The following is a 53,697-nucleotide window of genomic DNA, read 5'->3' on the forward strand; positions in this document are numbered from 1 at the left end:
AAAGCCAGAAAATTGGGGGTATAGCTCAGCTGGGAGAGCGCTTGCATGGCATGCAAGAGGTCATCGGTTCGATCCCGTTTACCTCCACCAATTTCGGTTAGTCCAAGGTTTGACCCTATCGTCTAGAGGCCTAGGACATCACCCTTTCACGGTGAGTACCGGGGTTCGAATCCCCGTAGGGTCGCCAAGTTTGCAGTACTTGGCTCTGTCAACAGAGCGCAAAAGCTGTCTGCCAGGAGTGGTAGTTCAGTTGGTTAGAATACCGGCCTGTCACGCCGGGGGTCGCGGGTTCGAGTCCCGTCCACTCCGCCAAACCTGAAAAGGGTCACAGAGAACTCTGTGACCCTTTTTTTATTTCCGAACGCCCACTCACGCTGGGGTTCTCATTCCCGGACACGCTGGCGTAAGAGACGTGGCCGGCGGCAGCGCTCACTCAGCCTTGATCTGCCAGGTCCGGTGGCTTGCGCACCGGACTCGGCAGATAACTCAGCGCGGTGCCAGACGAATCGCGCCATCGAGGCGAATCACTTCGCCGTTGAGCATGTCGTTTTCAATGATGTGCTGGGCCAGACGGGCGTAATCGTTGGGCGTGCCCAGGCGAGACGGGAAGGGCACGCTGGCGGCCAGCGCGTCTTGCACTTCTTGCGGCATGCCGAACAGCATCGGGGTGCCGAAAATGCCGGGGGCAATGGTCATGTTGCGGATGCCGTTGCGCGCCAGATCGCGGGCGATCGGCAGGGTCATGCCCACCACGCCGCCCTTGGAGGCGCTGTAGGCCGCTTGGCCGATCTGACCGTCGTAGGCCGCAACCGAGGCGGTCGAGATCAGCACACCGCGCTCGCCAGTGGCTTCGGGTTCGTTCTTGCACATGGCGTCGGCCGCCAGGCGAATCATGTTGAAGGTGCCCACCAGGTTGACCATGATGGTTTTGCTGTAGACGGCCAGGGCGTGCGGGCCGTTTTTGCCAACCGTTTTTTCAGCCGGGGCGATGCCCGCGCAGTTCACCAAGCCCACCAGTTTGCCCAGGGAGGTGGCCTTGGCCACCACGGCCTGGCCGTCGGCTTCCTGGCTGACGTCGCATTTGACAAAGGCGCCACCGATTTCGCGCGCCACCGCCTCGCCCTTGTCGGCTTGCATGTCGGCAATGACCACCGTGGCGCCGTTGGCCGCCAGCATGCGTGCCGTGCCTTCGCCCAAACCCGAGGCGCCGCCCGTGACGATGAAAACCCGATCCTTGATTTGCATGTTGTCTCCTTGAGAGGGATGTGATGAGTGACGTTTACGTAAACGTCAATTATGGCATTGCCAATCATGAGGGCAACATCTTGGCGGCACAATGCCGGACTTGCCCTGATGACGCCAGCCGAGCGCCTGACAGGGCCGGCTTGCATTTGTTCGTATTGAATCCTTCCATGAAATCTGTCTTGAATGCCCCGCTGCGGGCAGAACCTGCCCGTGCTCGCTCCTGGGTGCTTGGCCTGTGCGCAGCGCTCTTGCTGGCGGCCTGTTCGACAGCGCCCGAAGTCAAACCCGGCGCCACGCGCAATGACACCACCGCTGTTCCGGTTCCTCCTGCTGTGCCAGAGCCTCCACCGCGTCCCCCCTTGAAGGTGGGTCTGGCCTTGGGCGGCGGTGCAGCCCGCGGATTTGCCCACATCGGGGTGATCCAGGTGCTGGAGGAGGCGGGCATCAAGCCCGATCTGGTGGTGGGTACGTCGGCAGGCAGCGTGGTGGCGGCGCTCTATGCCAGTGGCAAGACCGGCCCTCAGATGCAGCAGGTGGCCGAGACCATGGAGGAGGCGGCCATCACCGACTGGACGCTGCCCTTGTTCAGCCGAGGCATGCTCAAGGGCGAAGCCCTCGCACGGTATGTGAACAATCTGCTCGGCAACCGCCTGATCGAGGACATGAAGTTGCCCCTGGGTGTGGTGGCGACCGATCTGCAGACCGGCCAGGGCGTGTTGTTCCGGCGTGGCAACACCGGCACGGCGGTGCGGGCATCGAGTGCCGTTCCCTCGGTCTTCCAGCCGGTGAGCATCGGTGGCCATGATTATGTGGATGGCGGTCTGGTCTCGCCGGTGCCGGTGCGCTTTGCGCGCCAGATGGGGGCGACCTACGTGGTCGCGGTGGATATTTCCAGCCCGCCGGAGGGCAATCAGCCCAATGATTCGCTGCAGATCCTGCTGCAAACCTTTGCCATCATGTCCAAGAGCATCAACAACTGGGAGCTCAAAGAGGCGGACCTGGTGGTGCGGCCCGCATTGCCGGGTGTGAAAAGTGCCGATTTCGGGGCGCGTCGCCGTTCCATCGAAGCCGGACGCCTGGCCATGCAACAAGCCCTGCCAGGCCTGAAAGCTGCATTGGCGCTGGCGCGCCAGCCCTGAATGTCACCGTTGAACTGCGCCGGGCATAAAAAAAGCCCAGTCGGTGACTGGGCTTTGAAGGGATCCCTGAGCCAGAGGCATCGAAGAGATCCGAGGAGACAACTGAGAAAACAGGCTCCAGATTCGATGGGTCCGCTGGCCAAGGCCAGCGGTGGGCCATTAACGCTTCTTGGCAGCGGTGGTGCCGGTCTTGGCGGCGTTCACGGCGGTGGCAGCCACGGCGTTGAAGTTGGCTTCGGCCACGTCGGAAGCTTGCTTGACAGCCTTTTGCACCGATTCGAAAGCGTTGTTGGCGGCAGCCACAGCGCTCTTGATCACGGCCACGGCGGTTTCAGAGCCAGCGGGGGCGTTCTTGGCGGCGTTGTCGACCAGGCCCACGAAGGACTTCTGCACTTCAGTGGTCTTGGATTCGACAGCCTTGCCGAATTCAGCGCCGGTGCCCGAAGCGATGTCGTACAGGTGACGGCTGTAAGCAGCGGTCTTTTCAGCCAGGGGCTGGAACAGGCTGGCTTGCAGAGCCAGCAGCTCTTGGGCGTCCTTGACGTTCAGCACGGCTTGGGTGTGGCTGGCGGCTTCTTGCAGAGCGGCGCGCGAAGCGGTCACGTTCAGTTCGACCAGCTTTTCGATGCCTTCGAAAGCCTTGGTGGTCAGGCCGAACAGGGTTTCGACGTTGGCCTTGTGAGCAGCCAGGATTTGTTCAGTGGTCAGAGACATAGGGACTCCTATTAAAAAAGTGAATTGGAATTTCCTCTGCCCTGAACCGACTTGGTCATGTTGCAGTGCAGCATGGGTTGAAGTATGCGGGTGTCATTTCGCCTTGGCAAGTGTTTTTTGCTGCGTTGCAACAATTTAGATCTCATTTTCTAATTACTGACATCGGACACGATCGTTTCATGCAAGCCTTCTACGCGGATCACTTTGTCCTGCCCCTGCCTGAGGGGCACCGTTTCCCGATGCAGAAATACCGCCTGCTCAGGGACCGCCTGGTGGCGGAGCTGCCCGATGTGGTGCTGTGCGAGGCACCTCGGGCGACCGATGGCGAACTGGCCTTGGCCCACGACCCGGCCTATGTCGAGGCCGTGCAGACGGGCAGGCTCTCGCCAGCCGCCCAGCGAGAAATCGGTTTTCCCTGGAGCGAGGCCATGGCCGAGCGCTCTCGTCGCTCGGTGGGGGCCACGGTGGCGGCCAGCCGCCTGGCCTTTTCAGAGGGCATCGCAGCCAATCTCGCGGGCGGCACACACCATGCCGGGGTGGCGCAGGGCGGTGGCTTTTGTGTCTTCAACGACCTGGCCGTGGCTGCCCGTCTGATGCAGGCGGAATGGTTTCGGCGCACCCGGCGAGCGCTGCAGGTGTTGGTGATCGACCTCGATGTGCACCAGGGCAATGGCACGGCGGCCATCTTTCGCGACGACCCCACGGTCTTCACCTTGTCACTGCACGGCGAAAAGAACTTTCCTTTCCGCAAGGTGCCCGGCGATCTGGACGTGGACCTGCCGGATGGCTGCACCGACGACGCTTACCTGCAAGCGCTGGAGCTCGCCTTGCAGGAAGTGGAACACCGCTTTGATCCGGGTTTTGTGCTGTACCTGGCCGGTGCCGACCCGCACGAGGGCGATCGCCTGGGCCGCCTCAAACTGAGCCATGACGGTCTGGAAGCCCGTGACCGTCGGGTGTTCAACTGGGCTTTCGAGCGAGGCCTGCCCCTGGCCTTTGCCATGGGCGGCGGCTATGGCCACGATCTGCAGACCACGGTGCAGGCCCAGTTCAACACCTACCGTGTGGCTGCGCATTTTCATGCGCGCTGGCAAAATCGCCGTCGATGAACACTGCCGCCACCCCCAGCGCAGCGGCTCGGCCCAGCCCCGAGCCCCGCAGCGCCTACGCCGCCTTCCGCACCATCACCACCCGCTGGATGGACAACGACGTCTACGGCCACGTCAACAACGTCGTCTACTACAGCTGGTTCGACACCGCCGTCAACGCCTACCTGATCGAGCAGGGCGTGCTCGACATCCATGCCGGCAGCACCATCGGACTGGTGATCGAGACCCAGTGCAATTACTTTGCCCCCCTGGCCTTCCCGCAGAACATCGAGGCCGGCATCCGTGTGGCCCGCCTGGGTGGTTCCAGCGTGCGCTATGAGGTGGGCCTGTTTGCCGAGGGCGAAGACCTGTGCGCTGCCAAGGGGCATTTCGTGCACGTCTATGTGGATCGGGAGACCCGCCGTCCCGTGCCCGTGCCCGAGTCCTTGCGAACCGTTCTGAGCGGTCTGCAGCGTTGAGGGGCCGGGGCCGTGCCGCAGGCGTTCGCAGCCCGGCAAGGCCGCCTTTGCCCATCGCGCAGGCCCGCTCGGCGCAGGCCTGTCTGCAGGTGCCACAATGAGGGTTGGCAAGGGCCTTGAGCTCCTCACGACAACAGAGACTGATTCCCCGCCGTGCACCATGGCCCCCGGCCTGATGCACCTCGAACCGCAGCGGCAGGCCAGCCGCGACACACCATGATCATCACCAGCCTTCTCGACACCGACCTGTACAAGTTCACCATGATGCAGGTGGTGCTGCACCAGTTTCCCGGGGCGCAGGTCGAGTACCGGTTCAAGTGCCGCAATCCGGGCGTCAACCTGGCCCGCTATGCCAACGAGATCCGCGACGAGATCCGCTCGCTGTGCAGCCTGCAGTTCCAGGACGCCGAGCTGGCTTATTTGCGCTCGATGCGTTTCATCAAGAGCGACTTTGTCGATTTTCTGGGGCTGTTCCGGCTCAACGAGAAGTACATCACCATCACGCCGCTGCCCAGCGACGAGATCGACATCACCATCCGCGGGCCCTGGCTGCACACCATCCTGTTCGAGATCCCGGTGCTGGCCATTGTCAACGAGGTGTACTTCCGCAACACCCAGCCCGTGCCCGACTTCCCGGAAGGCCGGCGTCGGCTCGATGTGAAGATCGCCCAGCTCCAGGGCGAAGGCCTGTCCAACCTCAAGATCGCCGACTACGGCACCCGGCGCCGCTTTTCGCGGGCCTGGCATGAAGAGGTGCTGCGCGTGCTCAACAGCCGCCTGGGCCACCAGTTTGCCGGTACCAGCAATGTGCTGGCCGCCATGCGACTGGGCATCACGCCGCTGGGCACCATGGCCCACGAATACCTGCAGGCCTGCCAGGCCCTGGGGCCGCGCCTGCGCGACAGCCAGGTGTTCGGCTTCGAGTCCTGGGCCAAGGAGTACCGTGGCGACCTGGGCATTGCGCTCAGCGATGTCTATGGCATCAATGCCTTCCTGCGCGACTTCGACATGTATTTCTGCAAGCTGTTCGACGGCGCGCGTCACGACAGCGGAGACCCCTTTGCCTGGGGTGAACGCCTGATCGAGCACTACCGCAACAACCGCGTCGACCCCTGCACCAAGACCCTGATCTTCAGCGACGGCCTGACCATCCCGCGCACCATCGAGCTGTACCAGCAGTTCCGCGGTCGCTGTCTGCTGGCCTTCGGCATTGGCACCAACCTGACCAACGACCTGGGCTGCGAGCCCCTGCAGATCGTCATCAAGATGACCCGCTGCAACGGCCAGCCGGTGGCCAAGCTGTCCGACAGCCCCAACAAGAACATGTGCGATGACGAGAAATACCTGGCCTACCTGCGCCAGGTGTTCGAGATCGCGCCTCCCTGAATCCAGCCGTTCTCGGGGTGCTGACCGGGCCTGATGCCGGGCCAGCACCGTTTTTTGCCCAACCGCCTGTCCGTCGTCAGCAAGCCCATCGCCATGTCCAAACCCAAGATTCTTGTGGCCCGCGCCATCTTCCCCGAAACCCTGGAGCGTCTCAGCGCGCACTTCGAGGTCGAGGCCAACCAGGCCGACACGCTGTTCACCCCCGATGAACTCAAGGCCCGCCTGGCCGACAAGCAAGGCGTGTTCACCACCGGCAGCGAGCGCATCGATGCGGCCCTGCTGGCCGCCTGCCCGGCCCTCAAGATCTGCGCCAACATGGCCGTGGGCTTCAACAACTTCGATGTCGAGGCCATGACCGCCCGTGGCGTGCTGGGCACCAACGCCCCCGATGTGTTGACCGAGACCACGGCGGATTTCGGCTTTGCCCTGCTCATGGCCACCGCCCGCCGCGTGAGCGAAAGCGAGCACTATCTGCGCCGCGGCGAGTGGACCCGCTGGAGCTACGACATGTTTGCCGGCACCGAGGTGCATGGCAGCACCCTCGGCATCATCGGCATGGGCCGCATCGGCCAGGGCATCGCCCGCCGGGGCGCCTTCGGCTTTGGCATGGACGTGATCTACCACAACCGTTCGCGCCTGTCGCCCGAGCTTGAAGCCGATTGCAAGGCCCGCTACGTGGGCAAAGAGGAACTGCTGCGCAGCGCCGACCATGTGGTGCTGGTGGTGCCCTACAGCGCCGCCTCGCACCACACCATCGGCGCGCCTGAACTGGGCTTGATGAAGCCCACGGCCACGCTGATCAACATCGCACGTGGCGGCATCGTCGACGACGCCGCGCTGGCCGTGGCCTTGCGCGAGCGCCGCATCGCCGCCGCCGGCCTTGACGTGTTCGAGGGCGAGCCCAAGGTGCACCCCGATCTGCTCACCGTGCCCAACGTGGTGCTCACGCCGCACATCGCCAGCGCCACCCTCAAGACCCGGCTGGCCATGGCCAACCTGGCGGCCGACAACCTGATCGGCTACCTGGTGCATGGCAAGCCCCTGACCCCGCTGAACCCGGCCGTGCTGGCCGCTTGAGCAGAGAGCGAGCGACGACTTGGACCTGTGGATCTTCGGGGGGCTGTATGGCCTGTTGCTGGCCCTGCTGCTGACGCTGCTGGTGGTGGTGCTGCGCCGCCCGGCCGCCTCGTCCGAGGCCGTGCTGGCGGCCATCAGCAGCAGCGCCGAGCGCACTGAGCGCGAGCTGCGGCGTGAGCTGGCCGACAGCGCCCGCGGCACCCGCCAGGAGCTGAGCCAGTCGCTGGCCACCTTCCAGCAGACCCTGCTGCGCCAGGGCGCCGAGGCCACCCGCAGCCAGAACGCCCAGCTCGATGCCTTTGCGCAGCAACTCACCCTGCTGCAGAAATTGCTCACCGACACCCTGGCCCAGCAGGTGCAGGGCCTGAGCGAGTCCAATGCCCGCCGCCTGGGCGAGCTGCGGGCCACCCTGGAGGCCGCGCTGGCCCAGCTGCAGCAGAGCAATGCCGCCAAACTCGACGAGATGCGGCAGACCGTCGACGAAAAACTGCAAAGCACCCTCGAAACCCGCCTGGGCCAGAGCTTCAAGCAGGTGGCCGACCGCCTCGATCAGGTGCACAAGGGCTTGGGCGAGATGCACACCCTGGCCCAAGGCGTGGGCGATCTCAAACACCTGCTCACCAACGTCAAGACCCGGGGCATGTTCGGTGAGGCGCAGCTGGCCGCCCTGCTGGAGCAGGTGCTGGCCCCCGACCAGTACGCCGAGCAGGTGGTGACCCGTCCAGGCAGCCGCAACCCGGTCGACTTTGCCATCCGCCTGCCCGGTCGGGCCGAGGACGGGGCGCCGCTGTGGCTGCCGATCGACGCCAAGTTCCCCAACGAGGATTACGAGCGCCTGCTCGACGCCCAGCAGCGCGCCGATGCGCCCGCGGCCGAGCTGGCCGCCCGTGCCCTGGAGCTGCGCATCCGCACCGAGGCGCGCTCGATTGCCGAGAAGTACATCGAGCCGCCGCACACCACCGACTTCGCCATCCTGTTCCTCCCCTCCGAAGGCCTGTATGCCGAGGTGTTGCGCCGCCCCGGCCTGATCGAGGTGCTGCAGCGTGAGCACCGCATCACCCTGGCCGGCCCGACCACGCTGATGGCCATGCTCAACTCATTGCAGATGGGGTTTCGCACGCTGGCACTCGAAAAGCGCTCCAGCGAGGTCTGGCAGGTGCTGGGGGCTGTCAAGACCGAATTCAACAAATTCGGCGAGGTGCTCAGCAAGGTCAAGGAGCAGACTCAGACTGTGCTCAACACCCTGGACCGGGCCCAGACCCGTAGCAACGTCATGAACCGGGCCCTCAAGAAGGTCGAGGCCTTGCCCGAGCCCGAGGCCGCGCGTTGGCTGCCTGAGCTGACCCAGTCCGAGGCGCTGCAGGCGCCAGAGGCCCCGGATGCGGGGGGAGCCCCGTCTTGAAGCGGCGTCTCAATCAGGAGCTGGCCCGGCTCATCACCGCCCAGGTCTGCATCCATGCCGCCATGGCCGGCATGCGCATGGCCACGCCTTTGCTGGCTTTGCAGCAGGGCTACAGCGCGGCCTCGGTCGGGGTGCTGCTCGCCTTGTTTGCCCTGACCCAGGTGTTTCTGGCCCTGCCCGCAGGCCGCTTTGCCGACCGCCATGGCCTGCACCGTCCCCTGGCCCTGTGCGTGGGCGTGTCGTTTGCGGGCTCGGCCGTGGCCGTGGCCTGGCCGCATTTCGCCTCGCTGTGTCTGGCCGCCTTGTGCACGGGTGGCGCGGCGGGGGCCGCCGTCATTGCCTTGCAGCGCCATGTGGGGCGTCTGGCCGAGGGCCCGACCGAGCTCAAGAAGGTCTTCAGCTGGCTGTCACTGGGGCCGGCCGTGTCCAACTTCGTCGGGCCCTTCTTTGCCGGCCTGATGATCGACCACTTCGGCTTTCGTGCCGCTTTCGGCCTCATGGCCTTTCTGCCGCTGATGTCCTGGTGGTGGTCGCGCTCGGTGCGGGCCCTGCCTGCGGTCGAACAGGTGCCCGAGCACCGGCGCCGGCCGGCCTGGGCGCTGCTGCGCGAGGTGGGCTTCAGGCGCTTGCTGTTGATCAACTGGTGCCTGTCCTCCTGCTGGGACGTGCACACCTTCGTGGTGCCCTTGCTCGGCCACGAACGCGGGCTCAGCGCCTCGGTGATCGGCACCATCCTGGGCGCGTTTGCCGTGTCGGCCTCGGGTGTGCGGATGTTGCTGCCCCTGTTTGCCGAGCGGGTGCACGAATGGGCTGTGATCATGGCGGCCATGCTGACCACCGCCCTGCTGTTCGGCGTCTACCCCTTGCTGCAAGGGCCCTGGGCCATGGGCCTGTGCTCGGTGCTGGCAGGCTTTGCGCTGGGTTCGGTGCAGCCCATGATCATGAGCACCCTGCACCAGATCACGCCGCACGACCGGCACGGCGAGGCCCTGGGCCTGCGCCTCATGACCATCAATGCCTCCAGCGTGCTGATGCCCATGCTGTTCGGCTCGGCCGGTGCGCTGGTCGGTGTGGGCTCGGTGTTCTGGGCCTCAGGCCTGCTGGTCGGCGCGGGCTCCAAGCTGGCCTGGGGCATGCGAGGCCAGGACCCACAGGCTTGATGGCCCCAGCGCTGCAAGGGGCTGGCCGCGTGCCCTGACCCCTTGCCAGTAGCTCAGAGCCCGTAGAAGGCCTGGATCTGCTGCCAGGCCTGCAGCGGCTCGTCGGCGAAGTGGAACAAGGCCAGGTCTTCCTCCGAGATGGTGCCTTCCTCGACCATCACGTCAAAGTTGATCAGGCGCTTCCAGTAGTCTGTGCCGAACAGCACGATGGGCACCGGCTTGGCCTTGCGTGTCTGCACCAGGGTCAGCACCTCGAACAGCTCGTCCAGTGTGCCGAAGCCGCCAGGGAAGGCCACCAGGGCCTTGGCGCGCATCATGAAATGCATCTTGCGCAGCGCGAAGTAGTGGAACTTGAAGCACAGGCTGGGCGAGATGTAGGGGTTGCCTTTTTGCTCGTGGGGCAGGGCGATGTTCAGCCCCACGTTCAGGGCACCCATGTCGTGCGCACCACGGTTGGCGGCTTCCATGATGCCGGGGCCGCCGCCGGTGCAGATGTAGAGCCGGTCTTCCTTGGGGCGCTTGTCGCTCTCCGCGGCCACCAGGCGGGCGAACTGGCGGGCCAGGTCGTAGTAGCGCGCGTTGCGCACCGCCTGCACGGCGCGGGCGATGGCCCGCGGCTCGCCAGCGGCCTGGGCCTTGTCGAGCGCGGCCTGGGCCTCGTCGGGCGCCAGGTAGCGGGCGCTGCCGAACACCACCACCGTGTTGTTGATGCCCTGGGCCGCATGGGCCAGATCAGGCTTGAGCATCTCCAGCTGGAAGCGGATGCCGCGCGTTTCGCGGCGCAGCAGGAACTCCGGGTCTGCGAAGGCCAGACGGTAGGCGTCTTCGTCGAGCGAATAGCCGTTGTTGGCGTGGTTTTGCAGTTCGGCCCAGGCATCAGCCAGGCGACGGTCATTGAGTTGGGTATTGGCTTCCATGGAGATTCATTGTGCCGCTGCTTTATGCGTTTTATGTGCTGTGCACAACGGTTTTTGCGTAGCCGCCACAGGGGGAATGGCTGCTATGCTGCCACCCATGACAAATGCGGCTGCAGGGGCCGGCGCTGCAGGCGCGCCCCGTTTTTCCGAGCTGTTGCAACAGCGCGCCTTCATCCGGTTCTGGTTCACGCGGCTCAGTGCCACCACGGGCAATCAGATGCTCATGGTGGCCGTGGGTTGGCAGATGTACGAGCTGACCGGCCAGGCCTGGGACCTGGGCCTGGTGGGTCTGTACCAGTTTCTCCCCGCACTCCTGTTGACCCTGGTGGCCGGCCATGTGGCCGACCGCGTGCACCGGGCCCGCATCGTGGCCGCCTGCGTGCTGGCCCAGGGCCTGGTCGCTGCGGTGCTGGTGGTGGCCACGCTGGGCGGCTGGGTCAGCCGCGACTGGCTGCTGTGGCTGTCGGTGGTGCTGGGCACGGCGCGCGCCTTCCAGATGCCGGCCCAGCAGGCCCTCACCCCCGTGCTGGTGCCGCCCGCCATGCTGCCGCGGGCCATGGCCTTCTCGTCGGCCGGTATGCAGGCCGCCATCATTGGCGGCCCGGCGCTGGGCGGGGTGATCTTTGTGGCCGGCGCCACCGCGGTGTACCTGTGCTGTGCGGCCCTTTTTGCGCTGGGCATCGTGCAGATCCTGCGCGTGCACTATGAACACGATCCACCGCCGCAAGAGCCGGTGTCGCTGGGCACGCTGATGGCCGGGGTGCGATTCATCTGGGAGCGCAAGGTGGTGCTGGGGGCGGTGTCGCTCGACCTGTTTGCGGTCTTGCTGGGTGGTGCCGTGGCCTTGTTGCCGATCTATGCCAAAGACGTGCTGCATGTCGGCCCCTGGGGCCTGGGCCTGTTGCGTGCGGCGCCCGCAGCCGGTGCCTTGCTGATGTCGGTGCTGCTCACGCGCTGGCCCATGGACCGCCATGTGGGGCGCAAGCTGCTGCTGGCTGTGGCCGTGTTTGGCCTGGCCACGCTGGTGTTCGGTGTGTCCACCAGCCTGTGGCTGTCGCTGGCGGCACTGGCCGTCTCGGGTGCTGCCGACATGGTCAGCGTGGTGGTGCGCCAGACCCTGGTGCAACTCGAAACCCCGGACGCCATGCGCGGCCGCGTGAGCGCGGTCAACTCGGTGTTCATCGGGGCCAGCAATCAGCTGGGTGAGTTCGAATCGGGGGCCACGGCCGCCTTGCTGGGCCCGGTGGGCTCGGTGGTCTTGGGCGGGGTGGGCACCGTGCTGGTGGCCGCCTTGTGGTTCAAGGGCTTTCCGCAACTGGCGCAGCGCGACCACATGCAGGCGCGTCGCTGAGGTCCAGGCAGAAGCGTTTTCTCCGTCAACAGGGGTTTTTCAAGATGAGCGATTCCAAGCAGGCCGCAGGGCCGGTGTTCGAGGTGCTGCCGCGCGATCTCAGCGCCTACCGGCAAGGCAATGTGGGCATCGACTACGTGCACCGCTTCGAGTCGGGCCAGCCCGGCCCGCATGTGCTGATCAACGCCCTGACCCACGGCAACGAGCTGTGTGGCATGGTGGCCGCTACCCATTTGCTGGACAGCGGTGTGCGCCCCCTGCGGGGCACGCTGACCGTGTCGTTTGCCAACGTGGCCGCCTATGAGAGCTTCGACATCGAGCGTCCGTTCGAGAGCCGCCAACTGGTGCACAACCTCAACCGTGTCTGGTCGGCCGCCGAGCTCGAGGGCAGCGAAGACAGCCCCGAGCTGCGCCGCGCCCGCGAACTGCGGCCGGTGGTGGCCGCGGCCGATCACATTCTGGACATCCACTCCACCAGCCAGGACGTGCAACCCTTCTGGGTCTACCCCGCCTATGCGCGCAATGCCGAGGTGGCCTTGGCCGTGGGCCTGCCGCCGGTGCACATGGTGATGCCCAGCGGCCTGGGCTCGGGCACCCCGCTGATCCAGCACGGGCGCCATGGCGAGGCCGACAGCGATGCCGGCGCCGCCTTGGTGGTGGAGTGCGGCCAACACTTTCTGCAATCGGCTGCCGACACCGCCACCGCAGCGGCCCTGGGCTTTCTGGCCCACTTCGGCCTGATCGAGGCGGCCAGCGCTCCCGCCCAGCGACCCCAGCCCCGGCGCTACGAGTTGCTGCAGACCTGCCTGGTGCAGACCTCCGATTTCGCCTTCACCCGGCCCCTGATCGGTTTTGAAAGCTTTGCCGAGGGCGAGCTGATCGCCCGCGATGGCCCGCACGAGATCCGGGCCGTGTGCGACGACTGCACGGTGATGATGCCCACCCGCGCCCCGGTGGTGGGGCGCGAAGCGGTGTACCTGACCCGCCCCCTTTGAGCGCCGCGGAGTGCCTTTGAGGGGGCTTCAGCGGCCCGTCTGCAGGGTGAACTGAGCCATTGAGCCACTCAGGCGGGTGGCCTGCTCGGTCAGGCTCTGGGCGGCGGCGGCGCCTTGTTCGACCAGGGCCGCATTCTGCTGGGTCATCTGATCGAGCTCGCCGATGGCGGAACTCACCCGCTGCAGTTCCTGCGTCTGCTCGGCGGTGGCGGCGCTGATCTCGGCCATCAGGGTGCTGACTTGCTGCACGCTGCCCACCAGCTCGCTCATGGTGCTGCCCGCGGTGCCGACCAGGGCGGTGCCGTCGCGCACCTTCTCGACGCTGGCGCCGATCAGGTTCTTGATTTCGTGGGCGGCGGTCGCGCTGCGCTGGGCGAGACTGCGCACCTCACCGGCCACCACGGCGAAGCCGCGGCCTTGTTCGCCGGCACGTGCCGCTTCAACGGCCGCGTTCAAGGCCAGGATGTTGGTCTGGAAGGCAATGCCGTCGATCAGGCCCACGATCTCACCAATCTTCTGGCTGCGCGTCTGGATTTCGTTCATGGTGTCCACCACCTGCTGCACCACGGCACCCCCACGCCCGGCCACTTCGGTGGCGGCGCGCACCAGGGCCGTGGCCTGGTGGGTGTTGTCGGCATGGGTGCCCACCATGTGGCTGAGCTGGTCCATGCTGGCGGCCGTCTCTTGCAGCCGGCTGGCCGTGTGCTCGGTGCGCTGGCTCAGGTCCTGGTTGCCCAGGGCCACTTCGGCGCTGGCTGTGTGGATGGCCTCGCCCGCATCGCGCACCTCCACCACCACCTGGTTGAGGGCGCCCACCATCTGGTTCAGGGCCTGCAGCAGGCTGCCGATCTCGTCCTGGCGCTGGTGGTCCATGCGCACCGTCAGGTCGCCTGCAGCCACGCGGGCTGCGGCGCGCGAGGCCTCGGCCAGTGGCTGCACGATGGAGCGGCGCAGCAGCCAGGCACAGGCCGCTGCCAGCAGCAGCACGGCGGTGACGGCGATGGCACTGATCCACTGGGCGCGCTGGGCGTTGCCGATCATGCTGTCGGCATCGGCGCGGGCACTGGCTTCCGACAGGCCGAGCAGGGTGTCCAGGCTGGCCAGGTAGCTCTTCAGTGCTGCGGCGTGGTCACTGATCTCCTTCTGGCTGATCACCTTGGACTCCAGCGCGTTCTGCACCAGTTGCTGGCGCAGCTGCACATAGGCGGTCCGCTGCTTCAGGGCGTTGTCGACGGCCTGCTGGGTGGCGCTGTCGGCGCTGCCCGCCTGCTGCTGGATCGATTGGACCAGCGCGTCGTCGCGCTGAGCCTCGCCGCGCATCTCATTGGCCACCGGAAACACATCGTTCGAACCCGTGGCCCGCAGAGCCAGTTCACCGAGCTTGATCGACTGGGTTTTCCAGTCGCGCACGGCGCGCTCCAGGGGCCAGCGCTGTTGCGCCAAGCGCTGGGCCTGGGCGGTGGTGGCCTCGCCGGTCAACCAGGTGGTGGCGCCCAGCAAGGCCACGGCCAGGCCCAGCAGGCCAAAGCTCAGGCCCAGCTTCTGGCCGATGCTGAAGCCATGCCGTGTTGGGGTGGGGGGCTGACCCGCGGGCCCCTGGCTGCGGCTCAGTGGGCTCGGGCTGGGCTTGGGGCTCAGACTGGGGCTGGTGGGCGAGGCGATGAGTTGGGTCATGCGAAGTCGGGAAGTTGGAATCAACGGAAAAGAATCTGCCAGAACCATGCCAGGGCCATGACAGCCTCGGCGCGGTGTGGGCCTCAAAGCAAACAGCCCCAGGCCGCCTGGGTGGCGACGCGGGGCTGCTGACCAGGCCCGGGGGCGGCGGGCCTACTTCTCTTTGCCCATCACGAGGTCGGGCAGGATGGTGACGATGTCGGGGAACACCGTGATCAACACGATGCACACCACCAGGCAGGCAAAGAACGGGATCGCGGCCTTGGCGATCACGTTGCTGTCCTTGCCCGTCATGTTCTGCAGCACGAACAGGTTGAAGCCCACCGGCGGCGTGACCTCGGCGATCTCGACCAGCAGCACGATGAAGATGCCGAACCAGACCAGATCGAAGCCGGCCTTCTGGATCATGGGCAGCACCACCGCGCTGGTGAGCACGATCATGCTGATGCCGTCCAGGGCCGTGCCCAACACCAGGTACACCACCACCAGCACGCTGATCAGCGCAAAAGGCGACAGGTGCATCGACTCGACCCACTCGGCCAGTTCACGCGGGATGCCGGTGAAGGCCATGGTCTTGGTCAGAAAGGCGGCGCCGGCCAGGATGAACATGATCATGCAGCTGGTGCGCGTGGTGCCCATCAGCCCTTCCTTGAAGTTCTGCCAGGTCAGCGAGCGGCTCCACAGGGCCAGGCCGAGCGAACCCACCACGCCATAGGCGGCACATTCGGTGGCAGTGGCATAGCCGGCAATCAGCACCCAGCAGATGAACACGATCAGGGCCGCGCAAGGGATCAGGTTGCCCGACTGGCGCAGCTTCTGCATGAAGCTGCTGGGCGGGTCGGCGGCAGGCACCTTGTCGGGGTGACGCAGGCTCCACCAGCCGATGTAGCCCGAGAACAGGCCCATCAGCAGAAAGCCCGGCAGAAAGCCCGCCAGGAAGATGCGGATGATCGAGGCATCGGCCGCCACCGCATACACCACCATGGTGATCGAGGGCGGGATCAGAATGCCCAGCGTGCCGGCGGTGGCCAGCGAGCCCAGGGCCAGCTTCTCGTCGTAGCCGCGCTTCATGAGTTCGGGCAGGGCCACTTTCGAGATCGTGGCGCAGGTGGCGGCCGACGAGCCCGACACCGAGCCGAAGATGCCGCACCCCAGGATGGTGGTGTGCATCAGGCGGCCGGGCACGCGGTTGAGCCAGGGGCGCAGGCCCTCGAACATCTCTTCGCTGAGCTTGGTCCGGAACAGGATCTCACCCATCCAGATGAACAGGGGTAGGGCGGCCAGCTCCCAGCTGGCGTTGCTCTCCCAGAAGGCCGAGAACAGGTTCTTGCCCGGCGCCGTGCTGGTGAAGAAGGCCTGACCGACCCAGCCGCAGATGGCCAGCGTCATGGCGATCCAGACGCCGCCCGAGAGCAGCACCATCATGAGCAGCAGCAAGATGCCACCCACCATCAATATATCCATGTTGTACTTTCTTGTTGGAGGGGAGGGGGTCAGACTTCGGACGAGAAATCGCCACGCGCATGGCGCTCTTCGACCTCGCGCACAAAGGTGGGCACGCCGCCGCGCAGCACGATCACCAGTTCGTCCACCACAGCCACCAGCAACAGCACCGAGCCGATGGCAAAGCTCATCTGCGGGATCCACATCGGAATGGGCAGCAGGCCCTGGGCGATGTCGTTGAACTCCCAGCTCTCGTAGGTGAACTGGCAGGCCGACCAGGCCAAGTAGGCCGTGGCCACCGAGCCGATCACCAGCGAGAGGATCTCCAGCATGCGGCGCTGGCGGCTGGGCACTTTCTCCAGCAGCAGCGTCACACGCACAAAGTCACCATGCTTGAAGGCATGGGGCATCGCAAAGAAGGCCGCAGCGGCGCAGAACCAGGCCACCACGTCGTTCATGGCGCCGGTGCGCACGCCGAATTCACGCAGCACGCTCTGCGCGATCATCAGCACGCAGATCAGCGCGATGAACGCGGCGCCCAGGGCGCCGGAGGCAATGTAGAGGCGATCGAGAAGGCGTCGCATCACTTCTTGGCCGCAGGAGCGGACTTGCGGTAGGCGGCAATGATGGCTTCACCGTCCGGGCCAGCCTTCTTGATCCAGTCGCTCAGCATGATGTCACCCACCTGCTTCAGGTCGGCGGTCAGCTTGGCCGGCGGGGGCATGATCTTCATGCCTTTCTCGGCCAGGGCCTTTTTGTACCAGTCGTTCTTTTCCTGGCTCAGGGCCCAGCCACGGGTTTCGGCTTCGGCAGCGGCCTTGGTGACGGCGGCCTGGGTGGCCGGGTCCAGCGCATCGAAGGACTTCTTGTTGACGATGATCGCGTCCTTGGGCAGCCAGGCCTGGGTGTCGTACCAGTACTTCAGGCTTTCGTAGGTCTTGGAGTCGTAGCCCGTGGAGCCCGAGCTCATGTAGCTTTCGATCACGCCGGTGGCCAGGGCCTGCGACAGCTCGGCGGCCTGGATGGTCACGGGCTGGGCGCCGATCAGCTCAGCCACCTTGGCCGTGGCCGGGCTGTAGGCACGCCACTTGATGCCGCGCAGATCGGCCACCGAAGCGATTTCCTTCTTGGTGTAGATGCCTTGTGGGGGCCATGGCACGGTGTAGAGCAGCTTCATGCCCTGGGCATTGAGCAGCTTCTCCAGAACAGGCTTTTGCGCGTCATACAGGCGCTTGGAATCGGCGTACGACGAGGCCAGGAAGGGCACGCCGTCGGTGCCGTAGATGGGGTTTTCGTTCTCGAAGTTGGCCAGCAGGATCTCGCCGATCTGGGCCTGGCCGCCTTGCACGGCGCGCTTGATTTCGTTGGCCTTGAACAGCGAGGCATTCGCGTGCACGGTGAGCTTGAGCTTGCCGCCGGTGGCCTTGTCCACGTCCTGTGCGAAGTGGCTCAGGTTTTCGACGTGGAAGTTGTTGGCGGGGTAGGCCGTGGGCAGGTCCCACTTGGTCTGCGCCATGGTGGCGCCAGACGCCAGCACCAAACTGAGAGCCGTGAAAGAGAAATAGCGACGCTTCATGTGTGCTCCGGAAAAAAGTTTGACGTGAATGTAATCGGCCGGCAGGTCGCCTTCATGGGGGTTATTACTTAACGTCAATAAAACGTTGGTAAATTGTCATTGTGCTGCCTACAATCTGAGCATGCAACATCAATGCCAGCTGGGAGGATGACCATGACAGCCAAGCCCACCGCACCCCCCACGGGCGCCACCGAGCGCGCCCTCATTGTGTCCTCTGCGCACCTGGTTTCAGAACAGAGCGCCGAGATGAGCGAATTCGAATTCGGGCTGGTGGTGGCCGGCAATGCGTTCCACCGCTGGATCGTGCACTGCATGAGCGCAGCCGGCCTGCAGGACCTGACGCCGCTCGATGTCTTGGTGTTACACCACGTTACTCATCGGGCCCGCAACAAGCGCCTGGCCGACATCTGTTTCATCATGAATGTCGAAGACACCCACCTCATCAATTACTCGCTCAAGAAGCTGCAGAACCTGGGTGTGGTGATGGCCAGCAAGAACGGCAAGGAAGTGACTTATGCCTGCACCGAGGAGGGGCTGGCCCGGGTGGCCCGCTACCGCGAGATCCGCGAGTCGTGCCTGATTGGTGCCTTGCAGGCCGACGATGCACTGAATCGGGACATCGGCGACCTGGCCCGGCTGCTGCGCGTGCTGTCGGGCATGTATGACCAGGCGGCCCGGGCGGCGGCCTCGCTATGAACCCCATGGCAGCCCAGCGGCGACTTGGCCTGATCCTGCTGGACACGCGCTTCCCGCGCCTGCCGGGCGATCTGGGGCGGCCCGACAGCTACCCCTGGCCGGTGATCACCCAGGTGGTGCCAGGTGCCGTGCCGGCCCAGGTCGTGTGCTCGGCGCAGGCCCTGCAGGCCAGCGGGCTGGCCGACCGTTTTGTGGCTGCAGCGCGCAGCCTGGTGGCCGAAGGCGCCGATGCCATCACCACCAGTTGCGGCTTTCTGGTGCTGCTGCAGGCGCAGCTTCAGGCCTCGGTTCCCGTGCCGGTGCTGAGCTCCAGCCTGCTGGCCCTGCCGGCGCTGTTGCGCCGTCAGCCCCGTGTGGGCGTGCTGACCATCCGGGCCGATCGCCTGGGGCCCGAGCACCTGCTGGCGGCCGGCGTGCCCGAACCCCGCCTGCGCGATGTGTTGCTGCAGGATCTGCCTGAGGACGGGCATTTTGTGACCTCGATCCTGGGCAATGGTGTGGCGCTCGACGAAGCCCGTGCCCGCCTCGAAGTGGTGCAGGCCGCCCAGGCGCTGCAGGCCCGCGCCCCCGATCTGCGCCAGGTGGTGCTTGAATGCACCAACCTGCCCCCCTATGCCCAGGCCGTGGCCGATGCCACGGGCTGGCAATTGAGCACCTTGCTGCAATCCCGCCGCCTGCTGGGCGAACGGGCGCTGGCGCAAGCCCCCTTCATCAACCCCTTTGAAGCCGACTTCTGACCATGCAAGCCACTGTTTCGCCCACCCCCAATCGCTGGCAATTCTGGATCGACCGTGGAGGCACCTTCACCGACATCGTGGCGCGCAAGCCGCTGGCCGACGGAGGCTTCACCCTGGTCACGCACAAGCTGCTGTCCGAGAACCCTGAGCAGTACCGCGACGCGGCGGTGGCCGGCATCCGCCACCTGCTGGGCCTGAAGGCCGGCGAGCCGATCACGCCCGAGCAGGTCGAGTGCGTGAAGATGGGCACCACCGTGGCCACCAATGCCCTGCTGGAGCGCAAGGGCGAAGCCACGCTGCTGGTGACCACGCGTGGCTTTCGTGATGCCCTGCGCATCGCCTACCAGAACCGACCGCGCCTGTTCGATCGCCACATCGTGCTGCCCGAGCTGCTGTACACCGAGGTCATCGAAGCCGACGAGCGTGTGGGCGCCCAGGGCGAACTGGTGCAGCCGCTGGACGAGGCCCGGCTGCGGTCCGATCTGCAGGCTGCCTACGACCGGGGCCTGCGCAGCGTGGCGATTGTCTTCATGCACGGCTACCGCTACACCGCCCACGAAAAGGCCGCCCAGGCGCTGGCCAGCGCCATCGGCTTCACGCAGATCAGCAGCTCGCACGAAACCAGCCCGCTGATGAAGTTCGTGAGCCGGGGCGACACCACGGTGGTCGATGCCTACCTGTCGCCCATCCTGCGCCGCTATGTGGACCAGGTGGCCTCGGAGATGCCGGGCGTGCGCCTGTTCTTCATGCAATCGTCGGGCGGCCTGACCGATGCCCATGTGTTCCAGGGCAAGGACGCGATTCTGTCCGGCCCGGCCGGGGGCATCGTGGGCATGGCCCGCACCGCCGGCCTGGCAGGGCACGACGACGTGATCGGCTTTGACATGGGCGGCACCTCGACCGATGTGAGCCACTTCCGGGGCGGCCTGCAAGGCGAGTTCGAGCGCGAGTTCGAAACCCAGGTGGCCGGGGTGCGCATGCGCGCACCCATGATGAGCATCCACACCGTGGCCGCCGGCGGTGGCTCGATCCTGCAGTTTGATGGGGCCCGCTTCCGCGTGGGCCCTGAAAGCGCCGGGGCCAACCCGGGCCCGGCCAGCTACCGCCGCGGCGGCCCGCTGGCCGTGACCGATGCGAACGTGATGGTGGGCAAGGTGCAGCCGCGCTACTTCCCGTCGGTGTTCGGCCCGCAGGCCAATGAGCGGCTGGACGCCGAAGTGGTGCAGCAGCGCTTTGCCGAGCTGGCCCAACGCGCCGGCCGCACGGCCGAAGAAGTGGCCGAGGGCTTCATCCAGATCGCCGTGCAGCAGATGGCCAACGCGATCAAGAAGATCTCGGTGGCCCGGGGCTATGACGTGACCCGCTACACCCTGCAGTGCTTCGGCGGCGCCGGTGGGCAACACGCCTGCCTGGTGGCCGATGCCTTGGGCATGACGCGGGTGTTCGTGCACCCTCTGGCCGGCGTGCTGTCGGCCTACGGCATGGGCCTGGCCGACCAGAGCCTGATCCGCGAGCAGGCGGTGGAGTTGCGCCTGCAGGCCGAGGCCCTGCCTGACATCCAGGCCCGGCTGGACGCCCTGGCCCAGGGCGCCGAGGCCGAGCTGGGCCGCCAGCAGGTCGGCGCCGGTGGCATCACCACGCACCGCCGTGTTCATGTGCGCTACGAGGGCAGTGACTCGGCGCTGGTGGTGGCCTACCGGCCCGGTGAATCGGTCGAGCAGACCCTGGCCGCCATCCAGGCGGGCTTCGAGCAGGCCTACCGACAACGCTTTGCCTTCCTGATGGCCGGCAAGGGCCTGGTGGTCGAGGCCGTGTCGGTCGAGTCGGTGGTGGCGGGCGATGCGCCGGCCGAGCCGCAGCACGCGCTGAATCCGGTGCGCGAGGTGCCGCGCCGCGAAACGGTGCGCATGTACTCGGGGGCCCGCTGGCACGACGCCGCGCTGGTGGTGCGTGAAGACCTGCGCCCCGGCGACGTGATCCCGGGCCCGGCCATCATTGCCGAGAAGAACGCCACCACCATCGTCGAGCCGGGCTGGGAGGCCACGCTGACGGCGCTGGACCACCTGGTGCTGGAGCGCCGCGAAGCCCGCGCCATCACCTACGCGGCAGGCACCACGGCCGACCCGGTACTGCTGGAGGTGTTCAACAACCTGTTCATGAACATCGCCGAGCAGATGGGCCTGCAACTGCAGAACACCGCCTACTCGGTGAACATCAAGGAGCGGCTGGATTTCAGCTGCGCCTTGTTCGACGCCGCGGGCAACCTGATCGCCAATGCCCCGCACATGCCGGTGCACCTGGGCTCGATGGGCGAAAGCATCAAGACCGTCATCCGCGAGAACGCCGGCCGCATGCAGCCCGGTGATGTGTACGCCCTGAACGACCCCTACCATGGCGGCACCCACCTGCCCGACGTGACCGTGATCACCCCGGTCTACCTGGGCCAGGCGGCCGACGAGCAGCCGCTGTTCTACGTGGGCTCGCGCGGGCACCACGCCGACATCGGGGGCATCACGCCCGGCTCGATGCCCCCGTTCTCGACCCGCATCGAAGAAGAGGGCGTGCAGATCAACAACTTCAAGCTGGTCGATCGCGGCACCCTGCGCGAGGCCGAGATGGTGGCCCTGCTGCAGAGCGGCGAATACCCGAGCCGCAACCCCGCCCAGAACCTGGCCGATTTGAAAGCGCAGATTGCCGCCAACGAGAAGGGCGTGCAGGAGCTGCGCAAGATGGTGGCCCAGTTCGGCCTGGACGTGGTGCAGGCCTATATGGGCCATGTGCAGGACAACGCCGAAGAGTCGGTGCGCCGTGCCATCACCCGCCTCAAGGACGGCCGCTTCACCCTGCCGCTGGACAACGGCGCCCAGATCGCGGTCAGCATCCGCGTGAATGGGGCCGAGCGCAGCGCCGAGATCGACTTCACCGGCACCAGCCCTCAGCAGATCAACAACTTCAACGCCCCCACGGCGGTCTGCATGGCGGCGGTGCTGTACGTGTTCCGCACCCTGGTGGATGACGACATCCCGCTCAACGCCGGCTGCCTGAAGCCCTTGAAGGTGATCATCCCCGAGGGCTCGATGCTCAGCCCGCGCCCACCCGCCTCGGTGGTGGCCGGCAATGTGGAAACCTCCACCTGCATCACCAACGCCCTGATCGGCGCCCTGAGCCTGATGGGGGCCAGCCAGTGCACGGTGAACAACTTCACCTTCGGCAATGCGCGCTACCAGTACTACGAAACCATCAGCGGCGGCAGCGGCGCTGGCGCGGTGTTTGATGCGCAAGGTCAGGTCACGGGCGGCTTCGATGGCACCAGCGTGGTCCAGACCCACATGACCAACTCGCGCATGACCGACCCCGAGGTACTGGAGTTCCGCTACCCCGTGCGCCTGGAGAGCTACGAGATCCGTCAGGGCTCGGGCGGTGCCGGGCGCTGGCAGGGTGGCAATGGTGGCGTACGCCGCCTGCGCTTCCTGGAAGACATGACGGCCAGCATCCTGTCCAACGGCCGCATGCGCGGTGCTTTCGGCATGGCCGGTGGCGAGGCCGGCGCCGTGGGCGTGAACCGTGTGCTGCGCAGCGACGGCCGTGTCGAGACGCTGGAGCACATTGGCCAGGCCGAGATGAAGGCGGGCGATGTGTTCGAGATCCAGACCCCCGGCGGTGGCGGCTACGGCCCGGCCGACGCAGCCCGCTGAAGAGGCCCGCCACCATGCCCGGCACGGTCTTGCTCACGGGATTCGAGCCCTTTGGTGGGGACCCGATCAACCCCTCCTGGGAGGTGGCACGCCAGCTGGACGGCTGCGTGCTGGCCGGCGGGCAGCGCGTGCAGGCACTGCAACTGCCTTGTGTGTTCAGCACGGCCTGGCCGATGCTGCGCCAGGCCATCGAGGCCGGCCCCGCGCCCGCGCTGGTCATGGCGCTGGGCCTGGCGGCCTCGCGCACCGAGCTGTGTGTGGAGCGGGTGGCCCTGAACTGGGTGGATGCGCGCATCCCCGACAACGCGGGTGAGCAGCCGCTGGATCAGCCCATCCTGCCCGAGTCCCCGCTGGCCTGGCGCAGTCGCCTGCCGGTGAAGGCCATGGTCCAGGCCATGCAGGCCGTGGGCGCGCCGGCGGCCGTGTCTTACACCGCGGGCACCTTTGTGTGCAACCAGTTGCTGTTTCTGTTGAGTGACTACCTGGAGCAGCACCCCGGCCTGCGCGGGGGCTTCATGCATGTGCCGCCGTTCGCCGATGAGGCCGGGGCGCGGGGTGTGCCCATCGGCCTGCAAACCAGGGCTGTGCGGGCGGCGCTGGAGGCCGCGCTGGCCCGGCAGCACGATGCCGCCCTGGTCGGTGGCCCCCTCGACTGATCGACCCAGTGTTCATGTGGCGCAGCCTGGGGCTTTGCAGCCTCGGGCGCTGAGCAGAATCAGGGCTTGTCGCTTTCTGGCTGGGGTGTGCCGGGGTAGGCTTGCCCCTGCACCGTCAGGCCCTGGTGTGAGAGCTGCCGAGCGCGGCGCGGGCCGATGCCGGGCACGCGGCGGATCAGGTCCGGCCAATCGGCGAAGGGGCTTTGCTGGCGCTGGCTCAGGATCTTTTGCGACAGGGCCGGCCCCACATGCAGCAGGCTGTCGAGCTGGGCCTCGGTGGCCTGGTTGATCTCCAACTCGGCATGGGCCAATGTGCCCAGAGACAAGCTCAGGGCGCAGGTGCTGAGCAAGTTGCGGATGGCAGGCCGGAAGGTGGCCGACGACAGAGGGGGCATGGGGCGCTCCAGGGTTGGCAGAGCCTTTGATTAAAGGCTGGCTGGTCGCCTGGAAGGCACCCCCGTCGCCACCTCAATGGTGATCAATTGAAAAACCCGTTCAAGAGTCTTTCAGGCCTGACCCCGGGGGTGCCTCAAAGCTCTTCGACGCGCTGGGCCGGGTAGCTGTCCCAGGACTGGCAGCCCGGGCATTGCCAGAAGTACTGTTTGGCTTCGAAGCCGCAGGCCGCGCAGCGGTAGCGGATCAGCGGCTTGGCGGCGTGGTCCAGAGCGCGTTGCACCTGCGGGTGGAACTGCTCATGGCTGAGCTGCTCACCGGCCAGCCAGCGCGCAGCGGCCACCAGCGAGGGCTCTTTGTCGAGGTGGCGCACATAGCGCTCGCGGGCCACCTCGGTGGGCACGCCCTGGGCCTGGCTCAGGGTGACCAGGGCTTCGAGCAGGTCCAGCGAGGGGTGTTCCTGGTAGCTGGCGTCGAGCTGGGCCAGGGTTTCCGGGCCGCGTTGGGCCGCCTGGGCGCAGTCGGCCCACAGCGGTGCGGCCAGCGAGAGGTGGCTGGGGGCCACCCGGGCCATGTGCTGCAAGGTGTCGCAGGCGAGGCTGTGCTGCCCCTGCAGGGCCAGCAGGCGGGCGGTTTCGATGTAGGCGCGCGGGGCCTCGGGGGCGATGGTGCGGGCTTCTGCCAGGCGGTCCAGCGCGCCCGGCACGTTCTGTTGCGCCACCAGGCTGAGCGCCTGCTCGCTCAGGTAGTGGGCCTGGCGGGCATTGAAGCGGCCCTGGCCGGCCTGGTCCATGCGCTCGGCAATGGCGGCGGCCTGCGGCCAGTCGCGCGAGCGTTCGTAGATGGCCAGCAGGGCCAGTCGGGCCTGGCTTTCGAAGGGGCTGCCTTCGAGCTTGTGCAGCGCGGCTTCTGCCCGGTCCAGCAGGCCGGCCTTCAGGAAGTCGAGGGCCAGCGCGTGCTGGGCGCGCTCGCGGTCTGTGCGGCTGAGGTCGGCGCGGCTCAGCAGGTGCTCGTGCACGCGCACGGCGCGTTCGTACTCGCCACGCCGCCGAAACAGGTTGCCCAGGGCAAAGTGCAGCTCCGAGGTGTCCGGGTCGTTCTGGACGGCTTCGATGAAGGCGTCGATGGCCTGGTCTTGCTGCTCGTTGAGCAGAAAGTTCAGGCCCTTGAAATAGGCCTTGGGTGCCTGGCGGTTTTCCAGGCGCAATTGGCGGATGTCGAAGCGTGAGGCGCCCCATCCCAGCACAAAGGCCAGCGGCAGGCCCAGCAAGAGCCAGCTGAGATCAAATTCCATGAGGGGGTTCGTGCTCGTCTACGGAGGGTGGCGGGGCCACCGGGGCTTGAGGAGGGGCGGCCTGGGCTGCCGGCTGTTGGGCCGCCTGGTCCTGGTGCTTGCGTGCGGCGCTGCGGTGCTTCCACCAGCGCGGCACCATGCCCAGAACGCCCGCCACCACGCCCAGCGTGAAAGCGGCCAGCACCACCAACACCAGCGGCGCCCGCCATTGGGTGCCGAAGAAGAAGTGGACGGTTGCGTCTTGCTGGTTGTTCAGCGCAAAGGCAAACAGGGTAAAAAAAATGGCTGCCTTGAGCAGCCACATGAGGTATTTCATTCATCTCCTCAGTGACGGGGAGATTCTAACGAGGGATGACCGGCATGCCGGCCTTGGCCGCATCGCCAGGGCAGCACTTGGTGTCACTTGGGCTCTTGGCCCAGTTCCTCGGTGCGCTTGTCCACCGCCTCGCGCAGGGCCTTGCCCGGCTTGAAATGGGGTACGCGCTTGCTCGGAATCGCCACACTCTCGCCGCTGCGCGGGTTACGACCCATGCGGGGCGGGCGGTGGTTGATCGAGAAGCTGCCGAAGCCACGGATCTCGATCCGGTGGCCACGCACCAGTGCATCGCCCAAGGCGTCAAGAATGGTCTTGACGGCGTGTTCGGCATCCCGGTGTGTCAATTGGCTGAACCGGTTGGCCAGCTCTTCAACAAGGTCGGATCGGGTCATGGGTTCAGTCTGGAAAAGAAAAAGGGCCGGTTTTGCAGCATGTGCAAAACCGGCCCCGGGGCCGGCTGATCCGTCAGGATCAGTTGTTGCCGCCGTCCAGCTTGGCGCGCAGCAGAGCGCCCAGGCTGGTGGTGCCGGCGCTTTCGCGGGCCGATTGCTGGCTGAGCGATGCCATGGCTTCTTGCTGGTCAGCAGCGTCCTTGGCCTTGATCGACAGCTGGATGTTGCGGGTCTTGCGATCCACGTTCACCACCACGGCAGTCACTTCGTCGCCTTCCTTCAGCACGTTGCGAGCGTCTTCCACGCGGTCACGCGAGATTTCGCTGACGCGCAGGTAGCCGATGATGTCTTCGCCCAGATCGATTTCAGCGCCACGAGCGTCCACCGTCTTGACCTTGCCGGTCACGGTCTGGCCCTTGTCGTTCACGGTCACGAAAGTGGTGAACGGGTCGGAGTCGAGCTGCTTGATGCCCAGCGAGATGCGTTCGCGGTCCACGTCCACGGCCAACACGATGGCTTCGACTTCTTGGCCCTTCTTGTAGTTGCGGACAGCGGCTTCGCCAGCTTCGTTCCACGACAGGTCGGACAGGTGAACCAGACCGTCGATGCCGGCAGCCAGACCCACGAACACGCCGAAGTCGGTGATCGACTTGATCGGGCCCTTGACGCGGTCGCCGCGCTTGGTGTTTTGCGCGAACTCTTGCCACGGGTTGGCCTTGCACTGCTTCATGCCCAGGCTGATGCGGCGCTTGTCTTCGTCGATTTCCAGAACCATGACTTCGACTTCGTCGCCCAGCGTGACCAGCTTGCTGGGGGCGATGTTCTTGTTGGTCCAGTCCATTTCGGAGACGTGCACCAGGCCTTCGATGCCGGGTTCGAGTTCAACAAACGCGCCGTAGTCGGCGATGTTGGTGATCTTGCCGAACAGGCGAGTGCCTTGCGGGTAGCGACGGTTGACGCCCATCCAAGGATCGTCGCCCATTTGCTTGAGGCCCAGGGACACGCGGTTCTTTTCGGTGTCGAACTTGAGGATCTTGGCGGTGATTTCCTGACCAGCTTGCACCACTTCGCTCGGGTGGCGGACACGGCGCCATGCCATGTCGGTGATGTGCAGCAGGCCGTCGATGCCGCCGAGGTCAACGAACGCACCGTATTCGGTGATGTTCTTGACCACGCCGTTGACGATGGAGCCTTCCTTCAGGGTTTCCATCAGCTTGGCGCGCTCTTCGCCCATCGAGGCTTCGACCACGGCACGGCGCGACAGCACGACGTTGTTGCGCTTGCGATCCAGCTTGATGACCTTGAATTCCAGGGTCTTGTTTTCGAAGGGCGACAGGTCCTTGATCGGACGGGTGTCGATCAGCGAACCCGGCAGGAAGGCGCGGATGCCGTTGACCAGGACGGTCAGACCGCCCTTGACCTTGCCGCTGGTGGTGCCGGTGACGAATTCGCCGGATTCCAGGGCCTTTTCCAGGGCCAGCCACGAGGCCAGACGCTTGGCCTTGTCGCGCGACAGGATGGTGTCGCCGTAGCCGTTTTCGATGGCGTCGATGGCCACCGACACGAAGTCACCCACTTGGACTTCGACTTCGCCCTTGTCGTTCTTGAACTCTTCCAGAGGCACATAGGCTTCCGACTTGAGGCCAGCGTTCACGACCACGAAGCTGTGCTCGATGCGCACGACTTCGGCGGTGATGACTTCGCCTGCACGCATTTCAGAGCGTTGCAGAGATTCTTCAAAAAGGGCGGCAAAAGATTCAGACATGAAGTTTCCTAGTCCGCAAGCAGGAAATGCGAAGGCACCATTGCCATCGCTCGGGGCTGATTGCGGCGGTTTTTTTGCGGGCTGACCCGCGGGTTACGTTGATGAACCCCACCGCCTGTGCGCTGACGCGCGAAGGGGGCTGTGGGGGCCTTCACCGGCCGTGCTATGACAATGAAAATGACAATCGCACGGCTCGGTTTTGCTCAGGTGGCGGCTGTGGGGCCGATGGCCTGGCGTTGCAGCCAGCCTTTCAACACCTGAGACACCGATTCTTCGATGGTCAACTCGGAGTTGTCGAGCAACTGCGCATCAGGCGCGGGCTTCAAGGGCGCAACGGCCCGGTTTTGATCCCGGGCGTCACGGGCTTCGAGGTCCGCGCGCAACTCGCTGAGGTTAGCAGAGATCCCTTTTGAAATCAATTGCTTGTAGCGGCGCTCGGCGCGGCAGGCCGCGCTGGCCGTCATGTAGAGCTTGTAAGGGGCGTCGGGAAAGATCACCGTGCCCATGTCGCGCCCGTCGGCCACCAGGCCGGGCAGGGCGCGAAAGCTGTGTTGCAGATCCACCAGGGCCAGGCGCACCGCGGGCAGGGCCGACACCTTGGAGGCGTTCATGCCGGCCTCTTCGGTGCGGATGGCTTCGGTCACATCGTCGCTACCCAGCCACACCTTGCCGTCTTCAAAACGCACCGGCAGGGTGCGGGCCAGGTCGGCGATCGCGGTTTCGTGTTCGGTGCTGATGGCCAGCCCGGCGCGCAGCGCGGCCAGCGCGGTGATGCGGTACATGGCCCCCGAATCCAGAAAATGGTAGCCCAGGCGGGCGGCCACGGCCGCGGCCACGGTGCCCTTGCCCGAGGCCGTGGGGCCGTCGATGCAGATCACCGGGATGCGTTGGGTCGGGGTGCTGACCAGGCCGAACAAGGCCTCGAAGTAGTCCGGGAAGGTCTTGGCCACGCACTTGGGGTCTTCGATGCGCACGCTCACGCCATCGGGGTTGAAGGCCGCCAGCGAGAAGCACATGGCCACGCGGTGATCGTCGTAGGTGTGGATGCTGGCGCTGCGCCATTGGCCAGCAGGCAGCGGGTGCACGCGCAGCCAGTCGGGGCCTTCTTCGACCGTGGCACCCAGCTTGCCCAGTTCGGCGGCCATGGCGGCGATGCGGTCGGTTTCCTTGACGCGCCAGCTGGCGATGTTGCGCAAGGTGGTGGGGCCGTCGGCGTACAAGGCCATCACGGCCAGCGTCATGGCGGCGTCCGGGATGTGGTTGCAGTCGAGGTCGATGCCCTTGAGCGGCCAGTGTTGGCGCGAAATCTCCAGCCAGTTGGCCCCGCCCTCCACCTGCGCGCCCATCAGGCGTGCGGCTTCGACAAAGCGGATGTCGCCCTGGATCGAGTCCAGGCCCACGCCCTGGATGCGCACCTTGCCACCCGGTTGGTGGGGTTGGGCCAGGGCGCCCAGCGCCACGAAGTAGCTGGCCGACGAGGCATCGGCCTCGACGTGGATGTCGCCGGGCGACTGGTAGCGGCTGCCTGCCGGAATGGTGAAGCGGGCCCAGCCCTCGCGCCGCACCTGGATGCCGAAGCGCTGCAGCAGGTTGAGCGTGATCTCGATGTAGGGCTTGCTGATCAGCTCGCCCACCACCTCGATCACGATGTCTTGCGTGGCCGCCAGCGGCAAGGCCATCAGCAAGGCCGTGAGGAACTGGCTGGACACATCGCCCCGCACCGGGATGGGCTGGTCGAGCTGGAGCTTGGGCGGGTGGATGTGCAGCGGCGGGTAGCCCTCGTTGCCGGTGTAATCGATCTGGCAGCCGAGTTGGCGCAGGGCGTCCACCAGGTCGCCGATGGGGCGCTCGTGCATGCGCTTCACGCCGCTGAGCTCGAAATCACCCCCCAGCAGGGCCAGGGCGGCGGTGAGCGGGCGCATGGCGGTGCCGGCATTGCCCATGAAGAGCTTGGCCTGGCGCTGCCCCAGTTGGCCGCCCAGGCCATCGATCTCGAGCACGCTGCCTTGCTGGCGCAGGCCGCAGCCCAGGGTGCGCAGGGCGTCCAGCATCACGCGGGTGTCGTCCGAATCCAGCAGGTCGTGGATGCGGGTGGTGCCCGCGCTCAGGGCCGCCAGCAGCAGCACGCGGTTGGAGATGCTTTTTGAGCCGGGCAGGGTGACGGCGCCACCGGCACTGGCGAGCGGGGGCAGGTCGAGGAATTCGGTGCTGAACATTATTTGGCGGTGCGGGGGGCTGCCAGGCGCCATTGGGCGCGAACCTGGCTGGCCCGGTCGATGAGGGATTCCAGGGCGGGGCCCTGGTCGGCTTCGAGTTGGGCTTCAAACTCGGCCAGCGCAGCCTTGAAGTGGCGCGTCTGGGTCAGCAGCTCTTGCCGGTTGGAGCGCAGGATGTCGCGCCACACCTTGGGGTCGCTGGCCGCGATGCGGGTGAAATCGCGGAACCCGGGGCCACCCAGGGCCATGTAGTCGTCGCCTGCCGGCTGGCTGGCAATGCCGTTGATGAAGGCAAACGCCAGCAGGTGGGGCAGGTGGCTGACAGCCGCAAAGGCGGCGTCGTGCTGCTCGGGCGACATGTGGATCACCTGCGACCCAATGGCCGTCCACACCGTGGCGGCCTTTTGCAGGTGCGCGGTCAGCGTCTTTTCGAGCGGCGTCAGGATGACCTGGCGGCCCTTGTACAGGTCGGCATCGGCGTGTTCGATGCCCGACACCTCTTTGCCCGCGATCGGGTGGGCCGGCACAAACGAGCCGATCTGGTCGCGCAGCGCGGTGCGGGCGGCTTGCACCACATCGGTCTTGGTCGAGCCCACGTCCATGATCAGCATGTCGGGCGTGACCAGGTGCTTGATCGCCTTGAGCGTGGCCTCGGTGGCCGACACCGGCACCGCCACGATCACGATGTCGGCCCCGGCCACGGCCAGCAGTGCCGAGGGGGCCGCCAGGTCGATCACGCCCATCTGGCGCGCTTTTTCGGTGGTGGAGGGCGACTTGCTGTAGCCCACCACCCGCTTGACCAGGCCTGCCCGCTTGAGCGCCAGCGCAAACGAGCCGCCCATCAGGCCGCAGCCGATCAGGCCTAGTTGCTCAAACATGGCGGGCTCCGGTGAGGGGTGTGTGCATCGTGTGCAGCCGCATCAGGCGGCCCCGACCGGGTAGGAGCCCAGCACCTTGTAGAAGGCGCACAGGCTGCTCAGCTCTTCGAGGGCCTTGGCCACATTGGGCTGCGAGGGGTGGCCGTCGAGGTCGATGTAGAAGTAGTACTCCCAGTGACCGGTGCGCGCCGGGCGCGACTCGAAGCGCGTCATCGACACGCCATGGGTCTTCAGCGGTACCAGCAGGTCGTGCACCGCGCCGGGCCGGTTGGGCACTGACACCACCAGGCTGGTGCAGTCGTGGCCCGAGGCCGGCGGCGTGGCCTGCGTCTGCGGCAGGGCGATCACGGCAAAGCGGGTGCGGTTGTAGGCCTCGTCCTGGATGGCATGGGCCACGATGTGCAGGCCGAACAGGGTGGCGGCACGCTCGCTGGCCAGGCCGGCCCAGGCCGGGTTGGTGGCCGCCAGGCGAGCGCCTTCGGCGTTGCTGGACACCGGGCGGCGCTCGGCATGGGGCAGGTGCTTGGACAGCCAGGCCTGGCACTGCGCCAGCGCCTGCGGGTGGGCCAGCACCGCCTCGATGCCGTCCAGCGAGGCGCTCTGGCGCAGCAGGTTGTGCCGCACCAGCAGGCTCACTTCACCGATCACATGGGTGGGCGTGTGCAGGAACAGGTCGAGCGAGCGGGTGACCACACCTTCGACCGAGTTCTCGACCCCCACCACGCCGTACTGGGCGCTGCCCGCGGCGGTGGCGTGGAACACCTCGTCAAAGTTGGCGCAGTACATCAGGTCGGCGGCACCGCCAAAGAACTCGATGGCCGCCTGCTCGCAGAAGGTGCCGGCGGGCCCCAGCACGGCCACGCGCTGCGGCGACTCCAGGGCCAGGCAGGCCGACATGATTTCGCGCCAGATGGCGGCCACATGTTCGTCCTTGAGCGGGCCGGGGTTGGCGGTCTTGATCTTTTCGATCACCTGGGCCACACGGTCGGGGCGGAAGAAGGGCGTGCCTTCGCGCTTCTTGACCTCGCCCACCTGCTCGGCCACATGGGCGCGCTGGTTGAGCAGGCTGAGCAGTTGCTGGTCGAGCGAGTCGATCTGGACGCGCAGATCGCCCAGGGTGGGCAAGGGGGCGTTGGAGGGCTGGGTCATGTCTGCGTCTCTGGGTTCTGCGCCTTGGGGCGATGTCTCTGGGCGATGGCTCTGATCGGGTTGCGCTCAGGCCTTGGTTTTTTCGAATTCGCGCAGGTAGTCCACCAGCGCCTGCACGCCCGCCAGCGGCATGGCGTTGTAAATACTGGCCCGCATGCCGCCCACCGACTTGTGGCCCTTGAGCTGCAGCAGCCCGCGTGCCTTGGCGCCGGCCAGGAAGGCGTCGTTCAGCGACTCGTCGCGCAGCCGGAAAGGCACGTTCATGCGCGAGCGGCCTTCGCGGGCCACCGGGTTGGTGTACAGCTGCGACTGGTCGATGAAGCCGTACAGCAGATCGGCCTTGGCCTTGTTGCGCGCCTCCATGGCGGCCACGCCGCTCAGGCCGGCTTCGGTCTGGCGCTTGAGCCACTGGAAGGTCAGGCCGGCGATGTAGATGCCGTAGGTGGGCGGCGTGTTGTACATCGAGTGGTTGTCGGCCACCAGCTTGTAGTCAAACGCGCTGGGGCAGGCCTTGAGTGCATGGCCCAGCAGGTCTTCGCGCACCACCACCAGGGTCAGGCCGGCGGGGCCGATGTTCTTCTGTGCGCCGCCAAAGGCCATGCCCACGCGGCTCCAGTCGACCGGGCGCGAGGCCACGTGCGACGAGAAATCGATCACCAGCGGGGCGTCGCAGCCCAGGGCCTTCAGGTCGGGCAGCTCTTGAAACTCCACGCCGTGGATGGTCTCGTTGCTGCACAGGTGCACATAGCGGGGCGCCTTGCTGAGCTGCCAGGTGGCCGGGGCCGGCAGGCTGGTGTGGCCGTCGGCCTTGTTGCTGGCGGCAATGTGCACCTCGCAGTACTTGCCCGCTTCCTTCTGGCTTTTGTCACTCCAGGAGCCCGTCACCACAAAATCGGCCGATTCGCCGCGCGACAGGTTCAGCGGCACGATGGCGTTCTCGGCCAGGCCACCGCCCTGCATGAACAGGATCTTGAAGTTCGCCGGCACGGCCAGCAGCTCGCGCAGATCGGCTTCGGCCTGCTCGTAGATGCTGATGAACTCTTTGCCGCGGTGGCTCATCTCCATGACGCTCATGCCGCTGCCGTGCCAGTCGAGCATTTCGGCGGCAGCTTGCTGCAGCACTTCTTCGGGGATCGCGGCCGGGCCGGCCGAGAAGTTGTAGGGACGCGTCATGAACAGAACCTGTAACAAAAAGACCCGGGGCCCAGCGGGCCCCGGCGGGTGGGCATCAAGAGGCAGCCGGGTGTCAGGCCTCGCCGGTGGGCTCGGTGCCGGGGTTGCCCTCAGCGCTGTCAGCACTGTCGGCACTGTCTGCGCCATCGGCTGCCGCCACGTTGGCATCGTTTTCAACAATGCGCTGCAGGCCGGACAGGCGTGAGCCTTCGTCCAGCGCGATCAGGGTCACGCCTTGGGTGGCACGGCCCAGCTCGCGGATCTCACCCACGCGGGTGCGCACCAGCACGCCCTTGTCGGTGATCAGCATGATCTCGTCGTCGGCATGCACCAGCGTGGCGGCCACCACCTTGCCGTTGCGTTCGCTTTGCTGGATGGCAATCATGCCCTTGGTGCCGCGGCCGTGGCGGGTGTACTCGGTGATCGAGGTGCGCTTGCCGTAGCCGTTTTCGGTGGCGGTGAGCACGCTTTGCTGCTCGTCTTCGGCCACCAGCATGGCGATCACGCGCTGGTGCTCTTCGAGCATCATGCCGCGCACGCCACGGGTCTGGCGGCCGGTGTCGCGCACATCGTTCTCGTCAAAGCGCACCGCCTTGCCGCCGTCGCTGAACAGCATCACGTCATGCTTGCCGTCGGTGAGGGCTGCGCCAATCAAAAAGTCGCCATCGTCCAGGTTGATGGCAATGATGCCGCCCTTGCGCGGGTTGCTGAAGTCAACCAGCGGGGTCTTCTTCACCGTGCCCATGCTGGTGGCCATGAAGATGAAGTGATCGGCCGGGAAGCTGCGGTTTTCACCCGTCAGCGGCAGCACCACGTTGATCTTCTCGCCTTCGGCCAGCGGGAACATGTTGACGATGGGGCGGCCACGCGAGCCACGCGAGCCGGCCGGAACCTCCCACACCTTGAGCCAGTACATGCGGCCGCGGTTGGAGAAGCACAGGATGTAGTCGTGCGTGTTGGCAATGAAGAGCTGGTCGATCCAGTCGTCTTCCTTGGTGGCGGTGGCCTGCTTGCCGCGCCCGCCCCGCTTTTGCGAGCGGTATTCAGACAGGGGCTGGCTCTTGATGTAGCCGCTGTGGCTCAGCGTGACCACCATGTCGGTGGGCGTGATCAGGTCTTCGGTACTCAGGTCTTGCGCGCTGTGCTCGATCTCGCTGCGGCGGGCGCCCAGCTTGGTCTGGCCGAACTCGGTCTTCACCACGCTCAGTTCGTCGCCGATGATGGTCGACACACGCTCGGGCTTGGACAGGATGTCGAGGAAGTCGTCGATCTCGGCCATCACCTCTTTGTACTCGGCCACGATCTTGTCCTGCTCCAGGCCGGTCAGGCGTTGCAGACGCATCTGCAGAATCTCTTGGGCCTGGGTTTCAGAGAGGCGGTACAGGCCGTCGGCCTGCATGCCGAACTCCAGCTCCAGCCCGTCGGGGCGGTAGTCGTCGGCATTGACCACGCCGCCATCGGCGCGGGTGCGGGTGAGCATCTCGCGCACCAGCTTGCTGTCCCAGCTCTTGAGCATCAGCTCAGCCTTGGCCACCGGTGGGGTGGGGGCGTTGCGGATGATGGCAATGAAATCGTCGATGTTGGCCAGCGCCACGGCCAGGCCTTCGAGCACGTGGCCGCGCTCGCGGGCCTTGCGCAGGTTGAAGATGGTGCGCCGTGTCACCACCTCGCGGCGGTGCTGCAGGAAGACCTCGATCAGGTCCTTCAGGTTGCAGAGCTTGGGCTGGCCGTCGATCAGGGCCACCATGTTCATGCCGAAGGTGTCTTGCAGCTGGGTCTGCTTGTACAGGTTGTTCAGCACCACCTCGGGCACTTCGCCGCGCTTGAGCTCGATCACCAGGCGCATGCCCGACTTGTCAGACTCGTCCTGGATGTGGCTGATGCCTTCGATCTTCTTCTCGTGAACCAGCTCGGCCATGCGCTCTTGCAGGGTCTTCTTGTTCACCTGGTAGGGCAGCTCGTCCACGATGATGGCCTGACGCTGGCCACGGTCGATGTCCTCAAAGTGGCAGCGCGCGCGCATCACCACCTTGCCGCGCCCGGTGCGGTAGCCGTCCTTGACGCCATTGATGCCGTAAATGATGCCGGCAGTGGGGAAGTCAGGCGCCGGGATGATCTCCATCAGGTCATCCACCGTGGCGTCGGGGTGGCGCAGCATGTGCAGGCAGGCATCCACCACCTCATTGAGGTTGTGCGGCGGGATGTTGGTGGCCATGCCCACCGCAATACCGGCCGAACCGTTCACCAGCAGATTGGGCAAACGGCTGGGCAACACCAGGGGTTCTTTTTCGCTGCCGTCGTAATTGGGCCCGAAATCAACCGTTTCCTTGTCGATATCGGCCAGCATTTCGTGGGCGATCTTGGCCAGGCGGATTTCGGTGTACCGCATGGCTGCCGCGTTATCGCCGTCCACCGATCCAAAATTACCTTGACCATCCACCAACATATGGCGCAAGGAAAAATCCTGGGCCATGCGCACAATGGTGTCGTACACCGCGCTGTCACCGTGCGGGTGGTATTTACCGATCACGTCACCCACGATACGCGCCGACTTCTTATAGGGGCGGTTCCAGTCGTTGTTCAACTCGTGCATGGCGTACAGCACGCGCCGGTGAACTGGCTTCAAGCCGTCTCGGGCATCGGGCAGCGCACGCCCCACGATCACGCTCATCGCGTAATCGAGGTAGCTGCGCCGCATTTCCTCTTCGAGACTGATGGGCAGAGTTTCTTTGGCGAACTGGGTCATGAGAGGTGGTGTTTGCGGCAGGAAAGGCTCATTTTACGGGCAACGCCCTGTCGCGAACTAGCAACAAACCGTGCATATTGCGCGCTTGTCCTGCATGGAGCTTGAGCCGGACCCCAAGGCGCGGCGAACGGGTGTGGCACAATTTAAGCAACGTTTTTGGTGGTGGTCACTGGAAGCGTACGTATTTGCCGCGCGGCTGCGGCTTTTTCCCCAAGAGGAGAACCATGAAGAAACTGAACAAAGTGGCGATGTTGTTTGCCTCCGCTGCCCTTGCAACCGCTGCTGGCGCTCAAACCGTCGACAACTGGAAGAACGGCACCGGCGAACTCGTCTGGAAGAACGGCACCAACGAACTGTGCTGGCGTGATGCCAACTGGACCCCGGCTACCGCCGTGGCCGGTTGCGATGGCGCTATCGCTCCGAAGGCTGCTCCGGCTCCGGCTCCTGCCGCTGCCCCGGCTGCTGCTCCGGCTGCTCCGGCTGCTGCTGCTCCCGCTGCCGCTCCGGCTGCTGTGGCTGCAACCAAGGTGACCTACGCTGCTGACGCCTTCTTCGACTTCGACAAGTCGGTTCTGAAGCCCGAAGGCAAGGCCAAGCTGGACGATCTGGTCGGCAAGGTCAAGGACATCAACCTGGAAGTCATCATCGCCGTCGGTCACACCGACTCGGTGGGCTCGGTGGCCTACAACCAGAAGCTGTCGGTTCGCCGCGCTGAAGCCGTGAAGGCTTACCTGGTGTCCAAGGGCATCGAAAAGAACCGCGTGTACACCGAAGGCAAGGGCAAGAGCCAGCCTGTGGCTGACAACAAGACCGCCGAAGGCCGTGCGAAGAACCGTCGCGTGGAAATCGAAGTGGTTGGCACCCGCGCCGCCAAGTAATCCCTCTCGGGTTACAACAAAAAGCCCCGGCAACGGGGCTTTTTTTATGTCTGCTTGAATCACAATTGCCCCATGACTGAAGCACAGACCTCCGCGCCCACCCTCAACGCCGACCCGGCCGAACTGGCCAAGTTTTCAGATCTGGCCCACCGCTGGTGGGACCCCGAAAGCGAGTTCCGCCCCCTGCACCAGCTCAACCCGCTGCGCCTGGACTGGATCAACGCCCAGGCCCCGCTGGCCGGGCGCAAGGTGCTCGACATCGGCTGCGGCGGCGGCATTCTGTCGGATTCGATGGCCCGCAAAGGGGCCGACGTGCTGGGCATCGACCTGGCCTCGAAGGCGCTGCGCGTGGCCCAACTGCATGCCCTGGAGGCCGGCACCACCGGCGTGCAATACCGAGAAATCAGCGCCGAAGCCCTGGCCCTGGAGCAACCCGGCCAGTTCGACGTCGTCACCTGCATGGAAATGCTCGAGCACGTGCCCGATCCGGCCTCGGTCGTGCAAGCCTGCGCCACCCTGGTCAAGCCCGGTGGCCATGTGTTCTTTTCGAGCATCAATCGCAATGCCAAGGCCTTTTTGCTGGCCATCGTGGGCGCCGAATACGTGCTGAACCTGCTGCCCCGCGGCACCCACGAATACGCCAAATTGGTGCGCCCCAGCGAACTGGCCGCCTACTCGCGCGCCGCCGGCCTCGATTGGCAGCAAACCCGCGGCCTGGGCTACAACCCGCTCACCCGCCGCTACTGGCTGCACGACGACACCAGCGTGAACTACATGGTCTCGACCCGCCGCTCCACCGCCGCCTGAAGAAGAAGGCCCCCTGCATGTTCGACCCCACCCTCCAAGCCGTTCTGTTTGATCTGGACGGCACCCTGATCGACAGCGCCCCCGACCTGGGCGCCGCCGCCGACCAGATGCGCCTGGCCCGTGGCCTGCCCTCGCTGCCCTACGAGCGCTACCGCCCCATGGCCGGCGCCGGGGCCCGCGGCATGCTGGGCGAGGCCTTTGGCGTGACCCCCGACCACCCCGACTTTGCCGCCCTGCGCGAAGAGTTCTTTCAAAACTACGAGAGCCGCCTGACCCAGGCCACCACCATCTTTGACGGTGTGCCCGAGCTGCTGGCCCAACTGGTGGGGCGCCAACTGCTTTGGGGTGTGGTCACCAACAAATCGGCCCGCTTCACCGAGCCGCTCACCCGTGCCATGCCGCTGTTCAGCACCGCCTCGGCCATCGTCAGCGGCGACACCACCCCCCACGCCAAACCCCACCCCGAGCCCCTGTTCGAGGCCGCCCGCCGCCTGGGCGTACCCCCTGAAAAATGCCTGTACGTGGGCGACGACGAGCGCGACATCATCGCTGGCCTGGCCGCCGGCATGGGCACCGTGGCCGCCTGCTACGGCTACCTGGGCCAGCGCACCGACACCGCCCAGTGGGGCGCTCACGCCGAAATTAAATCTCCGCTCGAGCTCTTGCAATGGCTGCCCGCGGCCTAAAATAGCGAGCTCTGGGGCTGCACTGGTTTCGACGTGGGTTCGGACGCGCAGCAGGGCATGTCGAGGTTCAGTCACCTCGTTAAACAGCTGAAAAAAACTAACTGCAAACGACGAACGTTTCGCACTCGCCGCTTAAACACCGGTGAGCCTCACAACAGTCGGCCAATGGGCTGGGCAAGGGTGCCGCAAGGCGTCCAGGCTGTGGGGTAATTTTCATTGGCTGGCTCTGTGTCGGGTACCTTGGCATGGGGCGAGAAAGTAGGGTGCTGGCGTCTTGTACAGCGTGCGACTGCGCGGTACAGGGTGTGAGACTCAAAACAGATCGCTAAACATGTAGAACTGTTCGAAGAAGGCTTGCGGACGGGGGTTCAAATCCCCCCAGCTCCACCACAATCGCTAACCCCCGCCAATGAGTCTCCCTCTGGCGGGGGTTTTTCTTTGCCCCCAGGATTGGCTAGTTTGGGCCACCAATTCACACCGGATTCACACAGGATTCACACCGATCCGGACGCTGCTTTTGAGGGCGTCTTCGGCTTCTGGTAGTCCTCGCGGATGAACTTGCCGTAGGTCCGAAACACCATCTCCACATCCTCATGTCCAAGCTGAGCTGCAACATACCAGGGGTTGTGGCCGGCAGTCAGCAAAACTGACGCATAGGTGTGCCGGACCTGGTAGGGGTTTCGGTACTTGATTCCTGCACGCTTGCACAAGGGTTGCCACAGCGTCTTGCGCAGTTGGGCATCTGTCGTCCATGGTTCTCGCGTGGAAGGATTCAGCCAGATCCTGCCGCCGCCATCTGGCGAAAGGGCTCGCTGTGCATGCAATGCTTCGGCGGCGGCCTTGTTCAGGTCCACCTCGCGTCGGCCTGCCGCTGTTTTGGGTGCCTTGATGACTCCAGCGACCTGGTTTTGTGTGATCTTGGCGACCTTCGCTTTCAAATCAATGTCGGGCCAACTCAGCGCTTGCAATTCCCCGGGGCGAAGCCCAGTGGCAAACCAGAATTGCACCATTGGCCGTTCATCTGCCCGGCAGGCGCTCAGTAGTTTCATTCGCTCCTCTGCGGAATATGGATCGATGACGTAGTCGCTGGCCTTTGCCGTCTGGCGAATCAGCTTACCCAGTGCTATTCGTTCGAAGGGGTTAAATTCAATCAGGCCATCATTGAGGGCGTCTTCCAGCACGCTGCGCAAAGGAATCATCAAATTGCGGATGAATTTACTGGTGCATTCCATGCCGCTGATCCAGTCGCGCAAATCGCTGGGAGTCACCTCGTTGACGCGCACGTTACGCCAGCGTTTCATCCTCTCACTGGAGATCGCTTTGGCGTAGCCGGCGAAAGTTGAGGGCGATAGCTTCCCATTTTTCACCTGGCGCTCGTAGGTGTCCCGTTGGCGCTCCAGCAAAACGCCGACACGTTGCTGGTTGGGGCGGACCATTGCGGCACGAGGGCTTTCAGGGAAATAGTCGCCGTACTTGAATGTCCCGTCGGTGATCTTGCGGCGAATCTCAGACCGCAGATTGCTGGCGTATTGGATTGAGCCCTTATTGATCGGTGCCGGGGGAAGCAGCTCTCTGCACTGCTTGCCCATCCAGGAAAAGGCAATTTGAATACGTGGACCGTTTACCTGGTCGCGAATCATTACCCCTGTCGGAAGCTCGATTACGCTTGTCTTTCCACCCATTTGTTGAACTCCTCTACGTTGACATAAAGCCGCTTCTTTGTGCCGAGCAGCGTGTGGACCCCATCCAGCCAGATTCCTCGCTTGCGCCTTGTGTGAACCGTTTGGGGTGTTTCGCCAGTCCGACGGCAATGCTCTGCAAGCAGCACCCATCGGTAAGCTGGTACTTCTGTTGTTTCTTGTGGCTCGGTTTTCCGGCTCATAAATGCCTTTTGAAAATGGTTGCGTTGATGAAATTGAACTGGGCGGTGTCGGTCACCCGTTCTCTGATAGCGAGGCCGCAGTTTTTTCGAGCGGAACTCAACTGCTACTTCTGCGGTGCGTGCTCAAGGGGCAAGGCGCCATCTCCGTCCGCCCGTCCCGATAAACCAGCACCCTCCCCATCCGACTGGGCAGCGCAAACGCATCCATCGCTCCAGGCCGCCCATCAAAGGGCCGCAGCTCCAGTGCCTTGTAGGTGTCGACCGACGCCCGGCAGGCCGGTGCCGGCAGCAGATGCGCCGTTTGAGGAATGGCCGGCGTCCGTGCCACGGGGATGAGCGTGCGCGGCACCAGGTTGCCCTGGCCATTGGCCACGGCTGTGACCGCCTCAAGGCCCCTCTTGGTGATCACGTACCGGGCGGGCCGGCTCATGTCCACGCGGGCCACCGTGCCACGCTTGACCATGCTGGCCACGCGCACGCCGGGCGCCGTGGTGCCGATGTGCTTCAGCTTGCCGAACTCATCGACCGTCAGCGGTCCATGCTCTTGCAGGTGCTTCAGGATGGCGATGGTGCTGGGTTGGTAGGTGGGGCCCATCATGCTCAGGCCTCCGCGCGAAGCGCATAAAAGGTTTGAACAAACCGGTCCCGCCAGGTGGACCAGGGGCAATCACGCCAACCCTCGAGCAGGTTGTCGGCGGCCGGCCGCACCTCTGCACCCGGGGTGTCCAAGATCGCCCAGGGTTCGTGCTGGTCTGCATTCCACAGCGTCAGATCCCGCCGCTCTGTAGCCAGGGCCACCAGATCGAAATGCCGGATCGTTGAGCGGTGCGCGGCGAAGGTCGACTGCAGCCCGTACCAGCGGCGCACCTGCACCGAGTGGACATGCTCAAAGCCGTCCCAGGCCCCCTGCAGGCTCCACTTCACGGGGCTGGCCACATCCCCCGTGAAAGCCTCATGGGCGTCGTGCATCAGGCAAGCCAGTTGCACGCTGGGGCTCAGGCCCTCACGGGCGGCGAGGGCGCAACACAGCAGGCTGTGCTCGGCCACGCTGTAGGGGCGCACCGCATGGCCCGTGAAGCGATTGATCTGCGCCAGAGCATGCGCAATGGTCTGAATCTCAAACCGGTTCACCGCCATGCCCACACCGGCCAGGTGGTGCTCGGCCCCGCGGGCCGTGATCATCCAGGTATCGGCTGCCATGGCTCAATCCTTCGGCACAGCCGACTCACCGGCCAGGGCGGCATAGGCCGCGCCATCCACGAAGTCGTCCGGGTTGAACTGCCCATTGCGGGCCGAAGCGGCGGAACGGGCCAGCTTGAGCACCTGCATGAAGGCCCAGCCCTGGCGCTCGGTGAGCGACGTGCCCTCCAGGGCGTTGAAGGCCGCCACGGTGGCCGCCATGCTGCGCTCCTGCTGGGCACCTTCGGCGCTGGTGTCGCGGTGCACACCACGGTCCAGGATCGTGGCGGCAGCGGTGCGCAAAAAGCTGTCAGCCGAGGCCGGCGGAACCGGTTTTTGAGCCAAAACTGCCTGCGAAACAGGCAAAACGGCTTTCAAAGGGCGAGCGAGTCTCTTCTGTGTTGAAACAGACATGGGAAAACCTCCGAAGGGTTCAAGCAGCGATCAGTGCTGCAGGTGGTTGGGAAAGGGATGCGGAAGGCGTTACGGCAGGGGTTGCCGATGAGGGCGGTGCCTTTCGGCGTGGCGCCAGGGCCAGCCGCTTGGCGGTGGCGTGCAGCTCGGCCGTGCGGAAGTCGCCCCGGCCGGTGTAGAAGACCCGGGGCCGCGACAGCACCACGTCCACCGGTTGGCCAGCCACCACTTGGGCGGCATGGCGGTGCCACCAGGTAGCCGCCTCACGGCCAGACCAGCGCACCAGCCAGCTCTCCACCTGGCGCGACTCGGAACCCAGGCGATCCAACAGCCGCAGCGTGAGCTGAAATGTGCCGTCCGCAGCGGGAGCGATCACAGGCCGCTGCTTGGCAACAAACATGGTCGAAGTGACGAGGGTGGGCATGGCGGGCCTCGCTCGGTCAGTGAGACAAATGGGGAGGTAGACCGGGAGGCATGTGTCCCAGGATCGCAGGGGATAGCGCCTCGGCCCGCTTGAGCTCGGCCACCTCCACGGGGGCAGCTCGGCGCTCATCAGCCACGGCCTCCATGGCCTCCAACTCGCTGGGGCCCCACAGATGGGCGGTGCCCAACACCAGGGCCATCACCAGCACGCTCAGGGCATTGATCAACGTGGTGCGGCTCATGGTGTTACCTCCACCAGGTTGCCGAAGTCATCGATCACGGCGGGTGTCACGCTTTGCCAAAGCCGGCCGTGCTCATCCCACATCGACAGCTTCAGGAAATGGCACAGGGCCGCCAGCGGCCAGCCAGCAGTGTGTTGCTCTCGCATCCGGTACCAGTAGCCCTGGGCGGTGTGGCCGAAGTCAGATCCAGCGTTGTAAGTGGCCCACCTGAAGGGCGAACCAGGGCGCAAGACGATGGCCCCCGCCACCGGCTTGCAAGAGCGCAGGGCGGCGGCACTCATTCGCCACCCCCGATCCGATCCACGCACAGCACCGCCAGGCCCGTGGTGTGGTGGGCGGCAGCCTGGGCGCGGTCAGCACTGGCGGCTTTGAGCTGGATGGTCGGCAGCTTGCCTTCGGCGGCGTGACCATGAACCTCGGAGCGGTCCAGGTCCTTGGGGATCAGGGTTGCCCGGTAGCTGCGCAGCTGCCGGATCTCGTTCGTGTACATCGTTCACTCCTTTCCGCGTTGGTTGCGGCGTGGAGTGAAGTCTATTTCTAATAGACAATCAATGTCAACGAATGGTAGAAAAAAAGTCTATCAAAGATAGATTTACAGTTCTTGCGATGAATTGGTGGCCCAATAAGCACGCTTGGCAGACTCCCCGCGGGAAGCACTCGCTCAGCCGTCCTTTGTTAAAGCAGGCTGGAGTAGCCAGGTGCTGAGCTAAGCGAATTCACAGGAAACTTCTATTCCGGCTGCCACTTTGAGGCTGCCACCACGGCGGCGACTGGGTATATCCATTCAATCTCATCCCGCTCGAGCGTCTTTCTGTGATTGCCGTTGACGGACTCAATGACGACCTCATGCAGCCGATCAATGATCAGCTCTTTCACCATTTTTGATCCATCTTTCAGCGCGATCGCTACGTATTCGCCTGGGACTGGGCGCCCATTTGGCTCCACGATCACGAAAGATCCATGTCGGATGGCTGGATGCATGCTGTCACCCTTTACGCGCAGTGCGTAGGCTTTGGGATCTGAGCTGTAGCCGTCAACGTAACCATCACCATGCCCGCCAGGGTATTGAAGTTCTTCGTAGTAGCCGTCCGAGCCCATCTTTGCCGTCCCGACAACAGGAGTTCTGCGCGTGGTCTTCGGTGTGCCCGCTGGCTCGAATCCTTCCTGTTGCTCAATCAAGTCACCGGGCAGCGGGTACCCGGTCAATTCGTGAATCGCCATCACTTGGTCATAGCTGGGCTTGTTCTTGCCAGTTTCCCAGTGACCGATGGCACCTTTGCTGCGGCCGAGCTTCTCGCCCAACTGCTCCAGCGTTAGCTGCCCGCGTGCGGCTTTAACCCAGTCTTTCAGTTCCATTTGCTGATCGTATAGCTCAGGTAGACGAATTTGGTCTACGAATGATTGATGGTTTGGTCTATTTAAAGTAGACTTCTGGGAATTGCTGCTTGAAGGAAGTGACATGGAGCACCCCATTGATCGGGCTGGAAAGGTTGTTGGTTCGTTGGCTGAGTTGGGTCGTCGCCTGGGGGTGACCCGAGGTGCCATCAATCATTGGAAGTTGCCGGGGCGCTTTACGCCGGCTGAGCATTGCCCCCGCATTGAGCGAATGACTGGAGTTCGATGTGAGGAACTGAATCCCGAGGTCGAATGGGCGGTGTTGCGCAATGCGCAGCCGGTCATTCTTGAATCCCCGGAATAAGGGCCGCGCATGCCCTACAAGCTAACTCACACGTGGCTATCAATCGGGTGGCCCCTCTGGCGTCGCGAAGTGTTTGATTTCCCCTGCGCTCTTGCGTCCCCGTCTTGGGATTTGGTCGTGGGTAGGAACTGTCAAAGCAGATTGAGTCGACATCCAGGCCAGTTGCAGTCGAATGCGGCACCTGGCGCCAGTGCGCAAGTGCTGGTGTGCGTTGTTCGGGAAAGGTCGTACTGGCCATCACTACTCGGCATGGCTCCGAACCAAATTGTGGAATTGCGACAGCAGGAGCAGCACACGATGTTTGGCCGCTATGGCCTCCGATGTGCACTTGCCTCCAGGCAAAGTCTCTGTCGCCTCTTCAGTCAATTGCACAAGTCTTGCCATCAGCCTGTCGAAGGCTGGCAAGTCATCACGAAACCGATCTGTATACAGCAGCGTCAGCAAAAGCCGCTGCGCCCTCAACTGCGCCCGCATCTCGGTCTGCTCCTCAAGCATGGGCCCGGCCACCTTGACCAGCGCGTCATGCATGGCGGCTTCCAGGTCGCTCGGGTTCATGTCCATCGGTGTGCCTTTCTGGCTTGGGGTTGGGTCTGTGTTCATGCCCTCCAGTTTCTGGTCCAGCCGCGCTGGCCGTATTTCAAATTTCAAAGGGGATTTTCAAAATGACTGATGTCGTCGCTGCGGCGGAGGCGGCCGTGCGCGGGTATCCAGGCAGCACCAAGGTGGTGGCCCTGCTCATGGAGAAGAACCCATCCAGCCTGGCCAGCGAGATCCTGGAGGCGGGCGCGGCCAAGCTGGGCCTGCGCGATGCCGTGAAGATCTCCCAGGTCACCGGCAGCAAGGCCATCCTGAACGCCTTCGCCGAGGCGCTGGGCTGCACGGTCATCGCCATGAACCACCAGTTGAGCGGCGCTGACCCCATGTACCTGCTCAGCCAGCTCGGGGCCAGCTTCGCTCGGGTGCTGGAGATCGAGGCGGCTGCCGCCTCCAAGGCCCGGCCCAACTACAACGACCTGCAGGAGCTCGAGAAGCGCTGGCTGGCCCACGTGGCCATCGGGCAGGAAATCGTGACTTACCTGCGGGCCGCCTACGACCAAGGCAAGCCCGAGAGCATGCGGGCGCCACGCCTGGGGGACTGAGCACCATGAGTACCGTGATCATGGCGCTTTGCTGGCCCATCAGGATGCGCCCCCCGGCCAAGGCCGTGCTCATCTCGCTGGCCGACATGGCCAACGATGAGGGCTACTGCTGGCCGTCGATTGAGCGCCTGTGCGAGCGCACCTGTTTCGGCCGCACCGCTGTGATCGAGGCCATCTCCTGGCTCGAGGAGCGCTGCATCCTGCGGGCGGACCGCTCCAACGGCCGCAAGACCGTGTACTGGGTCGAGCCCGACTTGTACGTGGAAGAGGGCGCTGATTCCGAGATCGCCCAGCCAGCCGCACAACCCCCCAAACGGGTGCCCAACCAGTACGCCACGCGGACCGGTCCGCCACGCAAACCGGTACGCCAGGCGGACCCAACCAGTCCGCGTGGCGGACTCAACCGGTCCGCCACGCGGACACTAACCGTCAAGAACCGTCATGAATCAAATAACCCCCTAACCCCCAGCACCCCCGCAGCAGCGGGGGGCGCGTGCGGGTCGTTGCATTCATCGCAAAGCCAAACCCGCGGTCCACAGTCCGTAATCCACAACGCTCCCGGCTTCGACGCCTTCTGGCAGGCCTACCCCAAGCGGGCCAACGAAGACGCCGCCCGCCGCGAGTGGAACCGTCTGGCCCCCGACGCTGAGCTGCAGGCCTGCATGCTCGCCGCCATTCGGGCGCAGCAGGGTGGCCCGGCCTGGATGCGCGAGGGAGGCCGCTTCATCCCCATGCCGTCCAAGTGGCTGGCCGGCCGGCGCTGGCGGGACGAGCCCTCGCCCCAGGCCCAACTGGGGCTGCAAGACCTTTGGTGGGAGAGCAAAGACGGCGTGCGGGCCATGGGCCAACGCCTGGGCCTGCCGTACTCGATGGCCGAGCTCGGCAATGCCTACACCGACGACGAGCTGCTCGAGCACAACCGCCGATACCGCGAGCGGGTGTTCGCTGCAGCCGGTGCCGGCCCCTGGTCGCAAAGGCGCACGGCATGACCACGACCATGACCACCACCGCGACCATGACCCGAACCTACATCCTCACCCAACTCCTGCGCCTGGGCCCACTGACCCTGCGCGAGATCGTGACCATCACCGGCTGGCCGTCCAGCGCCGCTGGCTGGACCCTGCGCAACACCCTGGACACCAACGCCGTCCAGGAACTGCGCCACCGCAGCGGCGTGCGCTACGTGGCCACGGCCGGCAGGCTCGATGGCCAGGGCCCCGACCAGGTGGAGCCAGCAGAGCAGGGCAGGGCCCCCACCCCCCGGGCCTGCGGGTCCTCCCGGCAGGGGGCCAACGCGGGTAATTCGCACCGCCCGCTCGCTCTGTTGCGTGAGTGCCCTAAGGGGGTTAAGTGAAGCTCATCCCCCTCCTGGATCAGCCCATCTCGCAAGCCGAGTTCGCCGAGATGGTGGGCCTGAGCGAAGCCCGCGTGAGCCAGCTCATGGCCGACAACGTGATGGTGCGCGGCGACACGGCCCACGCCTGGCTCATCGCCTACTGCGAACGCCTGCGCGACATGGCCGCAGGCCGCGCCTCCTCCGAGACCGGCGGCCTCGACCTGGTGCAAGAACGCGCGGCTCTCGCTCGCGAGCAGCGCATCGCCCAGGCCTTGAAGAACGCCGTCGCCCGTGGCGAGTACGCCCCCGTGGGCCTGCTGGCCGATGTGCTCGGCATGGCCAGCAGCGCCGTGGTCGATCGCTTCGACCAGCTCGAAGGCACCCTGCAGAAGGCCTGCCCCGATCTGCCCGAAGAAGCCAAGGCTGCCGTGATGCAAGTCCTGGCCTCGGCCCGCAACGAGTGGATCAGGTCCACCGCCCGCCTGGTCACCGAGCAGGTGGATGCCATGGCCCAGGCCGACGACGACACCGATACCTCCACCGATACCTCCACCGATAACGACACAGAAGGGCTCCCGTTTTGAACACGGCCACCGTCACCCTGCACACCGAAACCGCCCAGGCCATCGTGCGCTCGGTCCGCCTGGGGCTGGACAGCCTCCGCGCCGAAGTGCCCCAGCGCCTGAGCGAATGGGCCTCCGAGCACTTCAAGCTCGCTGGCGAAAGCTCCCACCAAAAGGGCGGCTGGGTTGGCTGGTCCTTCCAGACCGGCATCCTGGACTTCATGAGCGACGACCGCATCGAAGACCTGGCGGTGATGAAGTCCAAGCGGGTCGGGTACACCAAGATGATCACAGCCTTCGTCGCCTACAACATCGCCCACCGCAGGCGCAAGCAGGCTCTCTGGCAGCCCACCGACGATGACCGCGACTCCTACGTCAAAAGCGAGATCGACCCCGTGCTCGATGCCGTGGAGGCTGTGCGCAAGGCCCGCAAACAGGGCAAGGCCAACGAAGACACCATCAAGTTCAAGCCCTTCCGCGACAGCGTGCTGCACCTCTTGGGCGGCAAAGCCAAGCGGGCCTACCGCCGCATCACGGTGGCCGTGGCCATCCTGGACGAGTGGAGCGCCTTCGACCAGTTGATCGAGAAGTCCGGCGACCCCGGCGGCCTGGCCAAGGGCCGGCTTGAAGGTGCGGCCTACCCCAAGTTCGTCGGCGGCTCCACCCCGGGGGTTAAGGGCTTGTGCCACGTTGAACGCGCCTGCGACAACTCCGAAGGCTACGTGCGCTTCCACATTGCGTGCCCGCACTGCGACGCCGAGCACCCGCTGATGTGGGGCGGCAAAGACCGGCCGCATGGCTTCAAGTGGCAGCGCGGCCAGCCCGACACCGTGCGCCACATCTGCCCGCACTGCCGCGAGCCCATCGCCCAGGCCGACTACCTGCCCGGCGGCCAGCCCATGGCCGGCACCTGGGTCTGCAGCAAGACCGCCAAACGCTACGGCCCCGACCGCATCTGGCGCGACAGCCAGGGCCTGCCCACCCGGCCCCCCAAAACCCTGGGCGTGCAGGTCTGGGCCGCCTACAGCCCCCAGCGAAGCTGGGCCAGCATCGTCAAAGAGTTTGAAGAAGCCGTCTCGGCCCTGGAGAAGGGCGACCCCGGCCCCATGCAGCTCTTCGTCAACGAAACCCTGGGCGAGACCTGGGAGGTCAAAGGCGAGCGCAGCGACGAACACGCCCTGCAGGCCCGGGCCGAAGCCTTCCCCCTGTGCCAGGTGCCCGTGGGCGGCCTGGTGCTCACCGCTGGGGTGGACGTGCAGCGCAACCGCTGGGAGATCGCTGTCTGGGCCTGGGCCCGGGGCCTGGAGTCCTGGCCCGTGGATCACCACATCATCGAGGGCAACCCGGCCAGCGAAGAGGACTGGCAGCAGGTCACCACCTACCTGCAGCGACGCTACCCCCAGGCCTACCACGCAGGGAGCCTCGGTCTGTCGGGCATCTCGATTGACTCCAGCGACCAGACCCAGGCCGTTTACAACTGGGTGCGCAAGAACCAGCACCAGCTCCCATGCTTGCGGGCGGTGAAGGGTAGAGGCGAAGAGGGCGTGCCCGTGCTGGGCCCGGCCAGCATCCAGGACATCAACTGGAATGGCCAGAAATGGCCCCAGGGCGTGAAGCTGTGGAACGTGGGGGTCGACACAGCCAAAGACCTGCTGCTGGGCCAGCTCGCCATCGCTACCCCGGGCCCGGGCTACGTGCACTTCAGCCAGGACCTGCCGCGCGAATGGTTCGAGCAGCTCACAGCCGAGCAGCGCATCCTGGCCAAGCTCAACGGGCGCGACACGTACCGCTGGGTCAAGCGCCGCCCGCGCAACGAGGTGCTGGACTGCCGCAACTACGCGCTGCACTCGGCCATGAGCATCGGGCTGCACCACCACAGCGATCGCAAGTGGCAGCAGATCGAGGCCGCGGTGCAACCGGTGAATGCTGACCTGTTCAGTGCTCCGCTGCCAGCCAAGACACCGGCCCCGGCCATCTCGGTGGCCAATGAACCGGGCCCGGCCCGCACCGACGAGCCCCAAGACCGCGGCTATGCCCGCCGCCGCTCCCCGGCCCCCACCTTCACCCGTGCCTGGTAACCCTATGAAAATCCACGCCCAAATCAACTTCCCCGACCCCGCCCGGCTGGTGGGCGAGCTGGCCAAGCAAACCCGCTTTGCCCTGAGGACCGCCCTCAACACCACCGCCACCCAGGTGCGCGACGGCCTGCGCTCCGAGATCCAGCGCACCATCGACCGGCCCACGCCCTACACCCTGAACAGCCTCTTCATCCGGGCCGCCACCTCCAAGAACCTGGAGGCCACGGTCTGGCTCAAGGATGAACGCGCCACATCCAACGCCGGCACCCCTGCCACCCGCTACATGCTGCCCCACATCGTGGGTGGGCAACGCACCCTCAAGCGCTTTGAACGCGCCCTGCAGATCACCGGCCAGATGCCCAAGGGCTGGTACGCGGTGCCCGGCGCCGGGGCCCGGCTTGATGCCTTCGGCAACATGAGCGCGGGCCAGATCATCCAGATCCTGAGCCAGTTGCGTGTCACGCTCACCGCAGGCTTCACGCGCAACATGTCCACCGACGCCCGCAGCAAGATCGCCGCCCAGCGCCGGGCCGGTGGCCGCTTCTTTGTGGTGATGCCGGGTGCCAAGGGCCTGCGTCCGGGTGTGTACCAGCGTGAGTTCATGGGCCGCCAGGCCACCCCGGTGCTGATCTACGTGACGGCTGCCAGTTACAGGAAGCGCCTGGCGTTTGAGGCGGTGGGGCAGCGCATTGCGGATGCGCACCTGTTGAACAACTACCGCCAGGCGTATGCGCAGGCACTCGCCACGGCGCGTTAACGAAGCCCACCAGCAACATGACCCCTCTTCAACAACGGCCGGAAATGCCTGTCCACACCGAAGCCGATCTGGTCGATCGGATCTTGTCGTACCTGGAGGCCAGGTTGCCCCAGGAAGTGCAAGCCCTCGGAAAGTTGAACCAGCTCGAGAACGAGCTGCGAAACGAGTTTGCCGGGACCCTGAACTACATCCCCACGGTCGCCAAATCTGAGCGTGAGAGGCGGGTGCTTGAAGTGAAGCGCCTCTTCAATGGCCGCAACGTGGCAGAGGTCGCCGAGGTGCTCAAGATCAGCCGCTCCACGGTCTACCGCATCGTCAAACAGCCCGACTTCTGATGCAAACAGTTTCAGCTTTTATAGAAATGGAACAGCAGTCTGGATAAGTTGGCCGGGCAGCTCCCTGAACCCGACCACTACCTCCACCTCTACCCCCCATGGCTTACACCCAAACCGACCTGGACAACATCGATACCGCCATCGCTACCGGCGAACTGGAAGTGGAGATCCACGGCCCCAACGGCCTGCGCAAGGTGCGCTACCGCAGCATTGGCGAGCTCAAGTCTGCCCGCGAGCACATCGCCAGCCTCCTGACCCGGGCCAGCTCGCCCCGCAACCCCGGCGCCTGGCGTGTCGGCTTCTCCACTTCGCGGGAGTGATGGAACATGGCCAACATCCTTGATCGCCTGATCGGCGCCTTCAACCCCCAGGCCGGTCTGCGCCGCCACCAGGCCCGTGAGCTGCTGCAGCGGGCCTACGAAGGGGCCAGCACCCGAGACGGCTGGCGGCCCCGCCGGGCCGGTGCCAGTGCCGACACCGACCACCGGGCCGACGCCGCCACCCTGCGCGTGCGGGCTCGCTCCCTGGTCAAGAACACCCCTTACGTTGCACGGGGCCTGGGCTCCATGGTGGCCAACGTCATCGGCACGGGCATCAACCCCCGGAGCCTTGGAAAGGATGCCAAGCGCATCACCGCCCTCTGGCAGGAATGGTCCAAGGTGGCCGATGCCGATGGTGTGCGCAACTTGGGCGGCCTTCAGGCGGCCGCGTACCGGGCCATGGAGCAAGACGGTGAGGTGCTGGTGCGCCTGCGGGCTCGCAGGCCCAGCGATGGCCTGCCCGTGCCTCTGCAGCTCCAGTTGCTGGAGATCGACTGGCTTGACAGTTCCAAGGTGGGCAGCCATGGCGACAACACCATCATCAACGGCATCGAGTACGACCCGCTCGGCAAGCGGGTGGCGTATTGGCTGTTTGACCAGCACCCGGGTGAAGTCCTGGGCCCCCGCATGGCCAGGACCAGCAGCAGCCCGGTGCCGGCCGAACGCATCATTCACCTGTTCAACCCCGAGCGGCCAGGGCAGGGCCGAGGCTTCACGCGCCTGGCGCCCGTCATCAGTCGGGTGCGCGACCTGCAGCTCTACGAAGACGCAGAAGCCCAGCGCAAGAACCTCGAATCGCGCCTGTCGGTGATCGCCAGCGGCGATGTGAACGCCATGGGGCCGCTGGGCGCCGAGGACCAACGCACCCCGGACCAAAGATCCGAATCAGGCGACTTGGGCACTTTGAGCAGCGGCTCCATCATCCAGGTGCCCTCGGGCCTGAACATCACGACCGTCCAGCCCAATGCGGTGCCGGGGTATGTGGACTACGTGAAGCTGCAACTCCACCTGATCGCGGCCGGCATGGGCATCACCTACGAAATGCTCACCGGTGACGTGCGGGAGGTGAACTTCAGCAGCGCCCGCGTGGCCATCCTGGAATACCGGCGCAATGCCGAACAGCTGCAGTGGCTCACGCTGATCCCGGGCCTATGCGAGCCCATCTGGCGGGCCTTCATTGATGCCGCGGTGCTGGCCAATATCCTGAAGCACCCGGATTACTCTTGCGACTGGGCGATCCCAAAGTGGGACTACGTGAACCCGGTGCAGGATGTGGCGGCCGAGCTCGATGCCATCGCTGGCGGACTCTGCACCATCAGCGAAAGCCTGCGCCGGCGGGGCATGGAGCCAGAGCTGTTCTTTACGGAGTACAAGGCCGACTTCGAGCGGCTGCAGCGGGATGGGACGCTAGACTTTCTGATGATGTTGCAGAAGGGGCGGACCCTGGGGATGGGGCAGGCCCAAGCTGCCCAATCGGCAGAGAAAGGGGAGCCGAGATAGACAGGGTGTGGAAAGGTTCTGGCTGCAATCTTTCGTATGGAAAAATGGCCATCGCCTAGCTTTACCCAACGATATGCGCCCTTCATCAAGGGGCGGCACCTGGCTTTTCTGGGGCGGCAGAATCCGTCGTCTGTGAAGTAGAGCAAGATTTTTCGTGGAACGTTCTCGTTGCAATGCATTTCTGGTCGTCTGCGGCATATCTACAGCAATGGAATCCACGCTGCGGCCTACGTGCGCAACGAATGTATGGTTTCGGGTTGTCGATCGGTGAGCCTCAACGGCTGCAATCATCTGTTGCTGTAGACCTTATTCCTGAATCTGTGCATTCGCTCGGAAGCGATCTCGGATGGTCGGCACCAGTCTTCGTCCTTACACCGTTAGGCCCAATGCAGTTATCCCGAAATGAAGCCAACCTTGATGCCAGGGGCTGATCTCGGAGGCGGAAAATGTCGTTCTGCATGCAACGTGGCGATCTTTGGTATTCGGCGCGACCAATGCCCGTTTGATCTGCAATAGTACTCACACAGCGGACCTGAGTGGCCGGTCGCGGACTGGCATACCCTTTAGATGTAATTCATTGACTGGCTTGGTATTAACGATTGATGATTGGCCCTAGGTGCGCTGCTGAAAAGTTGCCCACGCCCGCTCCACTAGTGCACGCATACGAGCGTCTTCGGCCAAAGGATGAACATCTAGATCCCTAAGCGTGCATTCATATATTTCCTTTCCTCCATTTACGGATGCATGTAACGCTGCGGTGAAACCGTCCTCTGCTGCGGCATAGTCGCCAAGCAAGCACAGCACGTAAGCCCGGTTGCCAAGAATCATGCCGTTGGACTGCGTACAGCGTTTCACGGCATCGTCCAGGTTACTCAAAGCGGCTTTCAATATCGCTTGCCATTCTGGTTTGGCAAGTTGCAGTAGCCTTTTGGCTTCAACCAAACGGCCAAAGCCCGCACTATTCAGAGCACTTGCGACCTGCTCGCGCAACGCGGGCTCGGCAGCCTCTCCAAAACGGCGCACAACCTCATCGTAGGTGGCTATAGCGGCATCGGTCTGGTTCATTTGGCCTTGGGTAATGCCCTTGCCGACCAAGGCCCTGGCGACCGACTCGCGCAGCGCGGGCTCGGTAGCGTCACCAAAGCGGCGCAGCACCTCATCGTAGGTAGCCATAGCGGCTTCGTTCTGGTTCAGTTGGCTTTGGGTGCCGGCCTTGTTGACCAAGGCCACCGCGACCTGCTCGCGCGACGCGGGATCGGCAGTCTCATCAAAGCGGCGCAGCACTTCATCGTAGGTGGCTATTTCGGCTTCGGTCTGGCTCAGTTGGCCTTGGATGATGCCCTTGCGGACCAAGGCCTTGGCAACCGATTCACGTAGCGCGGGTTCGGCAGCCTCACCAAAGCGGCGCAGCACCTCATCGTAGGTAGCCATAGCGGCTTCGTTAAGGTTCAGTCGGACCTGGGTGTCGCCCTTGTTGACCAAGGCCCTGGCAACCGACTCGTACAGCACGGGCTCGGCAGCCTCACCAAAGCGGCACAGCACCTCATCGTAGGTGGCTATTTCGGCTTCGTTCCGGTTCAGTCGGCCTTGGGTAATGCCCTTGTTTACTAACGCCCTGGCAACCGATTCGCGAAGCGCGGGCTCGGCAGCCTCACCAAAGCGGCGCAGCACCTCATCGTAGGTGGCCATAGCGGCTTCGGTCTGGTT

Annotated in this window: 54 protein-coding genes, 3 tRNA genes and 1 other RNA gene; 30 read left to right on the forward strand and 28 right to left on the reverse strand. The window is 65.0% G+C overall.

All coding sequences use genetic code 11. The annotated features are described in order from the left end of the window. The first annotated feature begins 14 nt into the window (after positions 1-14). The 3 genes from L880_RS0122420 (at position 15) to L880_RS0122430 (ending at position 312) form a co-directional block, all read left to right on the forward strand. Positions 15-90 (forward strand) — tRNA-Ala (locus L880_RS0122420). 21 nt (positions 91-111) lie between these two features. Then, positions 112-187 (forward strand) — tRNA-Glu (locus tag L880_RS0122425). A 48-nt stretch (positions 188-235) separates the two neighbouring features. After that, positions 236-312, forward strand: a tRNA-Asp gene (locus L880_RS0122430). A 174-nt stretch (positions 313-486) separates the two neighbouring features. Here the strand turns inward: L880_RS0122430 and L880_RS0122435 are convergent. After that, a complete protein-coding gene (locus L880_RS0122435; RefSeq protein ID WP_019577645.1) occupies positions 487-1,245 on the reverse strand; it encodes a 3-hydroxyacyl-CoA dehydrogenase in 759 nt (252 codons plus the stop codon). 167 nt (positions 1,246-1,412) lie between these two features. Between L880_RS0122435 and L880_RS0122440 the strand changes: the two genes are divergently transcribed. Beyond that, a complete protein-coding gene (locus L880_RS0122440; protein ID WP_245615307.1) occupies positions 1,413-2,384 on the forward strand; it encodes a patatin-like phospholipase family protein in 972 nt (323 codons plus the stop codon). Positions 2,385-2,543: 159 nt separating this feature from the next. Here the strand turns inward: L880_RS0122440 and L880_RS0122445 are convergent, their stop codons facing one another. Next, positions 2,544-3,098 carry a phasin family protein gene (locus L880_RS0122445; protein ID WP_027477583.1) on the reverse strand — a complete coding sequence of 185 codons (555 nt, stop codon included), beginning with the start codon at positions 3,096-3,098 and terminating at the stop codon, positions 2,544-2,546. A gap of 179 nt (positions 3,099-3,277) precedes the next feature. Between L880_RS0122445 and L880_RS0122450 the strand changes: the two genes are divergently transcribed. The 6 genes from L880_RS0122450 (at position 3,278) to L880_RS0122475 (ending at position 9,690) form a co-directional block, all read left to right on the forward strand. Further along, on the forward strand, positions 3,278-4,207 hold the full coding sequence (locus tag L880_RS0122450) for a histone deacetylase family protein (protein ID WP_027477584.1): 930 nt from the start codon (positions 3,278-3,280) through the stop codon (positions 4,205-4,207). Further along, entirely contained in the window at positions 4,204-4,665 is a 462-nt protein-coding gene (locus L880_RS0122455; RefSeq protein ID WP_027477585.1) for an acyl-CoA thioesterase, read from the forward strand. Before L880_RS0122450 ends, L880_RS0122455 begins: the two co-directional genes overlap by 4 nt. Before the next feature lie 216 nt (positions 4,666-4,881). Beyond that, positions 4,882-6,051 (forward strand): nicotinate phosphoribosyltransferase, encoded by a 1,170-nt coding sequence (gene pncB / locus L880_RS0122460; protein ID WP_027477586.1) that lies wholly within the window; start codon positions 4,882-4,884, stop codon positions 6,049-6,051. A gap of 93 nt (positions 6,052-6,144) precedes the next feature. Further along, positions 6,145-7,128 carry a 2-hydroxyacid dehydrogenase gene (locus L880_RS0122465; RefSeq protein ID WP_027477587.1) on the forward strand — a complete coding sequence of 328 codons (984 nt, stop codon included), beginning with the start codon at positions 6,145-6,147 and terminating at the stop codon, positions 7,126-7,128. Positions 7,129-7,147: 19 nt separating this feature from the next. Further along, the gene (locus L880_RS0122470) at positions 7,148-8,530 is read left to right on the forward strand and encodes a DNA recombination protein RmuC (RefSeq protein ID WP_027477588.1); all 1,383 of its coding nucleotides are present in this window, start codon (positions 7,148-7,150) and stop codon (positions 8,528-8,530) included. Continuing rightward, entirely contained in the window at positions 8,527-9,690 is a 1,164-nt protein-coding gene (locus L880_RS0122475; protein WP_027477589.1) for an MFS transporter, read from the forward strand. Before L880_RS0122470 ends, L880_RS0122475 begins: the two co-directional genes overlap by 4 nt. A gap of 53 nt (positions 9,691-9,743) precedes the next feature. On the opposite strand, the gene L880_RS0122480 is transcribed toward L880_RS0122475, so the two are convergent. Continuing rightward, complete coding sequence (locus tag L880_RS0122480; RefSeq protein WP_019577654.1) at positions 9,744-10,607, reverse strand: LOG family protein; 864 nt, start codon at positions 10,605-10,607, stop codon at positions 9,744-9,746. Between the two features lie 97 nt (positions 10,608-10,704). On the opposite strand from L880_RS0122480, the gene L880_RS0122485 reads away from it, so the two are divergent. Then, complete coding sequence (locus L880_RS0122485; protein ID WP_157443661.1) at positions 10,705-11,958, forward strand: MFS transporter; 1,254 nt, start codon at positions 10,705-10,707, stop codon at positions 11,956-11,958. A gap of 44 nt (positions 11,959-12,002) precedes the next feature. Further along, the gene (locus L880_RS0122490; RefSeq protein WP_027477591.1) at positions 12,003-12,953 is read left to right on the forward strand and encodes a M14 family metallopeptidase; all 951 of its coding nucleotides are present in this window, start codon (positions 12,003-12,005) and stop codon (positions 12,951-12,953) included. A 27-nt stretch (positions 12,954-12,980) separates the two neighbouring features. Here the strand turns inward: L880_RS0122490 and L880_RS0122495 are convergent, their stop codons facing one another. The 4 genes from L880_RS0122495 to L880_RS0122510 form a co-directional block, all read right to left on the reverse strand. Continuing rightward, positions 12,981-14,627 (reverse strand): methyl-accepting chemotaxis protein, encoded by a 1,647-nt coding sequence (locus tag L880_RS0122495; protein ID WP_027477592.1) that lies wholly within the window; start codon positions 14,625-14,627, stop codon positions 12,981-12,983. Positions 14,628-14,780: 153 nt separating this feature from the next. Beyond that, entirely contained in the window at positions 14,781-16,091 is a 1,311-nt protein-coding gene (locus L880_RS0122500; RefSeq protein WP_027477593.1) for a TRAP transporter large permease, read from the reverse strand. A gap of 29 nt (positions 16,092-16,120) precedes the next feature. Then, complete coding sequence (locus tag L880_RS0122505; RefSeq protein WP_027477594.1) at positions 16,121-16,654, reverse strand: TRAP transporter small permease; 534 nt, start codon at positions 16,652-16,654, stop codon at positions 16,121-16,123. Beyond that, a complete protein-coding gene (locus L880_RS0122510) occupies positions 16,654-17,646 on the reverse strand; it encodes a TRAP transporter substrate-binding protein (RefSeq protein ID WP_027477595.1) in 993 nt (330 codons plus the stop codon). The genes L880_RS0122505 and L880_RS0122510 overlap by 1 nt, the downstream gene beginning before the upstream one ends. A 147-nt stretch (positions 17,647-17,793) precedes the next feature. Between L880_RS0122510 and L880_RS0122515 the strand changes: the two genes are divergently transcribed. The 4 genes from L880_RS0122515 to pcp are packed head-to-tail and all read left to right on the forward strand — an operon-like array spanning position 17,794 to position 23,430. Next, positions 17,794-18,342, forward strand: coding sequence for a winged helix DNA-binding protein (locus L880_RS0122515; protein ID WP_019577661.1), 549 nt, complete (start codon positions 17,794-17,796; stop codon positions 18,340-18,342). After that, the gene (locus tag L880_RS0122520) at positions 18,339-19,079 is read left to right on the forward strand and encodes an aspartate/glutamate racemase family protein (protein ID WP_027477596.1); all 741 of its coding nucleotides are present in this window, start codon (positions 18,339-18,341) and stop codon (positions 19,077-19,079) included. The genes L880_RS0122515 and L880_RS0122520 overlap by 4 nt, the downstream gene beginning before the upstream one ends. A 2-nt stretch (positions 19,080-19,081) precedes the next feature. Beyond that, positions 19,082-22,774: a hydantoinase B/oxoprolinase family protein gene (locus L880_RS0122525; RefSeq protein ID WP_043330281.1), complete on the forward strand. Its 3,693-nt coding sequence runs from the start codon at positions 19,082-19,084 to the stop codon at positions 22,772-22,774. Between the two features lie 14 nt (positions 22,775-22,788). Next, complete coding sequence (gene pcp / locus L880_RS0122530; protein ID WP_027477598.1) at positions 22,789-23,430, forward strand: pyroglutamyl-peptidase I; 642 nt, start codon at positions 22,789-22,791, stop codon at positions 23,428-23,430. Between the two features lie 59 nt (positions 23,431-23,489). On the opposite strand, the gene L880_RS33170 is transcribed toward pcp, so the two are convergent. The 10 genes from L880_RS33170 to gyrA all read right to left on the reverse strand — a co-directional run bounded on the left by L880_RS33170 (position 23,490) and on the right by gyrA (position 35,752). Beyond that, positions 23,490-23,825, reverse strand: a complete 336-nt coding sequence (locus tag L880_RS33170) for a ComEA family DNA-binding protein (RefSeq protein WP_084461544.1) — start codon at positions 23,823-23,825, stop codon at positions 23,490-23,492. A 134-nt stretch (positions 23,826-23,959) separates the two neighbouring features. After that, complete coding sequence (gene lapB / locus L880_RS0122540; RefSeq protein ID WP_027477599.1) at positions 23,960-25,117, reverse strand: lipopolysaccharide assembly protein LapB; 1,158 nt, start codon at positions 25,115-25,117, stop codon at positions 23,960-23,962. After that, complete coding sequence (locus tag L880_RS0122545; protein WP_027477600.1) at positions 25,107-25,433, reverse strand: LapA family protein; 327 nt, start codon at positions 25,431-25,433, stop codon at positions 25,107-25,109. The genes lapB and L880_RS0122545 overlap by 11 nt, the downstream gene beginning before the upstream one ends. 83 nt (positions 25,434-25,516) lie before the next feature. After that, a complete protein-coding gene (locus tag L880_RS0122550; RefSeq protein WP_027477601.1) occupies positions 25,517-25,825 on the reverse strand; it encodes an integration host factor subunit beta in 309 nt (102 codons plus the stop codon). 79 nt (positions 25,826-25,904) lie between these two features. After that, positions 25,905-27,590, reverse strand: a complete 1,686-nt coding sequence (gene rpsA / locus L880_RS0122555; RefSeq protein WP_027477602.1) for a 30S ribosomal protein S1 — start codon at positions 27,588-27,590, stop codon at positions 25,905-25,907. Positions 27,591-27,793: 203 nt separating this feature from the next. Continuing rightward, complete coding sequence (locus L880_RS0122560) at positions 27,794-29,806, reverse strand: bifunctional 3-phosphoshikimate 1-carboxyvinyltransferase/cytidylate kinase (protein WP_027477603.1); 2,013 nt, start codon at positions 29,804-29,806, stop codon at positions 27,794-27,796. Next, on the reverse strand, positions 29,806-30,684 hold the full coding sequence (locus L880_RS0122565; protein WP_019577671.1) for a prephenate dehydrogenase: 879 nt from the start codon (positions 30,682-30,684) through the stop codon (positions 29,806-29,808). The genes L880_RS0122560 and L880_RS0122565 overlap by 1 nt, the downstream gene beginning before the upstream one ends. Positions 30,685-30,726: 42 nt before the next feature. After that, positions 30,727-31,833 (reverse strand): prephenate dehydratase, encoded by a 1,107-nt coding sequence (gene pheA, locus L880_RS0122570; RefSeq protein WP_019577672.1) that lies wholly within the window; start codon positions 31,831-31,833, stop codon positions 30,727-30,729. A 66-nt stretch (positions 31,834-31,899) separates the two neighbouring features. After that, on the reverse strand, positions 31,900-33,006 hold the full coding sequence (gene serC / locus L880_RS0122575) for a 3-phosphoserine/phosphohydroxythreonine transaminase (protein WP_027477604.1): 1,107 nt from the start codon (positions 33,004-33,006) through the stop codon (positions 31,900-31,902). 73 nt (positions 33,007-33,079) lie between these two features. Then, the gene (gene gyrA, locus L880_RS0122580) at positions 33,080-35,752 is read right to left on the reverse strand and encodes a DNA gyrase subunit A (RefSeq protein WP_027477605.1); all 2,673 of its coding nucleotides are present in this window, start codon (positions 35,750-35,752) and stop codon (positions 33,080-33,082) included. 224 nt (positions 35,753-35,976) lie between these two features. Here gyrA and ompA point away from each other — a divergent pair, with 224 nt between their 5' ends. From ompA to ssrA, 4 genes are all read left to right on the forward strand, one after another. Further along, entirely contained in the window at positions 35,977-36,630 is a 654-nt protein-coding gene (gene ompA / locus L880_RS0122585; protein ID WP_027477606.1) for an outer membrane protein OmpA, read from the forward strand. A gap of 72 nt (positions 36,631-36,702) precedes the next feature. Beyond that, a complete protein-coding gene (ubiG, locus tag L880_RS0122590) occupies positions 36,703-37,437 on the forward strand; it encodes a bifunctional 2-polyprenyl-6-hydroxyphenol methylase/3-demethylubiquinol 3-O-methyltransferase UbiG (RefSeq protein WP_019577677.1) in 735 nt (244 codons plus the stop codon). Between the two features lie 17 nt (positions 37,438-37,454). After that, complete coding sequence (locus L880_RS0122595) at positions 37,455-38,123, forward strand: HAD family hydrolase (protein ID WP_027477607.1); 669 nt, start codon at positions 37,455-37,457, stop codon at positions 38,121-38,123. A 13-nt stretch (positions 38,124-38,136) separates the two neighbouring features. After that, positions 38,137-38,513: a transfer-messenger RNA gene (ssrA, locus tag L880_RS35160) on the forward strand. A gap of 104 nt (positions 38,514-38,617) precedes the next feature. On the opposite strand, the gene L880_RS0122600 is transcribed toward ssrA, so the two are convergent. From L880_RS0122600 to L880_RS33175, 9 genes are all read right to left on the reverse strand, one after another. Further along, on the reverse strand, positions 38,618-39,763 hold the full coding sequence (locus L880_RS0122600) for a site-specific integrase (protein ID WP_157463026.1): 1,146 nt from the start codon (positions 39,761-39,763) through the stop codon (positions 38,618-38,620). Positions 39,764-40,102: 339 nt separating this feature from the next. Then, positions 40,103-40,603: a helix-turn-helix domain-containing protein gene (locus tag L880_RS0122605; RefSeq protein WP_027477609.1), complete on the reverse strand. Its 501-nt coding sequence runs from the start codon at positions 40,601-40,603 to the stop codon at positions 40,103-40,105. A 2-nt stretch (positions 40,604-40,605) separates the two neighbouring features. Then, positions 40,606-41,205: a hypothetical protein gene (locus tag L880_RS0122610; protein ID WP_027477610.1), complete on the reverse strand. Its 600-nt coding sequence runs from the start codon at positions 41,203-41,205 to the stop codon at positions 40,606-40,608. A 3-nt stretch (positions 41,206-41,208) separates the two neighbouring features. Next, positions 41,209-41,487, reverse strand: a complete 279-nt coding sequence (locus L880_RS0122615) for a DUF6378 domain-containing protein (RefSeq protein WP_027477611.1) — start codon at positions 41,485-41,487, stop codon at positions 41,209-41,211. A gap of 130 nt (positions 41,488-41,617) precedes the next feature. After that, complete coding sequence (locus L880_RS0122620; RefSeq protein WP_027477612.1) at positions 41,618-42,022, reverse strand: hypothetical protein; 405 nt, start codon at positions 42,020-42,022, stop codon at positions 41,618-41,620. A gap of 16 nt (positions 42,023-42,038) precedes the next feature. Further along, positions 42,039-42,263: a hypothetical protein gene (locus tag L880_RS0122625; protein WP_027477613.1), complete on the reverse strand. Its 225-nt coding sequence runs from the start codon at positions 42,261-42,263 to the stop codon at positions 42,039-42,041. Beyond that, entirely contained in the window at positions 42,260-42,544 is a 285-nt protein-coding gene (locus tag L880_RS0122630) for a hypothetical protein (RefSeq protein WP_027477614.1), read from the reverse strand. The genes L880_RS0122625 and L880_RS0122630 overlap by 4 nt, the downstream gene beginning before the upstream one ends. Then, positions 42,541-42,753, reverse strand: coding sequence for a hypothetical protein (locus L880_RS0122635; RefSeq protein WP_027477615.1), 213 nt, complete (start codon positions 42,751-42,753; stop codon positions 42,541-42,543). Before L880_RS0122635 ends, L880_RS0122630 begins: the two co-directional genes overlap by 4 nt. A 239-nt stretch (positions 42,754-42,992) precedes the next feature. Next, complete coding sequence (locus L880_RS33175) at positions 42,993-43,619, reverse strand: LexA family transcriptional regulator (RefSeq protein ID WP_019573545.1); 627 nt, start codon at positions 43,617-43,619, stop codon at positions 42,993-42,995. Between the two features lie 103 nt (positions 43,620-43,722). On the opposite strand from L880_RS33175, the gene L880_RS35165 reads away from it, so the two are divergent. Then, the gene (locus L880_RS35165; RefSeq protein WP_084461549.1) at positions 43,723-43,962 is read left to right on the forward strand and encodes a transcriptional regulator; all 240 of its coding nucleotides are present in this window, start codon (positions 43,723-43,725) and stop codon (positions 43,960-43,962) included. A 240-nt stretch (positions 43,963-44,202) separates the two neighbouring features. Here L880_RS35165 and L880_RS0122645 read toward each other — a convergent pair whose 3' ends face one another. Then, positions 44,203-44,562, reverse strand: a complete 360-nt coding sequence (locus L880_RS0122645; protein ID WP_157463027.1) for a hypothetical protein — start codon at positions 44,560-44,562, stop codon at positions 44,203-44,205. Between the two features lie 62 nt (positions 44,563-44,624). Between L880_RS0122645 and L880_RS0122650 the strand changes: the two genes are divergently transcribed. The 9 genes from L880_RS0122650 (at position 44,625) to L880_RS0122690 (ending at position 51,990) form a co-directional block, all read left to right on the forward strand. After that, positions 44,625-45,101: a phage regulatory CII family protein gene (locus tag L880_RS0122650; RefSeq protein ID WP_027477617.1), complete on the forward strand. Its 477-nt coding sequence runs from the start codon at positions 44,625-44,627 to the stop codon at positions 45,099-45,101. A 5-nt stretch (positions 45,102-45,106) separates the two neighbouring features. Continuing rightward, entirely contained in the window at positions 45,107-46,090 is a 984-nt protein-coding gene (locus tag L880_RS34515; RefSeq protein WP_084461547.1) for a helix-turn-helix domain-containing protein, read from the forward strand. Continuing rightward, positions 46,087-46,455, forward strand: a complete 369-nt coding sequence (locus tag L880_RS0122660; RefSeq protein WP_027477619.1) for a hypothetical protein — start codon at positions 46,087-46,089, stop codon at positions 46,453-46,455. The genes L880_RS34515 and L880_RS0122660 overlap by 4 nt, the downstream gene beginning before the upstream one ends. Next, positions 46,452-47,021, forward strand: a complete 570-nt coding sequence (locus tag L880_RS33185) for a hypothetical protein (protein WP_245615309.1) — start codon at positions 46,452-46,454, stop codon at positions 47,019-47,021. The genes L880_RS0122660 and L880_RS33185 overlap by 4 nt, the downstream gene beginning before the upstream one ends. Beyond that, entirely contained in the window at positions 47,018-49,078 is a 2,061-nt protein-coding gene (locus L880_RS0122670; protein WP_027477620.1) for a phage terminase large subunit family protein, read from the forward strand. Before L880_RS33185 ends, L880_RS0122670 begins: the two co-directional genes overlap by 4 nt. Positions 49,079-49,082: 4 nt before the next feature. Then, positions 49,083-49,835 (forward strand): hypothetical protein, encoded by a 753-nt coding sequence (locus tag L880_RS33190; RefSeq protein ID WP_051443520.1) that lies wholly within the window; start codon positions 49,083-49,085, stop codon positions 49,833-49,835. 17 nt (positions 49,836-49,852) lie between these two features. After that, a complete protein-coding gene (locus L880_RS33195; protein WP_245615311.1) occupies positions 49,853-50,170 on the forward strand; it encodes a Mor transcription activator family protein in 318 nt (105 codons plus the stop codon). 98 nt (positions 50,171-50,268) lie between these two features. Continuing rightward, positions 50,269-50,490: a phage head-tail joining protein gene (locus L880_RS33200; RefSeq protein ID WP_019578282.1), complete on the forward strand. Its 222-nt coding sequence runs from the start codon at positions 50,269-50,271 to the stop codon at positions 50,488-50,490. Positions 50,491-50,496: 6 nt separating this feature from the next. After that, positions 50,497-51,990 carry a phage portal protein gene (locus L880_RS0122690; protein ID WP_027477621.1) on the forward strand — a complete coding sequence of 498 codons (1,494 nt, stop codon included), beginning with the start codon at positions 50,497-50,499 and terminating at the stop codon, positions 51,988-51,990. A gap of 612 nt (positions 51,991-52,602) precedes the next feature. On the opposite strand, the gene L880_RS0122695 is transcribed toward L880_RS0122690, so the two are convergent. Further along, a partial coding sequence (locus tag L880_RS0122695; RefSeq protein ID WP_027477622.1) for a tetratricopeptide repeat protein occupies positions 52,603-53,697 on the reverse strand: 1,095 nt, incomplete at its 5' end.

Origin of the sequence: Curvibacter gracilis ATCC BAA-807 (assembly GCF_000518645.1) — a bacterium.
GTDB classification, from domain to species: domain Bacteria; phylum Pseudomonadota; class Gammaproteobacteria; order Burkholderiales; family Burkholderiaceae_C; genus Curvibacter; species Curvibacter gracilis.

What these genes read in the sequence shown, in the direction of transcription:
- L880_RS0122635 (WP_027477615.1), bottom strand. Translation starts at nt 42,753, where the DNA reads ATGTACACGAACGAGATCCGGCAGCTGCGCAGCTACCGGGCAACCCTG.
- L880_RS0122435 (WP_019577645.1), bottom strand. Translation starts at nt 1,245, where the DNA reads ATGCAAATCAAGGATCGGGTTTTCATCGTCACGGGCGGCGCCTCGGGT.
- L880_RS0122620 (WP_027477612.1), bottom strand. Translation starts at nt 42,022, where the DNA reads ATGCCCACCCTCGTCACTTCGACCATGTTTGTTGCCAAGCAGCGGCCT.
- L880_RS0122465 (WP_027477587.1), top strand. Translation starts at nt 6,145, where the DNA reads ATGTCCAAACCCAAGATTCTTGTGGCCCGCGCCATCTTCCCCGAAACC.
- L880_RS0122610 (WP_027477610.1), bottom strand. Translation starts at nt 41,205, where the DNA reads ATGGCAGCCGATACCTGGATGATCACGGCCCGCGGGGCCGAGCACCAC.
- pcp (WP_027477598.1), top strand. Translation starts at nt 22,789, where the DNA reads ATGCCCGGCACGGTCTTGCTCACGGGATTCGAGCCCTTTGGTGGGGAC.
- L880_RS0122690 (WP_027477621.1), top strand. Translation starts at nt 50,497, where the DNA reads ATGGCCAACATCCTTGATCGCCTGATCGGCGCCTTCAACCCCCAGGCC.
- L880_RS0122490 (WP_027477591.1), top strand. Translation starts at nt 12,003, where the DNA reads ATGAGCGATTCCAAGCAGGCCGCAGGGCCGGTGTTCGAGGTGCTGCCG.
- L880_RS0122485 (WP_157443661.1), top strand. Translation starts at nt 10,705, where the DNA reads ATGACAAATGCGGCTGCAGGGGCCGGCGCTGCAGGCGCGCCCCGTTTT.
- L880_RS0122595 (WP_027477607.1), top strand. Translation starts at nt 37,455, where the DNA reads ATGTTCGACCCCACCCTCCAAGCCGTTCTGTTTGATCTGGACGGCACC.
- L880_RS0122565 (WP_019577671.1), bottom strand. Translation starts at nt 30,684, where the DNA reads ATGTTTGAGCAACTAGGCCTGATCGGCTGCGGCCTGATGGGCGGCTCG.
- L880_RS33170 (WP_084461544.1), bottom strand. Translation starts at nt 23,825, where the DNA reads ATGCCCCCTCTGTCGTCGGCCACCTTCCGGCCTGCCATCCGCAACTTG.
- L880_RS0122455 (WP_027477585.1), top strand. Translation starts at nt 4,204, where the DNA reads ATGAACACTGCCGCCACCCCCAGCGCAGCGGCTCGGCCCAGCCCCGAG.
- L880_RS0122550 (WP_027477601.1), bottom strand. Translation starts at nt 25,825, where the DNA reads ATGACCCGATCCGACCTTGTTGAAGAGCTGGCCAACCGGTTCAGCCAA.
- L880_RS33190 (WP_051443520.1), top strand. Translation starts at nt 49,083, where the DNA reads ATGAAAATCCACGCCCAAATCAACTTCCCCGACCCCGCCCGGCTGGTG.
- L880_RS0122600 (WP_157463026.1), bottom strand. Translation starts at nt 39,763, where the DNA reads ATGATTCGCGACCAGGTAAACGGTCCACGTATTCAAATTGCCTTTTCC.
- L880_RS33200 (WP_019578282.1), top strand. Translation starts at nt 50,269, where the DNA reads ATGGCTTACACCCAAACCGACCTGGACAACATCGATACCGCCATCGCT.
- L880_RS0122510 (WP_027477595.1), bottom strand. Translation starts at nt 17,646, where the DNA reads ATGAAGCGTCGCTATTTCTCTTTCACGGCTCTCAGTTTGGTGCTGGCG.
- lapB (WP_027477599.1), bottom strand. Translation starts at nt 25,117, where the DNA reads ATGGAATTTGATCTCAGCTGGCTCTTGCTGGGCCTGCCGCTGGCCTTT.
- L880_RS0122520 (WP_027477596.1), top strand. Translation starts at nt 18,339, where the DNA reads ATGAACCCCATGGCAGCCCAGCGGCGACTTGGCCTGATCCTGCTGGAC.
- L880_RS0122630 (WP_027477614.1), bottom strand. Translation starts at nt 42,544, where the DNA reads ATGAGTGCCGCCGCCCTGCGCTCTTGCAAGCCGGTGGCGGGGGCCATC.
- L880_RS0122445 (WP_027477583.1), bottom strand. Translation starts at nt 3,098, where the DNA reads ATGTCTCTGACCACTGAACAAATCCTGGCTGCTCACAAGGCCAACGTC.
- L880_RS0122495 (WP_027477592.1), bottom strand. Translation starts at nt 14,627, where the DNA reads ATGACCCAACTCATCGCCTCGCCCACCAGCCCCAGTCTGAGCCCCAAG.
- L880_RS0122645 (WP_157463027.1), bottom strand. Translation starts at nt 44,562, where the DNA reads ATGAACACAGACCCAACCCCAAGCCAGAAAGGCACACCGATGGACATG.
- L880_RS0122515 (WP_019577661.1), top strand. Translation starts at nt 17,794, where the DNA reads ATGACCATGACAGCCAAGCCCACCGCACCCCCCACGGGCGCCACCGAG.
- L880_RS0122650 (WP_027477617.1), top strand. Translation starts at nt 44,625, where the DNA reads ATGACTGATGTCGTCGCTGCGGCGGAGGCGGCCGTGCGCGGGTATCCA.
- L880_RS33195 (WP_245615311.1), top strand. Translation starts at nt 49,853, where the DNA reads ATGACCCCTCTTCAACAACGGCCGGAAATGCCTGTCCACACCGAAGCC.
- L880_RS0122660 (WP_027477619.1), top strand. Translation starts at nt 46,087, where the DNA reads ATGACCACGACCATGACCACCACCGCGACCATGACCCGAACCTACATC.
- L880_RS0122505 (WP_027477594.1), bottom strand. Translation starts at nt 16,654, where the DNA reads ATGCGACGCCTTCTCGATCGCCTCTACATTGCCTCCGGCGCCCTGGGC.
- L880_RS33175 (WP_019573545.1), bottom strand. Translation starts at nt 43,619, where the DNA reads ATGGAACTGAAAGACTGGGTTAAAGCCGCACGCGGGCAGCTAACGCTG.
- L880_RS0122480 (WP_019577654.1), bottom strand. Translation starts at nt 10,607, where the DNA reads ATGGAAGCCAATACCCAACTCAATGACCGTCGCCTGGCTGATGCCTGG.
- serC (WP_027477604.1), bottom strand. Translation starts at nt 33,006, where the DNA reads ATGACGCGTCCCTACAACTTCTCGGCCGGCCCGGCCGCGATCCCCGAA.
- L880_RS35165 (WP_084461549.1), top strand. Translation starts at nt 43,723, where the DNA reads ATGGAGCACCCCATTGATCGGGCTGGAAAGGTTGTTGGTTCGTTGGCT.
- L880_RS34515 (WP_084461547.1), top strand. Translation starts at nt 45,107, where the DNA reads ATGAGTACCGTGATCATGGCGCTTTGCTGGCCCATCAGGATGCGCCCC.
- L880_RS0122560 (WP_027477603.1), bottom strand. Translation starts at nt 29,806, where the DNA reads ATGTTCAGCACCGAATTCCTCGACCTGCCCCCGCTCGCCAGTGCCGGT.
- L880_RS0122545 (WP_027477600.1), bottom strand. Translation starts at nt 25,433, where the DNA reads ATGAAATACCTCATGTGGCTGCTCAAGGCAGCCATTTTTTTTACCCTG.
- L880_RS0122450 (WP_027477584.1), top strand. Translation starts at nt 3,278, where the DNA reads ATGCAAGCCTTCTACGCGGATCACTTTGTCCTGCCCCTGCCTGAGGGG.
- L880_RS0122625 (WP_027477613.1), bottom strand. Translation starts at nt 42,263, where the DNA reads ATGAGCCGCACCACGTTGATCAATGCCCTGAGCGTGCTGGTGATGGCC.
- rpsA (WP_027477602.1), bottom strand. Translation starts at nt 27,590, where the DNA reads ATGTCTGAATCTTTTGCCGCCCTTTTTGAAGAATCTCTGCAACGCTCT.
- L880_RS0122440 (WP_245615307.1), top strand. Translation starts at nt 1,413, where the DNA reads ATGAAATCTGTCTTGAATGCCCCGCTGCGGGCAGAACCTGCCCGTGCT.
- gyrA (WP_027477605.1), bottom strand. Translation starts at nt 35,752, where the DNA reads ATGACCCAGTTCGCCAAAGAAACTCTGCCCATCAGTCTCGAAGAGGAA.
- pncB (WP_027477586.1), top strand. Translation starts at nt 4,882, where the DNA reads ATGATCATCACCAGCCTTCTCGACACCGACCTGTACAAGTTCACCATG.
- L880_RS0122525 (WP_043330281.1), top strand. Translation starts at nt 19,082, where the DNA reads ATGCAAGCCACTGTTTCGCCCACCCCCAATCGCTGGCAATTCTGGATC.
- ubiG (WP_019577677.1), top strand. Translation starts at nt 36,703, where the DNA reads ATGACTGAAGCACAGACCTCCGCGCCCACCCTCAACGCCGACCCGGCC.
- pheA (WP_019577672.1), bottom strand. Translation starts at nt 31,833, where the DNA reads ATGACCCAGCCCTCCAACGCCCCCTTGCCCACCCTGGGCGATCTGCGC.
- L880_RS0122500 (WP_027477593.1), bottom strand. Translation starts at nt 16,091, where the DNA reads ATGGATATATTGATGGTGGGTGGCATCTTGCTGCTGCTCATGATGGTG.
- L880_RS0122605 (WP_027477609.1), bottom strand. Translation starts at nt 40,603, where the DNA reads ATGATGGGCCCCACCTACCAACCCAGCACCATCGCCATCCTGAAGCAC.
- ompA (WP_027477606.1), top strand. Translation starts at nt 35,977, where the DNA reads ATGAAGAAACTGAACAAAGTGGCGATGTTGTTTGCCTCCGCTGCCCTT.